General features: G+C 68.8%; 51 protein-coding genes and 7 pseudogenes. 27 read left to right on the top strand and 31 right to left on the bottom strand.

Features of this window, described 5'->3' with window-relative positions:
- Window positions 1–342 precede the first annotated feature (342 nt).
- Window positions 343–1,308, top strand: a complete 966-nt coding sequence (gene galU, locus ADK36_RS26850; protein ID WP_053199374.1) for a UTP--glucose-1-phosphate uridylyltransferase GalU — start codon at window positions 343–345, stop codon at window positions 1,306–1,308.
- A gap of 68 nt (window positions 1,309–1,376) precedes the next feature.
- On the opposite strand, the gene ADK36_RS26845 is transcribed toward galU, so the two are convergent.
- Entirely contained in the window at window positions 1,377–1,814 is a 438-nt protein-coding gene (locus ADK36_RS26845) for a DUF4442 domain-containing protein (RefSeq protein WP_030052741.1), read from the bottom strand.
- Between the two features lie 163 nt (window positions 1,815–1,977).
- On the opposite strand from ADK36_RS26845, the gene ADK36_RS26840 reads away from it, so the two are divergent.
- The gene (locus tag ADK36_RS26840) at window positions 1,978–3,279 is read left to right on the top strand and encodes an MFS transporter (protein WP_053199372.1); all 1,302 of its coding nucleotides are present in this window, start codon (window positions 1,978–1,980) and stop codon (window positions 3,277–3,279) included.
- Here ADK36_RS26840 and ADK36_RS26835 read toward each other — a convergent pair.
- The 3 genes from ADK36_RS26835 to ADK36_RS26825 form a co-directional block, all read right to left on the bottom strand.
- The gene (locus ADK36_RS26835) at window positions 3,241–4,086 is read right to left on the bottom strand and encodes a spermidine synthase (RefSeq protein ID WP_199830253.1); all 846 of its coding nucleotides are present in this window, start codon (window positions 4,084–4,086) and stop codon (window positions 3,241–3,243) included. The two genes, ADK36_RS26840 and ADK36_RS26835, sit on opposite strands and share 39 nt — an antisense overlap.
- A gap of 115 nt (window positions 4,087–4,201) precedes the next feature.
- Window positions 4,202–5,371, bottom strand: coding sequence for an elongation factor Tu (gene tuf / locus ADK36_RS26830; RefSeq protein WP_048584095.1), 1,170 nt, complete (start codon window positions 5,369–5,371; stop codon window positions 4,202–4,204).
- 283 nt (window positions 5,372–5,654) lie between these two features.
- Window positions 5,655–6,377 carry a DNA alkylation repair protein gene (locus ADK36_RS26825; protein ID WP_048584094.1) on the bottom strand — a complete coding sequence of 241 codons (723 nt, stop codon included), beginning with the start codon at window positions 6,375–6,377 and terminating at the stop codon, window positions 5,655–5,657.
- 49 nt (window positions 6,378–6,426) lie between these two features.
- Here ADK36_RS26825 and ADK36_RS26820 point away from each other — a divergent pair, with 49 nt between their 5' ends.
- Complete coding sequence (locus ADK36_RS26820; RefSeq protein ID WP_053199370.1) at window positions 6,427–7,203, top strand: TVP38/TMEM64 family protein; 777 nt, start codon at window positions 6,427–6,429, stop codon at window positions 7,201–7,203.
- Between the two features lie 46 nt (window positions 7,204–7,249).
- On the opposite strand, the gene ADK36_RS26815 is transcribed toward ADK36_RS26820, so the two are convergent.
- Window positions 7,250–8,419 carry a thiolase family protein gene (locus tag ADK36_RS26815; protein ID WP_053199368.1) on the bottom strand — a complete coding sequence of 390 codons (1,170 nt, stop codon included), beginning with the start codon at window positions 8,417–8,419 and terminating at the stop codon, window positions 7,250–7,252.
- A gap of 116 nt (window positions 8,420–8,535) precedes the next feature.
- On the opposite strand from ADK36_RS26815, the gene ADK36_RS26810 reads away from it, so the two are divergent.
- Window positions 8,536–9,006, top strand: a complete 471-nt coding sequence (locus ADK36_RS26810; protein ID WP_053199366.1) for a winged helix-turn-helix transcriptional regulator — start codon at window positions 8,536–8,538, stop codon at window positions 9,004–9,006.
- An 8-nt stretch (window positions 9,007–9,014) separates the two neighbouring features.
- Here the strand turns inward: ADK36_RS26810 and ADK36_RS26805 are convergent, their stop codons facing one another.
- Together ADK36_RS26805 and ADK36_RS26800 are read right to left on the bottom strand one after the other, a co-directional pair.
- Window positions 9,015–9,941, bottom strand: coding sequence for a PmoA family protein (locus ADK36_RS26805; protein WP_053199364.1), 927 nt, complete (start codon window positions 9,939–9,941; stop codon window positions 9,015–9,017).
- Window positions 9,938–11,227, bottom strand: coding sequence for a Gfo/Idh/MocA family protein (locus ADK36_RS26800; protein WP_053199362.1), 1,290 nt, complete (start codon window positions 11,225–11,227; stop codon window positions 9,938–9,940). The genes ADK36_RS26805 and ADK36_RS26800 overlap by 4 nt, the downstream gene beginning before the upstream one ends.
- Window positions 11,228–11,511: 284 nt before the next feature.
- Between ADK36_RS26800 and ADK36_RS26795 the strand changes: the two genes are divergently transcribed.
- The 3 genes and pseudogenes from ADK36_RS26795 to ADK36_RS26785 form a co-directional block, all read left to right on the top strand.
- The gene (locus ADK36_RS26795) at window positions 11,512–12,387 is read left to right on the top strand and encodes an undecaprenyl-diphosphate phosphatase (RefSeq protein ID WP_048584088.1); all 876 of its coding nucleotides are present in this window, start codon (window positions 11,512–11,514) and stop codon (window positions 12,385–12,387) included.
- 788 nt (window positions 12,388–13,175) lie between these two features.
- Entirely contained in the window at window positions 13,176–14,597 is a 1,422-nt protein-coding gene (locus ADK36_RS26790) for an ATP-binding protein (protein ID WP_048584087.1), read from the top strand.
- Window positions 14,598–14,727: 130 nt separating this feature from the next.
- A pseudogene (locus tag ADK36_RS26785) lies at window positions 14,728–15,081 on the top strand (transposase); the annotation flags it as partial.
- Between the two features lie 595 nt (window positions 15,082–15,676).
- Here the strand turns inward: ADK36_RS26785 and ADK36_RS26780 are convergent.
- Entirely contained in the window at window positions 15,677–16,720 is a 1,044-nt protein-coding gene (locus ADK36_RS26780; protein WP_053199358.1) for a cyclase family protein, read from the bottom strand.
- A 50-nt stretch (window positions 16,721–16,770) separates the two neighbouring features.
- Complete coding sequence (locus ADK36_RS26775; RefSeq protein WP_048584082.1) at window positions 16,771–17,565, bottom strand: IclR family transcriptional regulator domain-containing protein; 795 nt, start codon at window positions 17,563–17,565, stop codon at window positions 16,771–16,773.
- A gap of 262 nt (window positions 17,566–17,827) precedes the next feature.
- On the opposite strand from ADK36_RS26775, the gene ADK36_RS26770 reads away from it, so the two are divergent.
- The 4 genes and pseudogenes from ADK36_RS26770 to ADK36_RS51270 form a co-directional block, all read left to right on the top strand.
- Window positions 17,828–18,583 carry a dioxygenase gene (locus tag ADK36_RS26770; protein WP_048584081.1) on the top strand — a complete coding sequence of 252 codons (756 nt, stop codon included), beginning with the start codon at window positions 17,828–17,830 and terminating at the stop codon, window positions 18,581–18,583.
- A 66-nt stretch (window positions 18,584–18,649) separates the two neighbouring features.
- Complete coding sequence (locus ADK36_RS26765; protein WP_048584080.1) at window positions 18,650–19,771, top strand: muconate cycloisomerase family protein; 1,122 nt, start codon at window positions 18,650–18,652, stop codon at window positions 19,769–19,771.
- Window positions 19,772–19,814: 43 nt separating this feature from the next.
- Window positions 19,815–20,888 carry a maleylacetate reductase gene (locus tag ADK36_RS26760; protein ID WP_048584079.1) on the top strand — a complete coding sequence of 358 codons (1,074 nt, stop codon included), beginning with the start codon at window positions 19,815–19,817 and terminating at the stop codon, window positions 20,886–20,888.
- 464 nt (window positions 20,889–21,352) lie between these two features.
- Window positions 21,353–21,982, top strand: a pseudogene (locus ADK36_RS51270) (PAS domain-containing protein); the annotation flags it as partial.
- 148 nt (window positions 21,983–22,130) lie between these two features.
- Here ADK36_RS51270 and ADK36_RS50460 read toward each other — a convergent pair.
- Window positions 22,131–22,355, bottom strand: a complete 225-nt coding sequence (locus tag ADK36_RS50460) for a hypothetical protein (protein WP_053199356.1) — start codon at window positions 22,353–22,355, stop codon at window positions 22,131–22,133.
- 415 nt (window positions 22,356–22,770) lie between these two features.
- Here ADK36_RS50460 and ADK36_RS51575 point away from each other — a divergent pair, with 415 nt between their 5' ends.
- Window positions 22,771–23,667, top strand: coding sequence for an ATP-binding SpoIIE family protein phosphatase (locus ADK36_RS51575; protein WP_425315476.1), 897 nt, complete (start codon window positions 22,771–22,773; stop codon window positions 23,665–23,667).
- Between the two features lie 372 nt (window positions 23,668–24,039).
- Window positions 24,040–25,485 carry an aldehyde dehydrogenase gene (locus ADK36_RS26740; RefSeq protein ID WP_048584078.1) on the top strand — a complete coding sequence of 482 codons (1,446 nt, stop codon included), beginning with the start codon at window positions 24,040–24,042 and terminating at the stop codon, window positions 25,483–25,485.
- A 383-nt stretch (window positions 25,486–25,868) separates the two neighbouring features.
- On the opposite strand, the pseudogene ADK36_RS50455 reads toward ADK36_RS26740, so the two are convergent.
- The 16 genes and pseudogenes from ADK36_RS50455 to ADK36_RS26665 all read right to left on the bottom strand — a co-directional run.
- A pseudogene (locus ADK36_RS50455) lies at window positions 25,869–26,066 on the bottom strand (IS256 family transposase); the annotation flags it as partial.
- A gap of 61 nt (window positions 26,067–26,127) precedes the next feature.
- Window positions 26,128–26,340 carry a hypothetical protein gene (locus ADK36_RS26735; protein WP_048584077.1) on the bottom strand — a complete coding sequence of 71 codons (213 nt, stop codon included), beginning with the start codon at window positions 26,338–26,340 and terminating at the stop codon, window positions 26,128–26,130.
- 798 nt (window positions 26,341–27,138) lie between these two features.
- Window positions 27,139–27,633 carry a nuclear transport factor 2 family protein gene (locus tag ADK36_RS26730; RefSeq protein WP_234329885.1) on the bottom strand — a complete coding sequence of 165 codons (495 nt, stop codon included), beginning with the start codon at window positions 27,631–27,633 and terminating at the stop codon, window positions 27,139–27,141.
- Window positions 27,634–27,742: 109 nt separating this feature from the next.
- Complete coding sequence (locus ADK36_RS26725; RefSeq protein WP_053199350.1) at window positions 27,743–28,978, bottom strand: amidase; 1,236 nt, start codon at window positions 28,976–28,978, stop codon at window positions 27,743–27,745.
- 38 nt (window positions 28,979–29,016) lie between these two features.
- The gene (locus tag ADK36_RS26720; RefSeq protein ID WP_234329883.1) at window positions 29,017–29,541 is read right to left on the bottom strand and encodes a flavin reductase; all 525 of its coding nucleotides are present in this window, start codon (window positions 29,539–29,541) and stop codon (window positions 29,017–29,019) included.
- 66 nt (window positions 29,542–29,607) lie between these two features.
- Window positions 29,608–30,561 carry a PDR/VanB family oxidoreductase gene (locus tag ADK36_RS26715; RefSeq protein WP_053199348.1) on the bottom strand — a complete coding sequence of 318 codons (954 nt, stop codon included), beginning with the start codon at window positions 30,559–30,561 and terminating at the stop codon, window positions 29,608–29,610.
- 42 nt (window positions 30,562–30,603) lie between these two features.
- Window positions 30,604–31,383, bottom strand: a complete 780-nt coding sequence (locus tag ADK36_RS26710) for an SDR family NAD(P)-dependent oxidoreductase (protein WP_048584074.1) — start codon at window positions 31,381–31,383, stop codon at window positions 30,604–30,606.
- The gene (locus ADK36_RS26705) at window positions 31,380–31,904 is read right to left on the bottom strand and encodes an aromatic-ring-hydroxylating dioxygenase subunit beta (protein ID WP_107083831.1); all 525 of its coding nucleotides are present in this window, start codon (window positions 31,902–31,904) and stop codon (window positions 31,380–31,382) included. The genes ADK36_RS26710 and ADK36_RS26705 overlap by 4 nt, the downstream gene beginning before the upstream one ends.
- The gene (locus ADK36_RS26700) at window positions 31,894–33,159 is read right to left on the bottom strand and encodes an aromatic ring-hydroxylating oxygenase subunit alpha (protein WP_048584073.1); all 1,266 of its coding nucleotides are present in this window, start codon (window positions 33,157–33,159) and stop codon (window positions 31,894–31,896) included. Before ADK36_RS26700 ends, ADK36_RS26705 begins: the two co-directional genes overlap by 11 nt.
- Window positions 33,156–33,569 (bottom strand): hypothetical protein, encoded by a 414-nt coding sequence (locus tag ADK36_RS26695; RefSeq protein ID WP_048584072.1) that lies wholly within the window; start codon window positions 33,567–33,569, stop codon window positions 33,156–33,158. The genes ADK36_RS26700 and ADK36_RS26695 overlap by 4 nt, the downstream gene beginning before the upstream one ends.
- A gap of 63 nt (window positions 33,570–33,632) precedes the next feature.
- A complete protein-coding gene (locus ADK36_RS26690; protein WP_048584071.1) occupies window positions 33,633–34,793 on the bottom strand; it encodes an acyl-CoA dehydrogenase family protein in 1,161 nt (386 codons plus the stop codon).
- A gap of 113 nt (window positions 34,794–34,906) precedes the next feature.
- Complete coding sequence (locus ADK36_RS26685; protein WP_234329882.1) at window positions 34,907–36,457, bottom strand: PAS domain-containing protein; 1,551 nt, start codon at window positions 36,455–36,457, stop codon at window positions 34,907–34,909.
- Window positions 36,454–37,116: a response regulator transcription factor gene (locus tag ADK36_RS26680; RefSeq protein ID WP_234329881.1), complete on the bottom strand. Its 663-nt coding sequence runs from the start codon at window positions 37,114–37,116 to the stop codon at window positions 36,454–36,456. Before ADK36_RS26680 ends, ADK36_RS26685 begins: the two co-directional genes overlap by 4 nt.
- Before the next feature lie 7 nt (window positions 37,117–37,123).
- Window positions 37,124–37,420 carry a hypothetical protein gene (locus ADK36_RS50450; protein ID WP_048584069.1) on the bottom strand — a complete coding sequence of 99 codons (297 nt, stop codon included), beginning with the start codon at window positions 37,418–37,420 and terminating at the stop codon, window positions 37,124–37,126.
- Between the two features lie 10 nt (window positions 37,421–37,430).
- Window positions 37,431–37,925 (bottom strand): nuclear transport factor 2 family protein, encoded by a 495-nt coding sequence (locus ADK36_RS26670; RefSeq protein WP_048584068.1) that lies wholly within the window; start codon window positions 37,923–37,925, stop codon window positions 37,431–37,433.
- Window positions 37,926–38,142: 217 nt separating this feature from the next.
- Entirely contained in the window at window positions 38,143–39,150 is a 1,008-nt protein-coding gene (locus tag ADK36_RS26665) for a helix-turn-helix domain-containing protein (RefSeq protein ID WP_048584067.1), read from the bottom strand.
- A gap of 212 nt (window positions 39,151–39,362) precedes the next feature.
- On the opposite strand from ADK36_RS26665, the gene ADK36_RS51570 reads away from it, so the two are divergent.
- The 4 genes and pseudogenes from ADK36_RS51570 to ADK36_RS26650 all read left to right on the top strand — a co-directional run bounded on the left by ADK36_RS51570 (window position 39,363) and on the right by ADK36_RS26650 (window position 43,842).
- Entirely contained in the window at window positions 39,363–39,875 is a 513-nt protein-coding gene (locus ADK36_RS51570) for a PAS domain-containing protein (RefSeq protein WP_338117141.1), read from the top strand.
- A gap of 57 nt (window positions 39,876–39,932) precedes the next feature.
- A pseudogene (locus tag ADK36_RS26660) lies at window positions 39,933–41,619 on the top strand (ATP-binding SpoIIE family protein phosphatase); the annotation flags it as partial.
- Window positions 41,620–41,788: 169 nt separating this feature from the next.
- Window positions 41,789–43,024, top strand: coding sequence for an acyl-CoA dehydrogenase family protein (locus tag ADK36_RS26655; protein WP_053199346.1), 1,236 nt, complete (start codon window positions 41,789–41,791; stop codon window positions 43,022–43,024).
- Window positions 43,025–43,122: 98 nt separating this feature from the next.
- Window positions 43,123–43,842, top strand: a complete 720-nt coding sequence (locus ADK36_RS26650; RefSeq protein ID WP_053199344.1) for an SDR family NAD(P)-dependent oxidoreductase — start codon at window positions 43,123–43,125, stop codon at window positions 43,840–43,842.
- Window positions 43,843–43,946: 104 nt separating this feature from the next.
- On the opposite strand, the gene ADK36_RS49020 is transcribed toward ADK36_RS26650, so the two are convergent.
- Entirely contained in the window at window positions 43,947–44,216 is a 270-nt protein-coding gene (locus tag ADK36_RS49020; protein ID WP_048584064.1) for a hypothetical protein, read from the bottom strand.
- A 29-nt stretch (window positions 44,217–44,245) separates the two neighbouring features.
- On the opposite strand from ADK36_RS49020, the gene ADK36_RS26640 reads away from it, so the two are divergent.
- From ADK36_RS26640 to ADK36_RS26630, 3 genes and pseudogenes are all read left to right on the top strand, one after another.
- Window positions 44,246–45,865, top strand: a complete 1,620-nt coding sequence (locus tag ADK36_RS26640) for a sodium:solute symporter family transporter (protein WP_053199342.1) — start codon at window positions 44,246–44,248, stop codon at window positions 45,863–45,865.
- A gap of 90 nt (window positions 45,866–45,955) precedes the next feature.
- Window positions 45,956–46,261 carry a DUF1330 domain-containing protein gene (locus ADK36_RS26635; RefSeq protein ID WP_063776904.1) on the top strand — a complete coding sequence of 102 codons (306 nt, stop codon included), beginning with the start codon at window positions 45,956–45,958 and terminating at the stop codon, window positions 46,259–46,261.
- A gap of 267 nt (window positions 46,262–46,528) precedes the next feature.
- Window positions 46,529–46,918 (top strand): annotated as a pseudogene (locus ADK36_RS26630) (transposase family protein); the annotation flags it as partial.
- 288 nt (window positions 46,919–47,206) lie between these two features.
- Here the strand turns inward: ADK36_RS26630 and ADK36_RS26625 are convergent.
- Complete coding sequence (locus ADK36_RS26625; protein ID WP_078942714.1) at window positions 47,207–47,587, bottom strand: transposase; 381 nt, start codon at window positions 47,585–47,587, stop codon at window positions 47,207–47,209.
- A gap of 855 nt (window positions 47,588–48,442) precedes the next feature.
- On the opposite strand from ADK36_RS26625, the pseudogene ADK36_RS46715 reads away from it, so the two are divergent.
- The 3 genes and pseudogenes from ADK36_RS46715 to ADK36_RS26615 all read left to right on the top strand — a co-directional run.
- Window positions 48,443–48,573, top strand: a pseudogene (locus ADK36_RS46715) (undecaprenyl-diphosphatase); the annotation flags it as partial.
- 417 nt (window positions 48,574–48,990) lie between these two features.
- A complete protein-coding gene (locus ADK36_RS46710; RefSeq protein ID WP_078916819.1) occupies window positions 48,991–49,170 on the top strand; it encodes a hypothetical protein in 180 nt (59 codons plus the stop codon).
- Window positions 49,171–49,220: 50 nt separating this feature from the next.
- The gene (locus ADK36_RS26615; RefSeq protein ID WP_053199335.1) at window positions 49,221–49,805 is read left to right on the top strand and encodes a chloramphenicol phosphotransferase CPT family protein; all 585 of its coding nucleotides are present in this window, start codon (window positions 49,221–49,223) and stop codon (window positions 49,803–49,805) included.
- A 71-nt stretch (window positions 49,806–49,876) separates the two neighbouring features.
- Here the strand turns inward: ADK36_RS26615 and ADK36_RS26610 are convergent, their stop codons facing one another.
- A complete protein-coding gene (locus ADK36_RS26610; RefSeq protein WP_053199333.1) occupies window positions 49,877–51,010 on the bottom strand; it encodes a hypothetical protein in 1,134 nt (377 codons plus the stop codon).
- A gap of 179 nt (window positions 51,011–51,189) precedes the next feature.
- On the opposite strand from ADK36_RS26610, the gene ADK36_RS26605 reads away from it, so the two are divergent.
- Both ADK36_RS26605 and lnt read left to right on the top strand, forming a co-directional pair.
- Window positions 51,190–51,675, top strand: coding sequence for a nuclear transport factor 2 family protein (locus ADK36_RS26605; protein WP_048587409.1), 486 nt, complete (start codon window positions 51,190–51,192; stop codon window positions 51,673–51,675).
- A gap of 69 nt (window positions 51,676–51,744) precedes the next feature.
- Entirely contained in the window at window positions 51,745–53,328 is a 1,584-nt protein-coding gene (gene lnt, locus ADK36_RS26600; RefSeq protein ID WP_053199331.1) for an apolipoprotein N-acyltransferase, read from the top strand.
- A gap of 33 nt (window positions 53,329–53,361) precedes the next feature.
- Here lnt and ADK36_RS26595 read toward each other — a convergent pair whose 3' ends face one another.
- The gene (locus ADK36_RS26595) at window positions 53,362–54,270 is read right to left on the bottom strand and encodes a Gfo/Idh/MocA family protein (RefSeq protein WP_048587407.1); all 909 of its coding nucleotides are present in this window, start codon (window positions 54,268–54,270) and stop codon (window positions 53,362–53,364) included.
- Window positions 54,242–54,463 (bottom strand): hypothetical protein, encoded by a 222-nt coding sequence (locus ADK36_RS49015; protein ID WP_159391201.1) that lies wholly within the window; start codon window positions 54,461–54,463, stop codon window positions 54,242–54,244. Before ADK36_RS49015 ends, ADK36_RS26595 begins: the two co-directional genes overlap by 29 nt.
- Here ADK36_RS49015 and ADK36_RS26590 point away from each other — a divergent pair.
- Both ADK36_RS26590 and ADK36_RS26585 read left to right on the top strand, forming a co-directional pair.
- Window positions 54,450–55,050 (top strand): annotated as a pseudogene (locus tag ADK36_RS26590) (TetR/AcrR family transcriptional regulator). The gene ADK36_RS49015 and the pseudogene ADK36_RS26590 overlap by 14 nt on opposite strands.
- A gap of 57 nt (window positions 55,051–55,107) precedes the next feature.
- Window positions 55,108–55,620 (top strand): DinB family protein, encoded by a 513-nt coding sequence (locus tag ADK36_RS26585; RefSeq protein ID WP_053199384.1) that lies wholly within the window; start codon window positions 55,108–55,110, stop codon window positions 55,618–55,620.
- The last annotated feature ends 469 nt before the right edge of the window (window positions 55,621–56,089 follow it).

Genomic DNA, 56,089 nt, shown 5'->3' with positions numbered 1-56,089 from the left:
AGCCGCAGGACGACAAGGGGAATGCGCGTCCGTCGGAAAGCAGGTGCTTGATTGGTGCATACCTAGGCCGCGTCGGATGTGGACCGGCTATCGGGTCGCTCACTTTCGCACAAGCAACGCGCAGGAAACAAGAAGTTCGAGTGACCAACGTTCAAAAACCAAGGAATTCAGAAAAGTTACCGCCGGTATCCGCACCCACATTCGAAATCGCCGTCCGCCAGGCGTCAAGTTGTGTGCAGACAAGGCGCATTGGTCCACGGAATCTTCAATTCCGCATGCCGCACAGGAAGCTCCGAGGTTTCTCTCGGCGTGCTCTCATCCCCGTGCTCCACCATGAGCCGCATGATCGTCCCCCACACGACACCCCTGTCCGAGCCCGCCCCCGAACGGGCCCGCACCGTCCGCAAGGCGGTCGTCCCGGCGGCAGGACTCGGCACGCGCTTCCTGCCCGCGACCAAGGCGACCCCCAAGGAGATGCTGCCGGTCGTCGACAAGCCGGCCATCCAGTACGTCGTGGAGGAGGCCGCGGCGGCCGGTCTCGACGACGTGCTGATGATCACCGGTCGACACAAGCGGGCCATCGAGGACCACTTCGACCACGCCTTCGAGCTGGAGCAGGCACTCGCGGCCAAGGGCGACACCGTACGGCTGGACGCGGTGCGCGACCCGGCCCGGCTCGCCGACATCCACCACATCCGCCAGGGCGACCCCCTCGGTCTCGGTCACGCGGTGCTGTGCGCCCGCCATCACGTCGGGGACCAGCCGTTCGCCGTCCTCCTGGGCGACGACCTCATCGACCCGCGCGAGACCCTGCTCAGCCGGATGCTGGACGTCCGCGACCGTTACGAGGGCAGTGTGGTCGCCCTCATGGAGGTCCCGCCCGAGCAGATCCACCTCTATGGCTGTGCGGCCGTCGAGCCGTCGCGGCCGGGGGAGGACGGCGTCGTCCGCGTCACGGGTCTCGTGGAGAAGCCGTCGCGCGAGGACGCGCCGAGCCGTTACGCGGTCATCGGCCGCTACGTCCTCGACCCGGCCGTCTTCGGCGTCCTGGACCGCACCCCGCCCGGGCGCGGCGGCGAGATCCAGCTGACCGACGCCCTACGGGAACTCGCGGCGGACGGGACGGTCCACGGAGTCGTGTTCGACGGCCTGCGCTACGACACCGGCGACAGGGCGGACTATCTGCGCACGGTGGTTCGGCTGGCGTGCGACCGGGCGGACCTGGGGCCGGAGTTCGTGGCCTGGCTGAAGCAGTTCGTGGCGGGCCTGGAGGCCACCGGGGCAAGGCGGGACCGGTTCGCGGCTTGAGCGCCGGCGGCCCGGAGGAAGGACAGGGGCCCCGCACAGGGCCCCTGCTCGCTTCCGCGCCGTAGGGCTCAGCCGTTCGGCCGCAGGGTCCAGACGACGGTCATCTCCCCGGTGACGGCGCCGTCACCGCGCTGGATCTCGATGGCCACGGGGAACTCGGGGCGCTCCCCCGCGTCCAGCTGCGCCACGACCTCGGCGGCCGGGCGGCCCAGCGTCGCGGTGGCCGTGACGGCGCCCATGGCGAGCTTCTTGTAGGAGATCTCGGCGCTGACGGCGAGCGGCACGGCACGCGAGAGCTGGTCACCGAACGCGGCCAGCACGATCGCCCCGCTGGCGGACTCCCCGAGCGTGAACATGGCGCCGGCGTGCGGCCCGCCCACATGGTTGTGGTACTCGCTCTGGTCCGGCAGAGCCACCACGGCCTTCTCCGGCGTGGTCTCCAGGAACTGGAGGTTCAGGGTCCGGGCCATCGGCACGGTGGCGGCGAGCATCTCGCCGATCGACATCTGGTCTGCGCTCATGGCCGCCATGTTACCCATGAGTAGGTACCGGGGAACAGGCCGATGCGATGTGACGAGCGTCGTACGCCCTGGCGGACGAAGTGGTGCAACCGGCCCGTGACCTGCAATTCGTTTGGCAAACCGGCGTCGGGGCCGCGATAGTCGGCCGGTGACCTCCGCCGCCGATCTCCGCCCCCGCTCCCGCCGCCCCTCCTGGGCGGGCCGCAACTACAGCCTGCTGACCGCCGCGGCGTTCGTCACGAACCTCGGCAGTCACGGTGCGCTGATCGCCGCGGCGTTCGCCGTCCTGGAGGCGGGCGGCGACGGCGGTGACGTGGGGCTCGTGGCCGCCGCCCGCACCCTGCCCCTGGTGCTCTTCCTGCTGATCGGCGGCGCCGTCGCGGACCGTCTCCCGCGGCACCGCGTGATGGTCGCGGCCAACGCCCTCAACTGCCTCTCGCAAGCCGCCTTCGCCGCGCTGATCCTGACCGGGGAGGCGCAGCTGTGGCAGATGATGCTGCTGACCGCCCTCGGCGGCACCGGCCAGGCGTTCTTCAGCCCGGCGGCCGAGGGCATGCTCCTGTCTTCGGTCCGGGGGGAGCAGGCGAGCCGGGCGTTCGCCGTGTTCCGGATGGCGATGCAGGGGGCGGCGGTCGGCGGTGCCGCGCTCGGCGGTGCCATGGTGGCCGCGATCGGGCCCGGGTGGGTGCTGGCGGCGGACGCGGCGGCCTTCGCGGTCGCCGGTTCCCTGCGGGCGTTCCTCGACGTGAGTCACGTTCCGGCGCGCACGCCGGGCGGCGGCATGCTCGCGGATCTGCGGGACGGCTGGCGGGAGTTCGCCGGGCGGCCGTGGCTGTGGGCCATCGTCGTCCAGTTCTCCATCGCCAACGCGGTCGTCGGCGCCGCCGACGCCGTCTACGGCCCGCTCGTCGCCCGGGACCATCTCGGCGGGGCGGGCCCGTGGGGCCTGGCCCTGGGCTTCTTCGGGGCGGGCACGGTCGCCGGCGCGCTGCTCATGACCCGCTGGAAGCCGCGCCGGCTGCTCCTCGCCGGCACCCTGTGCGTCTTCCCGCTCGCCCTCCCCTCCGCCGCGCTCGCCGTGCCGGTACCGGTCGCCGTCCTGTGCGCGGTGATGTTCCTGACCGGCGTGACGCTGGAGGTGTTCGGCGTCTCCTGGATGACCGCGCTCCATCAGGAGATCCCGGAGGAGAAGCTGTCCCGGGTGTGCGCGTACGACTGGTTCGGCTCGGTCGCCCTGGTCCCGCTGGCGACCGCGCTGGCCGGCCCGGCGGAGACGGCGTTCGGGCGCACGTCGGCACTGTGGGGCTGCGCCGCGCTCGTCGTGGTCGTCACGGCCGCGGTCCTGTGCGTACCGGACGTACGGAACCTACGGCGTCGTACCAAGCAGGTGACCGCCGGAACCCGGCTCGACTCAGCCGATGCTGAACGCCCCGTCGGGGGGCTCGGGTGACGGCACGGCGTCCTCGTCCCGCACCGGCCGCGCCCCGCCGATGAACCGCCGCAGGGCGAGCCCCTGTTCGACCCGGGCCGGGAAGGCGTCGGAGGCGGTGAGCCGGACCAGGGCGGCCGTGTCGAGGGGCCGGTGCGCGGCGACGAGCACCGCGTTGCCGAACCGCCGGCCGCGCAGCACACCCGGCTCGGCGATCAGCACCAGCTCCTCGAAGAGCGTGGCGTAGGTGGCGAGCTGGGAGCGCAGGAAGGCGAACGGCGCGGCGTCGGCGAGGTTCGCCAGATAGACGCCGCTCCCCCGCAGCACCCGCTCGGCCTCTCGGACGTACGCGACCGACGTCAGATGCGCCGGCACCCGTGACCCGCCGAAGACATCGGCGACCAGCACGTCGGCGGAGTCGTCCGGGGCCGCCTCCAGCCAGGCGCGCGCGTCCCCGGCGTGCAGCCGGATGCCGGCCCCGTCCGGAACCGGCAGATGCTCGACGACCAGCTCCAGCAACCCCCGATCTGCCTCGACGACGTCCTGCCGCGAGCCGGGCCGGGTGACGGCCAGATACCGGGGCAGGGTGAGCGCCCCACCCCCGAGATGCAGCACGTCCAGCGCCCGCCCCGGCTCCGCGACGGTGTCCAGGACATGCCCGAGGCGGCGCGCGTACTCGAACTCCAGATACTCCGGCTCGTCCAGATCGACATACGACTGCGGAGCACCGTCGACGGTGAGCAGCCAGGCCCGCTTCCGGTCGACGTCGGGCATCAGCTTGGCGGTGCCGTAGTCGACGGACCGGGTGACGGGTATGGGTTCGCTCACCTCCATATTGTGCCGGGGACTTTCGACAGGGGCACGGGAGCGCCCCTTTCAGGGGTGCGGGGGACTGCGCGACCAGCCACGATGGACCCGCAGTCCCCCACGAACCGCACAACCCTCATTCAACGGCTGTGACGGTTCCCGCCCCGACGGTCCGCCCGCCCTCACGGATGGCGAATCCGAGCCCGGGCTCCAAAGGCACCTCACGCCCCAGCTCAACGGTCATGGTGACCGTCTGTCCAGGCCGCGCGACCGCAACCGCACCGAGGTCGACGTTCCCCACCACATCCGCCGTACGGATGTAGAACTGAGGCCGATAGCCACTGGAAACCGGCGTCGAACGACCACCTTCACGCGCCGACAACACATACACCTGCGCCGAGAACCGACTCCGAGGCACCACACTCCCCGGCGCGGCCACGACATGCCCCCGCCGGACGGCGTCCCGCGGAACCCCGCGCAGCAACAGCGCCACGTTGTCCCCGGCCTGCGCCTCGTCCATCGGCTTGCCGAAGGTCTCCAGGCCGGTGACCACGGACTCCAGCCCGGCCCCGAGCACTTCGACCCGGTCGCCCACCCGCACGGTACCTCGCTCGACCGCGCCGGTGACGACGGTTCCCCGGCCGGTGATGGTGAGCACGTTCTCGACGGGCAGCAGGAACGGCGCGTCCACATACCGCTCGGGCATCGGCACGTACGTGTCCACCGCGTCGAGCAGCGCCTCGACGGAAGCCGTCCACTTCGGGTCGCCTTCCAGGGCCTTCAGCCCCGACACCCGTACGACGGGCGCGGCGTCGCCGCCGTAGCCGTGCTCGGTGAGCAGGTCGCGGACCTCCAGCTCGACGAGGTCGATGAGCTCCTCGTCGCCCGCGTCGGCCTTGTTGAGGGCGACGACGATGTGGTCGACGCCCACCTGCCGGGCGAGCAGCACGTGTTCGGCGGTCTGCGGCATGATCCCGTCGAGCGCGGAGACGACGAGGATCGCCCCGTCCAGCTGCGCGGCGCCGGTGACCATGTTCTTGACGTAGTCGGCGTGGCCGGGCATGTCGACGTGCGCGTAGTGGCGGGTGTCGGTCTCGTACTCGACGTGCGCGATGTTGATGGTGATGCCGCGCGCGGCCTCCTCCGGCGCCCGGTCGATGCGGTCGAAGGGCACGAACGTGCCGGCTCCGCGCTCGGCGAGGACCTTGGTGATGGCGGCGGTCAACGTGGTCTTGCCGTGGTCGACATGACCCATCGTGCCGATGTTCAGATGCGGTTTGGTGCGCACGTATGCCGTCTTGGGCATGGCTGTACCTCGAAGTCTCTACAGAAGTCTCTGCGTAGGAGAGGGGGACCCCAAGGACTTGCCGACCCTCCCCCTGCGGGGTCCGCCGGACTGTCCGGGGAGGGTCAGCTTCGGGCGCCGTCGACGGCAGCCAGGAAGACGAGAACGGCAGCCTTCGGGGCATCCGCGACCGCGGATGCTGCGAAGAGGAAGGCGTGCCGGAACATGACGTCGATCATCGTCGACGCTTTGCCCGACGTCGAATGGTTTTTCGCGGTACGGGACTTACGAGACCTACGGGACTTCAGGCGCCGATGTTCTTCAGCGCCTCCCGCACCGACAGCGGTGCGAACCGCCCCCGCTCCCGCGCCAGGAAGTCCCGTACGGCGTCCGGGTCGGTCTTGGCGTACTCGCGCAGACACCAGCCGATGGCCTTGCGGATGAAGAAGTCCGGGTGCCCGGACTGGCGCAGGCAGTATGCGAAGAGGCGCCGGGAGTCGGTGTGTTCCTTGTAACGCAGCTGGTGGAGCAGGGCGGTGCGGGCGACCCACAGGTCGTCGTCGGCGATCCAGGCGTCCATGTCCTCCGTGAGCTTCGGGTCGGCGGCGACGAGTCCGCCGACGACGTGGGCGGCGAGCAGGTCGACGGTGTCCCACCAGGAGACGGTGGTGATCAGCTGCCGGGTCACCGGAAGGAAACCGGAGGAACAGCGCCCCACGTGCCGGCGCAGATAGTCGACGGCGAAGTAGTGGTACTCGCGCTCGGGAAGCTGCCAGCAGCGCAGTGCGATGGCCGTGCAGTCGGCCTCGTCGGGGCGCGGTGTGCCCTGAAGGACGGTGCGGGACAGGGCGCGGCGCTCGGGCGTCGGGACGCCGAGGAAGGGGGCGACGTCCTTCATGTACGCCCGGGCGGCGGCGGCCCGCTCCGGGTCCGCGGCGGCGCCGTACATGGCGGTGAGCCGCTCCAGGACCGTGTCGGCCAGATCACTGCGCGGAACTTCTGTTGTTCCCGCACCTGTGACGCTCATGAGACGAACCATACGGCGATCACACATCTTTGTCGGTTACTGTCGCCGGATGCTCGACGATGCCACCACCCGCTCTGGGGGCACCGCCATCGCCCCTCCCCGGGCCGCCGCCACGGAGCTCGCTGTCCCCGTAACCGTCCCCGTTCCCGGGGGCTTCGCCGCCCGCTGCACGAGAACGCTGCTCTCGCCGTGGTCGCGGCTGTCCCTGCTCGTGCTGCTGCTCGCGGCCGCCGCGTCGTCCGTGCTGCTCTTCGAGCCGCAGAAGATCCTGGCGGACGGCTGGCCGCCCCAGATCGAGGGCTCGGCCGCGGTGGTGCTGTTCGCGGTGGCGTACGGCCTGGTCACGGTGGCCTTCGTGCCGCGGCCGCTGCTGAACCTCGCGGCGGGCGCGCTCTTCGGCTCCGAGTGGGGCATCGGCGCGGCCCTGGCGGGCACGGTGCTGGGCGCGGGCATCGCCTTCGGGCTGGGCCGGCTGCTGGGCCAGGAGGCACTGCGCCCGTTGCTGCGCGGCCGGTGGCTGAAGGCGGCGGACGGCCAGTTCAGCAAGCACGGATTCCGCTCGATGCTGGCGGTGCGGCTGTTCCCCGGTGTGCCGTTCTGGGCCGCGAACTACGCCGCCGCCGTCTCGCGGATGGGGTACGTCCCGTTCCTGCTGGCGACGGCGCTCGGGTCGATCCCCAACACCGCCGCGTACGTCGTCGCCGGCGCCCGCGCCTCCGCGCCGACGTCGCCCGCCTTCCTGATCGCGTTGGCCTGCATCGCCGTACCGGCGCTGGCCGGTGTGGTGGTGGCATGGCGCAAGCGCCACCACCTTCGCGGCCACTGAGCCGTTCCGCGGTTCCGCCGTTCAGTCACCTGCGGATCGGATCCGCCTACACCGTCTCCAGGATCATCGCGTTGGCGAGGCCGCCCGCCTCGCACATCGTCTGCAGCGCGTAGCGGGCGCCGCGCTCGCGCATCGCGTGCACCAGGGTCGTCGTGAGACGGGTGCCGCTGGCGCCGAGCGGGTGACCGATCGCGATCGCGCCGCCGTGCACGTTGACCTTGGCCAGGTCGGCGCCGGTCTCCTGCTGCCAGGCCAGGACCACGCTGGAGAATGCCTCGTTGACCTCGAAGAGGTCGATGTCGCCGAGGGACAGGCCCGCCCGGCGCAGCACCTTCTCCGTCGCCGGGACCACACCGGTGAGCATGAGGATCGGGTCGGATCCGGTGACGGCGAAGCTGTGCAGGCGGGCGAGGGGGCGCAGGCCGAGGCGGGCGGCGGTCTCGCTGGAGGTGATGAGGACGGCGGAGGCGCCGTCGTTGACGGGGCTGGCGTTGCCCGCGGTGACGTTCCACTCGATCTGCGGGAAGCGCTCGGCGAAGACCGGGTCGTGGTAGGCGGGCTTGAGGCCGGCGAGGATCTCGGGGGTGCTGCCCGGTCGTACGCACTCGTCGCGGGAGAGGCCGTCCAGGGGTGCGACCTCACTGTCGAAGAGGCCGTTGTCCCAGGCCGCGGCCGCCTTGCGGTGCGAGGAGACGGCGAACGCGTCCATCTGCTCGCGGGTGATCGACCACTTGGCGGCGATGAGCTCGGCGCTGATGCCCTGCGGGACGAGCCCTTCCGGGTAGCGCTCGGCGACGCCGGGGCCGAAGGGGTCCTTGCCGGGCGGCACGTTGGACCACATCGGCACCCGGCTCATCGACTCGACGCCACAGGCGACGACCAGGTCGTACGCGCCCGAGATGACGCCCTGGGCGGCGAAGTGCACGGACTGCTGGGAGGAGCCGCACTGGCGGTCCACGGTGGTCGCCGGGACCGTCTCCGGGAAGCCCGCCGAAAGGGCGGCGTAACGGGTGGTGTTCATGGCCTGCTCGCCGACCTGGTCGACGGTGCCGCCGATCACGTCGTCGATCAGCGCCGGGTCGACACCCGAGCGCTCGACGAGGGTGCGCAGGGTGTGGGCGAGGAGCTCGACGGGGTGGACGTGTGCCAGGGAGCCGTTCGGCTTGCCCTTGCCTATGGGGGTGCGTACGGCTTCGACGATGACGGCGTCACGCATGGTGCGGGCCTCCCGATTACCGGTGAGTAGGAAATCCAAACTCACCATAACCTCATGGGTTGGAAAATCAAACCAATCGGGTTGGAAAGTCGAACCCGCCGCTTAGACTGAGCGGCATGGCCGCCACCAAAGATCCGCGCCCCTGTTCCATCGCCGACGCCCTGGCGCTCGTCGGCGAGAAGTACTCCCTGCTGGTCCTGCGTGAGGTGTGCCTGGGCAACGGCCGCTTCGACCAGCTCGTGCGCAACATCGGCGCCCCGCGCGACATCCTGGCCACCCGGCTGCGCCGCCTCGTCGACGCCGGCATCCTCACCAAGCGCGCCTACAGCGAGCGTCCGCAGCGGTTCGAGTACCGGCCGACGCAGGCGGGACTGGAGCTGGAGCCGGTTCTGATGACCCTCATGGCATGGGGCGACCGCCATCTCCGCAAGGACGACGACCGCCCCATGGTGATCGAGCACGTCTGCGGCAACGAACTGGCCCCGGTCGTCACCTGCCGGGCCTGCGGCGACCCGGTGCGGCACGAGGACCTGGCGGCCCACCCCCAGGTGTCCGGTTGGACGGTGTCGGGGCCGTCAGCCGCGTAGGCGGCTTATCACCAGGGATGCGACTCCAGGTACTTGACGATCTCATCCCGCTCCCACGCCCCGTCGGCCACGACGACCCGGTAGCTGCGGGTGAGGGTGTCGCCGGGCGCCAGTTCCAGCTCGGCATGGAACGCCCAGGACGGGGCCACGCCCGCGAAGGGTTCGTTGCGTACGAACCAGTGGGCGGGGTGGGCGCCCCGGTCGCCGGCGTGGTCGTTCTCGGGGGCGTGCGCGAAGACGAGGGTCGCGTGGCCGTCGGTGCCGTCGTGCTCGCCGGAGTAGGCCAGCCAGGGCGCCTGTTCGCCCATCAGGCCGGGGCCCTCGGCGTCCGGGGCGATGATCCGGCCGCCCTGGAAGGCGCGCGGGCCGCGCCAGAACAGGCCCGTGTATCCGGCCATGCCGCGCCCGGCGGTGGTGGGGCTGCCGAACCGCAGCGGCACCTCGCGCCGGTTCGTCACGGCGCTCGTCCAGGTCAGGGCCCATGAGCCGGACTCCGGCTCGATGTCGTGCACCTCGACCCGGCGCTGCTCGTCGGCCCACAGCTCACCGCCGTGGGGATGCCAGGTCAGCCGCTCGGCGATGACGACACGGTCGCCGTCCGAGGAGACCTCGTCGAAGCCGACGTGCCGCATCGACCCGACACGCTCGGGGAGTTCGAGATACCCCTGCCCGTGGACATAGGAGTTGCCTCCCCACAGATTGGCCCCGGACAGGTGCGAGGCCGTCAGCGACAGGCCCTTGTGCCAGCGGTGGTCGTTGGGCCGGTAGTCGGTGACGACGCCACCCGCGAGGGTCCGCAGCGGGTGGACGTACGGCTTCGGGGCCTCCCAGGCCGCCTCCGGCCGGTAGACGTAGGAGAGCAGTTCGACGCCGGTGGCCGACTCGGTCACCGTGGCGCGGTCGCCGTGCGCGTGGACGATACGGAGCCCGGTCACGCGGCGGCTTCCTCGCCCGGCACGGACGGCTCACCCATGACGGGCGCCCAGCCGGGCGCACCCCCGTGCATCGCCGAGTAGAAGGGGTCTCCGGGGCCGATCTCCCCCGCCCGCACCGTCGCGTCCGTGAACGCCGACTTGTACAGCGCGGCGATCAGCTCCAGGCTCGTGCGCCCGTCCGCGCCGCTGCTGCGCGGCCGCTCCCCCGCGCGCATGCTCGCGACCAGCTCCCGCAACTGCTCCAGATGCGAACTGGGCCGGTCCGCGCCGAAGTCCTGCCAGGCCGCGGCCTCGGCGTCCGGCACGCCCCGGGCGGGCGTGATGCGCCAGTTGTCGTTGCGGTGCCCGTACAGGTGGGTGAGTTCGACGGTGGCGCGCTCGCAGTCGACGCGGATGCGGCTGACCTCGTCGGGGCTCAGCACGCTGTTCACGACGGTCGCCATCGCACCGTTCGCGAAGCGGACCAGTGCCGTCGACACGTCCTCCGTCTCGACGTCGTGCACCAGCCGGCCGGCCATGGCGCGCACCTCGCTCCACGGTCCGAGCAGGTCGAGCAGCAGATCCATCTGGTGGATCCCGTGCCCCATCGCGGGGCCGCCGCCCTCGGTCTGCCAGCGGCCGCGCCAGGGTACGGCGTAGTAGGCGGTGTCCCGGTACCAGGTGGTCTGGCAGTGCGCCACGAGCGGGCGCCCCATGGCCTGCTCGGTGAGCAGCCGTCGTACGTGCCGGGTCCCCGAGCCGAAGCGGTGCTGGAACACGATCGAGGCGTAGGGGCCGCCGTCCTCGCCCTCCTCCGCCTCCACGGCGTCGAAGTCCGCGAGGCTCGGCACCGGCGGCTTCTCGCACCACACCCAGGCACCGGCACGCAGCGCGGCGACGGTCTGGTCGCGGTGCAGGGTGGGCGGTGTGCAGATGACGACCAGATCGGGGCGCTGCTCCTGGAGCATCACGTCGAGATCGGTGTACGGACGGGGCACCTCAGCCGCAGACACGGTCCCGGTCGCGGCCACCGCCCCAGCCCCAGTCCCAGTCGCGGTCGCTGCTGCGGCCACCGTCGCAGCCGCGGTCGTGCAGAAGTCCTCGGCCGACTCCGCGGCGATGTCCACGGCCGCGACGATCTCCGTCTCGCCCTCCCCGGCAAGCCCGGCGAGCGCGGGCAGGTGGGAGTCGCGGGCGATGGCGCCGGTGCCGATCACGGCGACCCTGATGCGGCGGCCGGTCAGCGGGGCCGGGCGGGAAGGGGCGTGGCGCTGGTTCGTCCCGGGAGCGGTCTCGGCTGTAGCCATGTGCGGATCGGACTCCTCCGGGACAACGGGCGACGCCGAAGGGCGTCCAGGGACGGGCGACGGATGGGCAGCAAGCGCTTTCCGCTCGCTGCAACGTAAGCGGCGGCCCCGCAGCAGGTCAACACCGGTATGGCAGGGGTGGGGCCGGCGCCGGCCGAGCCCCCTGTGCCGGGGCCGTCATCGCGGGGCGCTACGCTGCCCCTCGACACGCGCGATCACTGTGCCGCCGACGCGGTGTCCTCCGTCATCCCTTGCCACGATCAGCACTTGGACTCCGTAACTTCATGTCTTGGTTTGAATCGCTCATCCTCGGACTCGTCCAGGGCCTGACCGAGTTCCTCCCCGTGTCCTCCAGCGCGCATCTGCGGCTGACCGCGGCGTTCTCGGGCTGGGAGGACCCGGGCGCGGCCTTCACCGCGATCACCCAGATCGGCACGGAGGCCGCGGTACTGATCTACTTCCGCAAGGACATCGGGCGGATCATCTCGGCGTGGACGCGGTCGCTGGTCAACAAGGAGATGCGGCGGGACCATGACGCCCAGATGGGCTGGCTGGTGATCGTCGGCTCGATCCCTATCGGTGTGCTCGGCCTGACGCTGAAGGACCAGATCGAGGGCCCGTTCCGTGACCTGCGCATCACGGCGACCATGCTGATCGTCGTCGGCGTCATCATCGGCGTCGCCGACCGGCTGGCGGCACGCGACGAGTCGGGGGGCCGGCACCGCGCCGCCAAGCAGCGCAAGTCGCTCGAGGACCTGAACGTGAAGGACGGCCTGATCTTCGGCCTGTGCCAGTCCGCGGCGCTCATCCCCGGTGTCTCCCGCTCCGGCGCGACCATCAGCGGCGGCCTCTTCATGGGCTACCAGCGCGAGGCCGCGGCCCGCTACTCCTTCCTCCTCGCGATCCCGGCCGTCCTCGCCTCCGGCCTCTTCGAGCTCAAGGACGCGATGGAGAGCGATCACGTCACCTGGGGCCCGACGATCTTCGCGACGGTGATCGCCTTCGTGACCGGTTACGCCGTCATCGCATGGTTCATGAAGTTCATCTCGACCAAGAGCTTCATGCCGTTCGTCTATTACCGCGTCGCGCTCGGCATAGTCATCATCGTCCTGGTCAGCGCGGGTGTGCTGTCTCCTCACGCGGCCGAATCCGGCGGCTGAACCAGGGCCGCACAGGTAGCGCTATCTAGCATTTTCTAGCGCCTGACTGCACCACTCCGCCATGATCATCTCCCACTTGTCTCCCACTCATCTCCCACCGGGGAGGCGGGATACGCCCCACTAGGACGTGTGCGTCCGCAAAGTAGGGGATGACACGGAAGGGCCCGCACTGCCGTGCGGGCCCTTCCGTGCAGAGGGTGGAGCGGGTCCGCTCAGGTCAAGGCGGTCCAGGAGGGCCCGGACGCGGTCGGGGAAGGCCTTCTGTGGGTCCGGGCTGCCCCTGGGCAGCGCCAGCGCGGCGGCCACGATGACGTCGCCGAACTCCTTCTCGACGTCCTGCCAGGTGGCTGTTGCCCTTGAGCGGGTTGGCGCCGAGGGCGCCAGTGATGACCTCCGCCGCCTCTCTATACTCCTCCCCGATCTTGAGGACACGGGCTGGCCGCCCAGCCGGCCGACACCTGATCCGGAACGAGGGCCGACCGCATTCGGGAGGGAGAGCGCAGTCGGCCCACCGCCGGGGCTGCGGGAAGCGACGCAGCTCGGAGAGCAGTCCCGCAGCATTCCTCAGCCTGCCGCACCGATGGCTTGCATGGACGCGAAGCCGCGACGCTCCTGAAGAGTCAGACCTCCGGGCGATGCCATGGTCATCCTCACTGTCAGGCGAGCCTTCCCACTCCGAGCCGGCCCGCCGTAGTGCGTGGGCTTCGCACCGGCAGAGGCACCGGATAGCGAGTTACTCTCACCGATGAGACTATCATTGAGGATAGTCATGTCGAGGAGAGTGCATCGTGAACGGCTTCATCGGGCGCCGGACCGAACTCGGCCTCTTGCGAGACCTGCTGCGCACGGTGCAGGCGGGCAGCAGAGTCGGACGACCGGGCCGCGCCGTCCTGATCCGCGGGCGCCGAAGGGTAGGCAAGTCGCGGCTCGTAGAAGAGTTCCTGGAACGAGCAGGGCTTCCGCACGTCTTCTTCACCGCCATCGGCGGCTCCCGAGACGAGGACCTGGCGGGCTTCACAGCCGAATTGGCCGCGTCCACCCTGCCTGACGCCAGCCGCTTCTCGGACTTCGCCACACCACAGAGCTGGGATGCGGCCCTAAGCCTGCTCGCCACCGCTCTCCCCTCCGACGCACCCAGCATTGTCGTACTCGATGAGATGCCCTATCTCGTGCGTGAGGACGCCAGCTTCGAGGGAGCCTTGCAGAAGTCCTTCGACCGGACCCTGTCCAAACTCCCGGTCCTGCTGATCCTCATCGGTTCGGACATCGCCATGATGGAACAGCTCAACACCTACGGACGCCCCTTCTATCAGCGTGGCACCGAGATGGTCGTCCCCGCTCTCACCCCCCACGACGTCGCCTCCATGCTCGACCTGGCCTCGGCCGACGCCTTCGACGCTCACCTCATCACGGGCGGCCTTCCCCTGATCCTGGAGGAATGGCCCCACGGCGCCGGCCTGTGGGACTACCTCGAACAGGCTCTCACCCGGCCCACCTCCGCACTCCTCGTCAGCGGCGAACGCACCCTGGCCGCCGAATTCCCCACCGAAGCGCAAGCCCGCACCGTCCTCAGCGCCATCGGCCACGGCGAACGCACCTTCACACTCATCGGCCGAGCCGCCGGCGGCCTCCACCCAGGCTCCGTCAAACGCTCCCTGGAACTCCTCACCGGCCGCCGCATGGTCGCCGCCGAACTCCCCCTGTCCACCAAGCCGAGCCGCGAGACGCGCTACCGCATCGACGACCCCTACCTGCGGTTCTGGCTCTCCTTCATCGGCCCCGGCATCCCCGCCGTCGAACGCGGCCGCGGCGACCGGGTTCTCGACTCCATCCGAACCAGCTGGACATCCTGGCGCGGGCGCGCCATCGAACCCGTCATCCGCGAAGCCCTCTGGCGCCTGACCGACGACTGGCTCCCCGAGGGCACCGGCGCCGTCGGAGGCTACTGGACCCGCACCAACGACCCGGAGATCGACCTCATCGGCGCCGACCGCTCCCCCATCGCAAAGAAGATCACCTTCACCGGATCCATCAAATGGCTTGAGAACAAGCCCTTCGACCAGCGCGACCTGGCCCGCCTGATCACCCATCGCTCCCAGCTTCCCGGGGCCGACGACGACACCCCCCTGCTCGCGGTCGCCCGCAGCGGCTGCACCGCGGAAGGAATCACCACCCTCACCCCGGAAGACCTACTCACCGCTTGGAACTGAGCGGGGACTCAAGACCGTTCAGCTCGCGCACCGCGATACGTCGTCGAGCCCGCCGTGAACGCCGGCCTCACCTTGCCCTACCACAACGGCCGCACCGAAGACGTCACCACCCACACCAAAAGGATCATGAGACGCCCTGGCCATGACCATCGGCAACCGCTCCCCGCGACCGGGCGGCACCATCATCCACTCCGATCACGGAGTGCAGTTCGGGTCTTGGGCGTTCACCCAGCGCGCGAGGGCCTCTGGCCTGCTGCCTTCGATGGGCTCGATCGGGGACTGCGTGGACAACGCGATGATGGAGTCCTTCTGGGCCCGGGTCCAGGTCGAACTGCTCGACCGCCACCGGTGGCGGACCCGCCTGGAGCTGTCCACCGCCCTGTTCGAGTACCTGGAGATCTTCCACAACCGTCAGCGCAGGCACTCCGCACTGGGCATGCTCAGCCCGGTGGAGTACGAACTCCGCACCCCACCAGTAGCCTGAAACCAAGCAACTCGACTCCACCCAACTCGGGACAGTCCGGGGACTCCACGAAACCGGGGTCAGCTCACCGGCTTCTGCCCCGAGGGCGGAGGGGTGCTCTACGGAACTCCAAGTGGGCGTTGCGGGGCTCCTCGGCCCACCGGGCGTCGTCGAACCATGCGGGCGGCTTTGTGCGCGGCGTCGCCCCGTTCGGGGCCGCTCATCACTCCGACTCGCATGTCAGCCCTCCGGGACTGTCAGGGTGCGGATGTCCGCGACGATCACGTCGAGCGGGGTGCCTGTGGGAAACACCCCGGCAGCCCCGGCCTCCCGCAGCCGCGCCACGTCCGAGGCCGGGATGCGTCGGCCATCTCACCGACCGTGCATTACGCGTTGGCGCAGGCGACGAGCGGATCCATCAGGTTCGTGTCCTGATCTGCGGCGCGCCGCAGGTCGTCGAGGCAGGCGCGTGCCTCGACGGTGCTGCGCTCGGACTTATCCAGCCAGATCCGGTTCTGGACGCCGTCAGGCAGCGGAGGGGCACTCAGGCCAGTGGCCTCCGCGGCGCGGACGCGTTCCTCGGCTGTGGTCCGCGGGCGGTGTCGCAGAAGGTCTCCTATCTAATGGCCACCGTGTTGCTGGGTGATCCCGCACCACCCGTGAGGTGCAGCGGTGCGCAGACCACCATGCAGTCCCAGCGGCCGTCTGCGGCGCAGCGGGTGGCGAGGGCGTCCAGGTCCCAGAGCTCGCCGAGGACCATGCCCAGGAGGGGGATGAGCACGCGGTGCATCAGGCCGGTGTGCCCGTCTCGGGCGATGTCGCCGCGACGTTCGGAGTCGGTGACGAAAGGGGACGTCGGTGGGGCCGGCCAGGCCTCGACGGCGAAGTTGTCGGTGGCTACGACCGAGAACCGGTTGTCCCACAGCCATTCCACCGTGTCATGGCCGGCCTCCAGCCCGGACGCCCTGATCGGACCGGCGCTCCGCCGCTCTTCAAGGCTGCGCTGGTGCAGGTGGTAGTGAGCCCAACCGGTGCGGATCATGAGGATGTCACCGACGCGCAGCTCGGTGCCCTGCGCCCTTGTCGCTTCCGCGACCGCGGTGATGGGAATGGCCTCGCCGGCAGCGTGGTCGATGGGACTGCCGCGGTCTTTGAGGTAGCGGTCGACGTCGATCAGCACGCCACGCCCCACGATGCCGTGCTCGGTGAAGCGGTTGATCCCCAGGAACGGTTCTCCCTCGACGAAGCGGGCGGGGTCGGCCCCGTTGTAGAAGCCGGCCTCGGGGTGGCCGATGTGCCGAAAGCCGTCGAGCTGGCTGCTGGACTGGGTGTAGAAGCTGTCGAGGTACTCGTCGCGGTGACACGGGTTGTTGGCGAACAGGGTGTGCCGCACCGGCTTGCGGGTGGGGACCAGCGGCGGCGTGAAGGCGTCAAGAGGGTGGTCCAGCGTGATGACTTCACCGGTCCGCACCAGGCCGGCCGCGGCCCGGACGCGCTCGGGGGTGAGGTGGTTGAGTGTGCCGAGTTCGTCGTCGGAGCCGAACACGCCCCAGGCCGAGCCGGCGGGGGCGTCAGTACGGCTACGCAGTTCGGCATAGCTGGGAAAGCCGCGGAAGGCGCTGTTGTTCACGGCCGGATGGTGATCGTCGGTGTCGGGCATGGATGATTCCTTCTGTCGGCGCCTGTCCCATGGCTCGCCTCACAGTCGGCTCAGCGCTCCCCCATCCGGTTGAGTCCGGCGCCGAGTTCGGTGCTGACGCCGTTCGTGGCGGTCAGCAGTGGTGGCAGCAGTTGCTCCCGCACGGCGTCCGCGTCGGTGGTGGCGATGAGGGACGACAGGCCCATGGCCGCGATCACCCGCCCGTTGGCGTCACGCACCGGTGCGGCGATCGAGCGCAGGCCTTCCTCAAGTTCCTGGTCGACCATGGCCCAGCCCTGTTCGCGGACCAGGTTCAGGCGTTCGATGAGTTCGGCGGGGGTTCGGATGGTGCGTGCGGTGAGTGGGCGCAGGTCTGCGCGGGACAGGTAACGGTCGAGTTCGGCGGTGGTGAGGTCGGCCAGCAGGACGTGTCCGAGGGACGTGGCGTGGGCGGGCAGCCTGGTACCGGTCGCCAAAGTGATGCTGGTGACCCGGTGGGTGGGAACCCGGGTCACGTACACCACGTCGGTGTCGTCGAGGGTCGCCAGAGAGCAGCCCTCCCCCGTGGCCTGCACAACGCGTTCCATGAAGGGCTGGGTGATCTCGGTGAGGTTCAGCGAGCTGAGGTAGGCGTATCCGAGCGCCAGTACGCGCGGGGTGAGCGCGAAGGTCTTGCCGTCGGTGCGCACATAGCCCTGGTCCTGCAGGGTCAGCAGGATCCGCCGGGCGGTGGGTCGGCTCAACCCGGTGGCTTCCGCCGCCTCGGTGAGCGTCATGCGCACTCGATGGTGAGAGAAGGCCAGGATCATGTCAAGGCCCCGGGACAACGCCCGGATCAGATCCCTCTCCTCATCCGGCTTCCGCATCGGACCCCCTTGACAGTCGATGGTGACAGGCCTTCCACTGAGCTTGTACGTACGCACAGCGGATTATCTGTCCGCCTAGCGTACACACGGAAGGTGTGTTCTGCAATGCGACGAAGGAAACCGACGACAGTGGCCACCCGCGCACGCGAGTTGCGCACCCGCCTCGAGCGGATCGTCCCGACGGCGTCCCCAGGATCGACAGGCTCCAGCAGCGCACCAGCCCCCGCGCACTTCTTTCCCCTCCCACGCAGAAGGGCCCACCATGAGCAACTCCCGATTCGTCGAGGTGGTCGAGGATCTCGAACGAACGCTCCTCGACTTCATCCGCAAGCACGGTGTCACCCATAGCGAGTACCGGCAGGCGACCGACCTGATCATCGACAGCATCAAGGCCGGGGAGGAGTCGCTGCTCTTCGACGTGTTCTTCGAGGCCGGGGCCACCGACGTGGACAACGCCGACCTGGAAGGCAGCATGGCCGCCATCGAGGGGCCGTTCTACCTGGAGGGAGCACCGCTGCTCCAGGCCCCGCACGTCTTGCCGCAGCGACCCGCCGAGAAGGGCGACACCCTGGTCTTCCGAGGCATCGTCCGCACCCCCGACAACACCGTGCTGGCCGGCGCCGAGCTCGACATGTGGCAAGCGGACGCCGACGGCCTGTACTCCAACATCCACCCCGACATCCCCGACTGGAACCTCCGGGGACGCTTCACCACCGCCGAGGACGGTTCGTTCGAGGTCACCACGATCGTGCCGCCGCCCTATGAGATCCCCAAGGGGGGACCGACCGGCCGGGTCCTGAACGGGCTGGGCCGGCACTTCTTCCGCCCCGCCCACCTGCACCTGAAGGTGCGCGCCGACGGGTTCCGCGAACTCACCTCCCAGCTCTACTTCAAGGACGGGGACTACCTCGGCAGCGATGTCGCCAGCGCCGTCCGCGACGGCCTGATCGTCGAGTTGGAGCGGACCGACAGCGGCTACGAGGCGCGTTACGACTTCGTGCTGGAGCCGCGCCGGTAACCGGGGGTGCACCACGCCCACGCCCCGCGCACCGCGCAGGGGACTCCCTACGAAGGAAGGGAACCCATGAGTTCTCTGCTGATCGAGTCCGTCCGGACGACCCTGCTCGACGTGCCGTTGATCCGACCCCACAAGGTCGCGGTCACCAGCATCACCCACCAGAGCTTCGTGATCGTCCGGATCCGTACGGCCGACGGGATCGAGGGAATCGGTGAGGCCGTCGTCCCCGGCGGCCCCTGGTGGGGCGGGGAGTCCATCGAGGGTGTCAAGAACCTCATCGACGGCTACCTGGCCCCGCTGCTGACCGGCCGTGACGCGAGCCGCGTCGAACAACTCGCCCGTCTCCTCGACCGGACCTTCGCCGGTGCCCGCTTCGCCAAGGCCGCGGTCGAGATGGCTCTGTGGGACGCGCGGGGCAAGGCACTCGGCGTACCGCTGTACGAACTCCTCGGCGGGCTCAGCCGCGACGCCATACCCGTCACCTGGGCCCTCGGCGCAGAGCCCGCCGACGTGGTGATCGAAGAGATCGAACACAGACTGGACACCGGCGCCCACCAGAGTTTCAAGCTCAAGATGGGGGGCGCGGACCCGGCCGATGACGTACGGCGCATCACCACCGTGGCCAAGACCCTGGCCAACCGGACCAGCCTGCGCGTCGACCTCAACGGGACGTGGGACGAACTGGCCGCGACGCGCTGGCTGCCGGAGCTGCAGGACGCCGGGATCGAGATGATCGAACAACCCGTACCGGCCTGGAACACCGCCGCCATGGCCCGGCTCGCCCAGAAGCTGACCATCCCCCTCATGGCGGACGAAAGCCTCCTGACCCCCCAGGACGCCGCCAGGCTGGCCCAAGAAGGTGCCGCCGATGTCTTCGCCGTCAAGGTGGCCAAGTCCGGCGGCCTGTCCGCGGTCCAGCGGATCACCACCATCGCCGAAGCCGCCGGTATCCCCTGTCACGGCGGCACCACCATCGAAAGTTCCATCGGCACCGCCGCCAGCGTGCATCTGTTCTGCGCCGCACCCGGCATCAGCGCCGGGTCAGAGCTTTTCGGACCCCTGCTGCTCGCCGATGACCTCGTGGAGAACCCCATCACCTACACCAACGGCGAGCTCAGGCCACCGCGGGCACCGGGACTCGGCGTCTCCCTAGACGAGGCGAAGATGGCCAAATACACCCGGAACTGACCTCCCCTACCTGTCCGCGCCAGACAAGCCGAGAGAACCCCACATGTCCGTATCCTTCTCCTACGATGCCCTGCCCGGTCGTGTCGTGTTCGGCGCCGGCGCCGCACGGCACGCGCTGCCCGACCAGATGGACCGCCTGGGAGCCCGGAACATCCTGCTCCTGGCCACGGAGCACGAACGTCCCATGGTCGAAGAGCTCGCCGCCCCGCTCGGAGAACGAGTCGCCGGATTCTTCACCGGCGTCCGACCCCATGTTCCCGTCGACGTCGCGGCGGCGGCGGTCGCGGCGGCCAAGGACATCCGTGCGGACTGCGTCCTCGCCATAGGCGGCGGCTCGACGACGGGAACCGCCAAGGCGATCGCACTGGACCTCCCCCTGCCCATCGTCGTCGTACCCACCACCTACGCCGGCTCCGAGATGACTCCGGTGTGGGGACTCACCGACGGAGAGAAGAAGACCACCGGCCGGAACCCGGCCGTCCTGCCCCGCGTGGTTGTCTACGATCCCGAACTCACCCTCTCGCTCCCGCCCTCCCTCACCGCAACCAGCGGCGTCAACGCGCTCGCTCACTGTGTCGAAGCCCTGTGGTTCCCCCACATCGGTCCCATCCCCCGCCTCACCGCCGAGGAGGGCGTGCTGGCACTGGGCCGCGCGCTGCCCGCCGTCGTCCGCGACGGCGCGGACGTCGCAGCGCGTTCGGACGCTCTCTACGGTGCCCACCTGGCCGGTATGGCGTTCGCGGCCACCGGCTCCGGTCTCCACCACAAGATCTGCCATGTACTCGGTGGGGCTTTCGACCTTCCGCATGCCGAGGTGCACACAGCCGTGCTGCCGCATGTCGTGGCCTTCAACGAGCCTGCGGCCGTCGAGGCCTCGGCCCGAATCGCGGCCGCACTCGGCGCCCGGACCGCAGCCGAGGGAATCGCCGGCCTCATCGACCGGATCGGCGCGTCCACCAGCCTGGCTGCGCTGGGAATGCAGGCGCCCGAGGTGGAGCATGCCGTGGACCTGCTAATGGCCAAGCGCTACGACGAAAACCCCCGCGCTGTCGACGAGACCGCGCTCCGGCTCATCCTGGACGGCGCCTACCATGGCCGACGGCCTGGTCAGGGGTAGCGGCGCCGCCTACAAACGCTTCTCCCCGTCGCCCCGAGCGTGGCCTTCCGTGTGCACACGTGCTGTGGGCCTCGGCCGCACAGGCCCGTGCCCGACAGTCGCATGGCGCGCGGCGCACACCGATCATGTGACGGTGCCTCCTGGGAGGTTGCGGATCTCCGGGGACGCCCAGTTGACGAGCCGGGTGCTGACAGGCACCCGGCTCTTGGTCTGACTGGTGCGGGTTCTGCCCGCCGGCAGAAGGGCCAGCGGCCTGCTGCCCGTACACCTCGCCTCGATGATCAAGGAGTCCTCGCCCCATCCGGCCCGGCGAGGTCACCGCCTCGTCCGAGCCGCCCGGCCGATTCCTGCCACGACTGCGCCCACCATGGCTGGAGAAACACGGTGAGGAGAGCACTCTGGATGAGGGCCGCGGTGATGCGACCGCGTCACGGGCGGCAGTGCGGCCCCGCTAGAGGTGCCTCATGAACGAGCGTGTCACTCACCACCTGAAACTGCTCGCGGGGCTGACCGCGTCGTTCGCAGTGGATGCCCGGGGAGTGGTGACCGCCTGGAGCAGGGATGCACGTGAGCTGCTCGGATACGAGCCGGTCGAGGTGATGGGGACGGCGGCGGCACGACTGCTCGCCGAGCTGCTTCCTGCTTCCGTCCGGCGCTGCTGGGCGGAACGGGAGGCATGGGCTTCCCCGCTGACCGTGCTGCACCCCGAGGGCCACCCTCTGCGGATACACCTCCAGGCGCAGCCGCTGCTGGGAGCGTCGGGAGAAGTACGGTGGTTCGCCACCGTCCCTCTGCCCGGCGCGCCTGCGGATTCGCTCACAAGTGCGGACGGCGTACCCGCGACGTCCGTCCTCAAGCAGTGGGCACTGGAGCAGCTCCCGCTTCCCATGGCGCTCTTCGACCGACAAGGACTCTGCCTCGCGGCGAACACGGCGATGACACGCATCATGGGAAAGCCGGAAGCGCAACTGATCGGAGTGCCCCTCAGCCATTCCGACGCAGGCCGGCCCATCGCAGGCCTGGAGAACCTGGGTGAGATCGCCGAGCAGGTCTGGCGGACCGGAGAAGTGGGATTTCAGGAGTCGTACGCCGTACCCCCGGTGAGACCCGCGCCCATGACTGGCGTCGCTGTACCCGGTCAAGGACCACACGGGACGTACCTGCGCCCTGTCGGTCGCCGCGATGGACGCGACCGAGCAGTTGCGCGCCCGTCAGCGGCTGAGCCTGCTGGTCGCGGCCGGCTCACGCATCGGCAGCACGCTCGGTCTGACCCGCACCGCGGAGGAACTGGCGGAACTCGGCACGGAGCATTTTGCCGACTTCGTCATCGTGGACCTTCTCGACAGCGTCCTCGGTGGCGAGGATGCCCACCCCGCAGGCGACGACGACCTGATCCTGCGGCCGGCAGCTCAGCGCTCCGTACTGCCGGGCTGCCCCGAAGCGGTGATTCCCCTCGGGGCAGTGCACACCTACCGGGAAAGCTCAATCGACCGGTCACGCGCTGGCCATCCCGAGCGCGCACGGAGCATCCGACCCCACGGGATCCACTCGGTGATCGTCGTACCGCTGCGCGCGGGGGGGGCACGATCTTGGGGCTTGCCTTCTTCAGCCGTCACCGCACACCCAAGCCCTACGAGGACGAGGACCTCCGGCTGGCCGAAGAGCTCGCGGGCCTGGCGGCGGTGTACGTCGACAACGCCCGCCGGTACACCCGCGAACGGGAAATCGCGCTCACTCTGCAAGCAAGTCTCCTGCCGCCGCACCACGGGCCGCACCAGGCGGCCGTGGAGGTCGCGTCCCACTATCTGCCGCCGATCCGGGCATCGGTATCGGCGGTGACTGGTTCGACGTCATCCCACTCTCCGGGGCAAGAGTCGCGCTCGTGGTGGGAGATGTGGTCGGCCACTGCATTCAGGCCTCCGCCAGGATGGGTCGTCTGTGTACGGCGGTCCGCACCCTGGCCGACGTGGATCTGGCCCCCGACGAGCTGCTCACCCAACTGGACGACCTCGTGCTGCGCATGGACGACAAGGAGGTGTCGGAGGCGAACTCACGGCCGAAAGCACTACGGGTGAGGTGGGGCCACATGTCTGTACGCGGTGTACGACCCGATCTCCCGGCGCTGTTCCATGGCCCGAGCCGGCCCGCGCCGGCGCTCATCACTCCGGACAGCACCGTGGATTTCCTGGACCCTCCGGCCGGCCCACCGCTCGGCCTGGGTGGTCTGCCCTCCGAAGTCGCGGATTTCGAACTCCCGAGGGGCAGTGTCCTCGCTCTCTACACCGACGGTCTGATCGAACGCCCGGACCCCGACATGGACGCGGCACACCCCGCGCTCGGTGACGTGCTCGCCGCCCCGGCTCGCCCCCCCTGGACGAGACGTGCGACAGGGCCCTGCATGCCCTGCTCCCTGAACGTCGATCCGACGGTGCCGCCCTGCTACCGGCCCGGACGCAGGCGTTGGGCACCGACCAGGTCGATTCCTGGGAGCCGGCCCCCGACCCCACGGTTGTCACTCATGCGCGTGAGCTGCCCTTCGCGCGCCTGGCCGACCGGCACCTTGAGGAAGTCGCCTTCACCGCGGAGCTCATCGTCGGCGAGCTGGTCACCAACGCCATCCGCTACGGACACCCTCCTGGGCGCTCATCTGCGAGACGAGGGCGGTCGCGGCCTTCTCATCCTGGCTCAGCTCGCCCATCGATGGGGCAGTCGCTACCCGCGCAACGGCAAGACCATCTGGGCCGAAGTGAAGCTGTCACAGGGGCAGGCATTCCGGTAGTGCCCGCACCTGTGGGCGCGGAACGCGTGGGTGCGGAACTCGGCCGCCGCCTTCCGATGAGCCCGACCACCAGGAGAGAAACCAGGGCCAGACCGAAGTCTGCCTCCGTGGCCGGCGATCGCCCGGTGCCCCTTCACAGAACGGGAGACCGCTCCCCTCTTCGCTTGGAACCCTGTACCTGACCGGCTGGGATGCCGACCGGCACGGCCTACCCGTCATGCGGGACCGCCGCTCACGGCGGCACCCTGTGTGCATTCTCTGGCGGATCTCCGTGCACCCAGGGGCGACCTGCGACGTCCCACTCGGGTGAGGGTCGTGCCGAGACCCGTATCCCCGAGGACAGCGCGGGTCCGGATCACGAGGAGAGCACTGATGGATCGCGGCTATGAAAAGCTGTTCATCGGCGGCGAGTGGGTTCGCCCCAGCACTGACCGTGTCATCACTCCGGTCAACCCGAGCACCGGGGTTTCGCTCGGCAGCGTGCCCGAGGCCGTCGAACAGGACGTCGACGCGGCGGTCGCTGCGGCGCGACGGGCCTTTGACGATCCGGGTGGCTGGGCCACGTGGGAGCCGGCACGCCGGGCCGACGTGATGGAGGCGTTCGCCACTGAACTCGAAGCCCGTGCCGAGAACATCGCGCAGGCGGTCAGCAGCCAGAACGGAATGCCGATCTCGACCGCGCGGCAGCTGGAGGGCGGCTTCCCGGCCGCGGTGATGCGCTACTACGCCGGCCTGGCCCGTGAGACGTCCTTCTCCGGGGTCCGAAGCGGACTCCTCGGGGGCTCTGCCGAGGTCCGCAAGGTGCCTGTCGGAGTGGTCGCGGCCATTGTGCCGTGGAACTTCCCGCAGGTGCTGTCCACCTTCAAGATCGCGCCCGCGATGGCAGCCGGCTGCACGGTGGTGTTCAAGCCGTCCCCGGAGACGGTCCTGGACGCCTTCCTGGTTGCCGAGGCGGCGGAGGCGGCAGGAGTTCCGGCGGGTGTGATCAACATTGTTCCGGGCGGCCGGGAGGCGGGTGCGTACCTGGTGTCGCACCCTCAGGTCGACAAGGTCGCCTTCACAGGATCCACGGCGGCGGGGCGTGCCATCGCCGAGGTCTGTGGGCGCCTGCTACGGCCGGTGACGCTGGAGCTGGGCGGAAAGTCGGCCGCGATCATCCTGGAGGACGCCGACCTGGACCCGACGAAGCTCGGACAGGAGCTGACGATCTCGACGTTTCTGAACAACGGTCAGACCTGCTTCCTCAGCAGCCGCATCCTGGCACCGCGAAGCCGGTACACCGAGATCGTGGACCTTTTCACCGACCTCGCCCGCGGCCTCCCCGTCGGCAACGCGCTCGACGAGAGCACCCTCATCGGTCCGATGGCCACCCCGCAGCAGCGGGACCGGGTGGAGAGCTACATCGCGAAGGGACGCAGTGAGGGTGCTCGTCTCACCACCGGCGGCGGCCGTCCGGCGGGTCTGGACCAGGGCTGGTTCGTCGAGCCGACGGTCTTCGCGGACGTGGACAACGGTTCCGTCATCGCCCAGGAGGAGATCTTCGGCCCGGTGCTCTGCGTGCTGCCGTACGACGGCGTCGACGAGGCGATCCGGATCGCCAACGACTCCGACTACGGTCTTGGAGGTACCGTGTGGACCGCGGACCCCGAGCGCGGAGCGGCCGTCGCTCGCCGGGTACAGACCGGCACCATCGGCGTGAACCGCTACCTGCCCGACCCGGTGGCTCCCTTCGGCGGTTTCAAGGCCAGCGGCCTGGGCAGCGAGCTCGGCCCGGAGGGCTTGGAAGCGTACCTCCAGATCCAGTCGGTGTATCTCTGAGCAGCACGGTGACGGCGCAGGTGGGAAGTGCCGTACGGACGGGACCGTCTCGGGCGCGGATGACCGGTCGCACTGGGACCTCCCAGGACAGGACGAGCTGACCGCTCCGGCTCTGACCGAGGCAGTGCTCGCCTTCGTACAGCCCGGACCACCCGTGCCGTCATCTTCTCCCCGCAACCGGAAATGACCTTCACTGGCCGCGAGGCACACGCCCATTCCAACGGAGCTACGCCGACGGGCGACGAGAGGCAGGATGCGATCACGGACGCATGTTCGTGATCGCATGCCGTACCGCTGTGGCGGACCCCGCAGCCGGACGGTTCGGTAAAGAATGCGGTCCGGCCTCCGAGACGTCGGCGTAACTGTGTGTGCTGTGGCTGGAGTTGGCCTGCGGTGAGGCGACCGTCGAAGGCCAGGTCGAAGGCGTTCATGGCGCCCTGCCAGCGCATGGTCCAGCGTTTGCGGCCGGCGCCGGTCGGGTCGAGGCTCATGACGGCCATGTAGACGTACTTGAAGGCGAACTGTTCCGTGGGGAAGTGCCCGCGGGAGCGGACGGCCTTGCGGATGCGTGCGGTGACAGCCGAGGCGGCAGAATGCCACTGCAACCGACGAGGAAGGAGCGGCTGGAGTCGTAGAGCCGCTTCAGCCGGTGGCGGGGTCGTAGCGGCCCGCCTTGTTCAGCGGCAGCACCTTGGTGGCCCTGGCCACGACGAGGGTGGAGCCGCTGACAGTGAAGGAGGCGTTCGCGCCGGTGACGACGAACCGGGTGACACTCTCTTGGCAGAGATGCCGGGAAACGAGGAAGAAGGTGCCCGCCCCCGGTCGGCGGGGAGGAGACCTCGGGGAGGTGGTCAAGGGAGCGGCGCCTGCGAGGCGTCCGGCGTAGCTCCTGGGGGCTCGGCAGCCCGGGCGCACGCAGCGCGTCACTCGCACTGCCGGTCGAGGCCGCCAGGAAGATGTCGTGCCCGATGGCCTCGTTGTCGGCGGACTTGCCGGAGACATCGTGTGTGCCGCGTCCCTCCGGACGGCCCGTACCGTTGGGCGGCCACCACGCGACTCGGCAAGCTACAGCCGGTAGTTGGTTGTCTCGTCCGATGCAGGGGTTCCCAGGCGGGTCACCCGGACGCGGACGTATCGCGCCGTGCTGCCGGTGAGGATATGGGTCTGTGCAGCTCCGTTGGGATTGGCCTGCCCGGTGACCGTCCGTACGGTGGTCCACTGCCGCCGCCCCCCAGTGTCGGTGCGCGGGTACAGGACGAGACGTGCATCGCCCCGCCTCCGAGTTACGAGGTGCTGCGACGATCAGTTGAGTCCACCCGGTACGCGCCGAAGGAGTTCGCGAAGGTGTGCTGCCGGCTCGGCGTGCCCCGCTCTCATGGAGCGGTGGCTACCAACGCGCACAGCACGGCCGCGGAGAGCCTCGACGTGACCCTGAAGAAGAGACCTTGCGAGAAAGAAGCGCTGTTCGGGCGGATGAGGCGCGTTTCGCCGAGCTGTGGCGGTCACCCGCCTCCACACGTGACGCAGGCACTCGGGGCTCGGCTGCGTCAGCCCGATCGCCTTCGCACCGCGATCGGTTACGCCGGCCGCTTCCGCATGGCAAACAGTGCTCACGCTACAGGGGAAGCCCCCGTGCGCTGCAAAGGCGGATGGCTACGGTCGATCAGTACCGACATCGAAGGGTAGCTCTCGGCGAAGTTCTCCGGCAGGGGGGGGGCGATGAAGACGTTCTCGGTGCGTGTTCGTGCGATCTTCCATGCTCCGCCACGGCTGCATGTGGATCCACTGCCCGGAGGCCTCGTCACCGTCGACATGGATCTGCTCCGACGTGAGGTAGTGGGCGTTGAGCAGCAGGGCGGGATCCTGCTTCCGCCCCCAGAAGCCCTCGAAGTGGCGACGGATCTCGGCCTGGCCCTCCGCACGGCCGAACTGGTGGTCGTAGTACTCGCCGACCCCCTCCCAGACGGCGTCCTCGGAGTAGAGCTCCATGATCAGGTCGATACGGTGGCTGTCGTCCCCCACGCCGAATTCAGGGTTGGGGGTGTCGCACAGGAACATGTAGCGGGCCTGGATGCGACGGATGTCGGCCTCGGCCTCCAGCACCTCGATGCGCTGGACGAGTGAGGCCATCAGGGCCTCGTCTGTCATGTGGGTGTGTCCTTCCGCTGGTGCGGGCGAGGGCATCGACGCCCGGCGACGTCGGCTCAGGGCGGGCGGGAAGCAGACGTGGTCGACGGGGTGCTGTCCGCGACGAAGATCAGTCGTCGGATCGACGCGCCCCCCGGATGAGGCTCTCCACGTGTTCCGCGATACCGAGCAGATGTCCCACGTGTTCCGGGTGGCCGACGAGTTGGAGGCCAAGGGGCATGCCCTGAGCGTTCGTATGGCCCGGGACGGTGACGACAGGCAGGCCGAGCAACTGCCAGGGGCGGCTGAGTACGGGGTTTCCGGTGCCCGCCAGCCCTCGCGGAGCGGGGCCGATGGCCGCCGGGCCGAGAATCACGTCGACCCGGGTGAGCAGATCAAGGATGCGCTCACGAGCAGTCCGTGCAGTGCCCAGCGCTGCCTGGTAGTCGGCATCCGAAGTCGTTCGTCCGCGTTCCAGGAGTGCGCGCAGGGGCTCGCTCAGCGCCTGGGGATGCTTTGCTTCCGCGGCCAGGGAACGCGCGGCCTCATAGGCCATGACGGTGGCGTGGGTATCGGCGAGTTCGGGGGTGTGGCCCTGGCCTCCGAGGTCGTCGGTCTGCGCCCCGGCTGACGCCAGTGCCTGGCCGGTACGGTTGAGCAGGTCGAGCATCGCCGGGTCGATATCGGCCAGTTCGGTACCTGGCCACACCAACACCCGGATGGATTCCGGGACGCCGGCCGTGGTGCCGTCGACGGCCTTGACCACTACCGCCAGATCGGCGACTCCTGGGGCAAGCACTCCCGGCGCGTCCAGGCTCGGGCTCAGTCCGCTGATGCCTCGCGTGGACCAAGCGCCGACGGGGGGGACGTACCCGGCGACACCGCAGAAGGAGGCGGGTCTGGTCAGGGAGCCCGCTGTCTGCGAGCCCAGCGCGAAGGGCACCACCCCCGCCGCCACGGCAGCAGCCGATCCGCTGGATGAGCCGCCTGGGGTGTGGGCCGGGTTGTGCGGGTTGCGGGTGGGTCCGGGGTGGAAGTAGCCGAACTCGGTGGTGACCGTCTTTCCCAGAGGCACGGCGCCCGCCCGGCGCAGGCGGTCCACCAGCCAGGCATCGGTCTGGGCTATCCGTCCGCGGCGCAGTGACGAGCCGCATTCGGTGGGCAGCCCTGCGACGTCGATAAGGTCCTTGACACCGAACGGCACACCGCGCAGCGGACCGTCGACCACACGCTCGGCCGCCGTGCGAGCATTCTGCGCGTCCACCAGAGTCCAGGCATGGATGGTCGCTTCGGTCTCCTGCACCTTTCGGAGGGCTCTGGAAACGGCATCCGACGGGTCGTGGTCAGCGGATATGAGAGAGGACACTCTAAGCTGCTTTCGTCAGAGGGTTGGAGCCCGAGTGCTCAACAGGGCACGGGCGGCGCTGAGTCCAAGCGGTGGAAGCTACGGTTGAAGTAGACGAGGCTTTGCCCCCCCGACCGGGTGTTGATCTGGTCGATGTTGACGAAGAGCACGGTGTGGGAGCCCATGGGCACGGCGTGCTTGATGGTGCCGACCGCGGTCACCAGGGCGTTCTTGAGCACCGGCACGTCCTTGGTGCGGTCCCAGACGTCCCAGGTGAACCGCTCCGCCATGGATATCTTCGTGGCTCCGGCAAAGTGCATGGCCAACTCCTGCTGATCACCGCCGAGGACGTTGACGCACACTCTCCCGTTGGCACGGAAGACGTCGTGCATGGCGCTCTTGCGGTTCACACAGACGAGGACGGTCGGCGGATCGTCGGTCACCGAGCACACCGCACTGACGGTGATGCCACAGCGACCGTTGGGGCCGTCCGTCGTCAGGATGTTGACGGCCGTCGGGAGGTGAGCCATCGCCTCCCGGAACTCGGCCTGCGAGGGACTCTGCTGGACTTCATTCGTGTTCACGGTGATCTCTTCCTCTCAGCGCCGATCTGCGGTGCCGCCAATCTGCCGGACGGCCCTGCTCACTGCTCACCACAGCTCCACCACGAGACGAGGAGACCTGGATCGTGAGACGCAGGCGGCGATCTGGTCTCCGGCCGCCTTCTCCTTGGCCGACAGACAGTGGTCGCGATGGTCCGGTTCGCCCTCGATGACCCGCAGAACACAGGTTCCGCAGATGCCTTCGCGGCAGGAGGTGTCGAGGGGAACACCGTTCTCCTCCAGCACGTCGGCGATGCTCTTGCCGGGGGGCACGGTGTACACCTCGCCGGTGTCCAGTTCGACCTCGAAGATTTCGCAGGGTGCGGCATCCGGCTGCTCGCCCGCCTGGAACAACTCGGAGTGGACCTGATCCGCCGGCACGGCCCGGGTCGCGAGCACGGCGACCTGTTCCATGAAGCCCTGTGGGCCGCATGTGTACACATGTGCGTCCGCCGGTAGCTCCGCCAGTTCTCCGGCGAGTTCGCGGGCCACCGTCTCGCGGCCACGCCCGAAGTGGAAGTCCACCCGATCGGCGAACGCGGAGTTCTCGAGCAGTCCCGCGAAGGCCGCCTCGTCCCGGCTCCGCGCGACATAGTGCAGCCGGAACTCCGCGCCCAGCCGATGCAGTTCGTACGCCATCGCCAGCAGCGGAGTGATGCCGATGCCCGCCCCTACGAGGTGGTGTTCGGCTGCGATCGGGGCTATGCCGAAAAGCTGCCGGGGTTCACCGATGGTCAGCTCCGTACCGGGTTCGACCTTGTCGTGCAGGGCCTGCGAGCCACCGCGCGACTTCTCCTCTCGCTTGACCGCGATGGTGTAGCTGCCGGTGTCGTCCGGCGGCCCGCAGAGCGAGTAGGGGCGGGTGATCCCGGTGGGCCCGGTCACGTCGATGTGCGCGCCGGCCGGGTAAGGGGCGAGGGCGACGCCGTCGGAACGGGCGAGCCGGAATACCTTGACCGCGTCGGTTTCCCGGACGGTCTCGGTGACGGTGACAGTGAACATCCGTCTGCCTTCGCGTTCGTAGGTGGTGCTGAAGAGGGGCTGTCAGCGCATGTACAGGCCGCCGTTGGCGTCCCAGCACGCTCCGGTGACCGCGTCCGCGTGCTCGGCGGCCAGCAGTACGACCATGTCGGCGATGAACTGGGGGCGGCCGAGCCGGCCCATGGGAATCGATGCCTCGATCTGGGCGAGCTTGTCGGGGGCAACCATTCGGCGGACCACGGGCAGGTCCTGCGGCCCCGGGGAGACGGCGTTGACCGTCACCCCCTGCGGACCGAGTTCGCGGGCGAACACCTTGGTCAGGGTGGCCACCCCGCCCTTTGCCGCCGCGTAGTGCGCACCGGTCGCCGTGCCGCCGTTCTGACCGGCCAGCGAGGCGATGTTGACGATGCGTCCGTAGCCGCGTGCGGCGAAGTAGGCGCCGAAGACCTGGCAGCCGAAGAAGGTGCCGTTGAGGTTGGTCGACACCACCGAGGTGAAGTTGTCGGCAGTGATGTCCATCAGCGACTCGGTCGTGTAGTACCCCGCGTTGTTCACGAGGACGCTGACGGCATCCCACCGGTCGACGAGCTGGTCGCGGACCCGTAGGAAGGCGTCCTTGTCCCGTACGTCCAGGGCGAGCCCGATGGCGTTGCGGCCCTCCGGGTCGAGCTCCGCCGCCGTCTTCACGGCGGCCTCCTCGTCCAAGTCGGTCAGCGCCACGCGATAGCCCCGGTCGTACAGACGGGCAGCGATGCAGGCGCCCAAGCCGCGCGCCGCGCCGGTGACGAGGGCGACATGGTGGGCGTCGTCCTCCCAGGTCTCAGCGGTTCCCTGCGGGCTCACAGCAGGAACCCCGATGCCGTAACCGCCTCATCGGAATTGACCAGCCGTACGATCTTCCGGGAGATGCGGGGGCCGTCCGCGCCGAAGACGATGCGGTGGGTGACGTCGGTGGCCAGGACGAAGGTCTCGTCACGCTTGTAGCCGACCAGGATCTGTGCCGAGCACACCTCGATCGCATCCTCCTCGTGCCCGGAGACCACGAACCGGGACACCGAGCGGACCGTGCGGGCCGCAGCAGCCACCGAGATGGAGAAACCGCTGGTGAGGCGCTCGATGCGCATCCGTCGCATCCGGTCGTCGTCGTAGACCAGGTTGAGGTGGGCAGCGTAGTCGGTCGCCTCCCGGTCGATGGGGACGATGTACTCGCCGCCCTCGGCCCACAGTCCGTCCCATTCCTCGTAGCGGCGGGCGTCCAGCAGGTGGGCCTCTCGCCAGATCAGCGACACCGCGGCCAGGGCGCGCGGATCGTCGAGGACAAGTGCGGTGTCCAGGGCGGCCGTGCCTAGGGCTTCACTTGCCATCGGTCATCATCCTCTTCCACATCGCGTAGGCCTGCCGCATGCCGGTCTCGTCGGTCGTGTGGGATGTGGGCTGTCCCAGGTCGTTGGGCTTCTCGCGGGCGAGGCCACGATTGACCAGGATCGGTGTGCTGGGGCCGCCTGTGACGCCGCGCTGCACCCGGTCCCAGGCCTCGGAGTCGTCGGGGCTGCCGAAGCCGAAGGGACCCTGGAAGTGCTCGTGGATGCGCAGGCGTTCGCGGTTGACGATCTCCGGGCCGCCGTCCAGGCCCAGGGCCACGTGCCGGATCTCGGTCTCCGTGACGGACACCGGCCGCAGGACGCGGAAGAACGACATCGACATCGCGACGTTCGGGAACAGATTGAGGTTGAATCCGGCACCGTGAAGGGACCGGACGATGCGCCGGACCCGGTCAGGGTCGAACTCGTGGGACAGCTCCTCGATGATGTGTCCGAAGCGCGCCTGGAGTTGCTCCGTTCCGTCGTCCTCGTCGAGGTCGACGTGCTCGGGGACCATCACCGCGACGCTGTGGCCGTTGCCCAGGGCGTGGGTGACCGCCTTCTCGTCGGTCATGAAGGACAGCATGTTCGCCGTCTCCGCGTCCACCGAGGCCATCCAGGAACGGTGCACGATCGGGAAGTGATAGCCGTCGGTGGTGTTCTCCAGCTGGATCTTCCAGTTGCCCCGGAAGCGGAACCGGTGCTCGCCCTGCACCTTGATCGGGTAGCCGGCACCCTGCTTCATGAACCGGTCGATCCACAGCCGCGCCCCGCCGAGGAAGTCCTCCAGGGGCTCGATGTCCTCGTTGAAGCTCGCGAAGACCATGCCTGCGTAGACGCCGACCTTGAGGCGTTGTAGACCGAGGTCCTTCTTCTCCAGGACGTCCTCGTAGCCGTCCGGGTAGGGGATGCCGCGCAGCTTGCCGTCCAGCGCGTACGACCAGGCGTGGTAAGGGCAGGTGAAGCCGTTGCCGTTGCCCTTGGGCACCTCGCACAGGCTGGCGCCGCGGTGCCGGCAGCGGTTGACCAGAACGTTGATCCCGCCACGGCGGTCGCGGGTGACGATCACGGGCTGTCGGCCGACGTACGCCGTCCGGAAGTCGCCCGCCTTGGGCAGTTCGCTCTCGTGCGCGACCCACACCCACGTCTGGTGGAAGATGCGGTCCATCTCCAGGTCGAACAGCGCCGGATCGGTGTAGAGGGCGGACGACACCCGGTCGTCCTGGGCGAGGGAGTCGATGTCGGGGGTCGTGGTCATGAAGGCTTCTTTTCGGAAGCGGACGCGTTGGTCCACGGTTCGGGCAGCGGGCGGCCGACGCGGGCTTCGATCTTCATGTACCGCCAAAGGCCGCTCTCACCGACCTGGATGGTGCGGAGGAGGTTGCAGGCCGCCGCGACCGTCCGGTGGTCGGGCACCTCGGCCAGGATGTAACAGGTCCACGGCCAGGTGTAGGCGGGGCCGACCACGCTCTGATCGTCGTCAATGGTGCCGAGGACGGTGACGCCGGGCAGCTGGGACAGTTCAGTCAGCATGGTGATGAAGCCTTCCCAGGCCATGCCGTCCTGCCCCGTGGTCATGCCGGTCTGCCCCGTGGGCAAGTCGAAGAAGTTCTGGTTGACGCCGATGCAGAAGAGCACTCGCAAGGGCGCGGAAGCAGTCTGGGACATGGAGAGTCCTTCGTTGTCGTTGGTGGCGAAGTCGTTGGTGGCGAACGCCGTGGGAAGGAGCGGCTAGAGGTAGCCGGGGAAGGGCTGGACGCCCATGAGGACGGCGCCGGCGCCGTCGTACATGCCCTCCTGGAGGAAGGCGTGCTGCGGGACGACCGACGCGTCGCGCAGGTAACGCTGCATGGGATGACCGTCGGCGATGGCGGGGATGCCGCTGAGTTGGTATGCGGCCCTGACGACCTCGAAGGAGGTCTTGGCGAGGTGGGCGGAGGCCAGCCTCAGCAGACTGGCCTGGCCTGCGGTCGCGGGATTCCCCGCTTCGACCGTCGCCCAGACCTCTTCGGTGGTCTCGTAGAAGAAGGCGCGTACGGAGCGGAGTTGGGCCTCGGCCTGTCCGACCGCGATGCGGTAGGTGGCGCGCTCGGCGGGCTTGGGGGCACCGGTGTAGCCGGTGCGGCCGCCGTTGGCGATGGCCAGGTCGAGGGCGGCCCGGGCGATGCCGAGGCCGACGACGGCCAGGCTCTGCGCGGCGTACGGGACGGCCGGGTAGCGATAAAGGGGTTCGTCGACGGTGGGCTCGCTGCCGCGGACGAACGTCCACTCCTCGGGCACTACGACGCCGTCGACCACCAGGTCGTGGCTGCCGGTTCCCCGCATTCCGATGACGTCCCAGTTCTCGGCGATCTGCACCTGCTGGGGTCGCAGCACGGCGGTCAACGGCGGGCCGGGCTTCTCCCCGTCGACCTTGATGCCCACGCCGAGGACATCCGCGCCCTTGCAGCCGCTCGCGAACTTCCAGCGGCCCGAGACCCGGTACCCGCCCTCGACGAGTTCGGCGGGCTGCGTGGGGAACAGACCGCCGGCGAAGGTCAGGTCGGGCCCGTCGGCGTACAACTGGGCCTGGCTCTCCAGGGGCAGTGCCGCCAGATAGATCAGGGACGAGCCGAAGCTGGCGACCCAGCCGGCCGATCCGTCGACCATCGATATCCGCTCGATGATCCGGAGGAATTCGGCCGGTGGCAACGCATCCCCACCGAATCGCTTCGGAGTGCCGACCCGGTAGATCCCCGCCTTCTTGAAATCGGCGATCACATCCCGCGGAACATGCCGCTTCTCCTCGAATTCGGCGCGCCGCTCCGCCACCACCGCAAGTACGTGGTCGAAATTCGACCGGTACGGCGATTCGGCTCCGGGTGAACCCCGGGAATCCAGCATCTGCGTCATAAGAAATTCTCCTCGCATTGCCGAGCGGTTCCTCCTCCCGCCTTCCTCTAAAGCTATGCTGCGGAGCGGCGGGCGACAATGGGGAGTTCGATGAACCGCGTAGGGGATTTCCCCTACGTGTGACCGGCGCTGCGGGAACGATCTGCCGTTTCTCCGACGATGAGGGGCAGCCTGAAACTGAACACGGCACCTCGGGGCAGGTTCTCGACCGCGTGAATGCTGCCACCATGACGGGTAATGATGCGGTGGCTGAGGGCCAGGCCGATGCCGTTGCCGCTGTCCTTCGAACTGAAGGCGCCGTCGAAGATCTGCCCCGACGGGAAGGCCTGCAGGCCCTCCCCGTTGTCACGCACCATGACTTCGGCGTATGCGCCGCTCCGGCGCGTCGCCACGGTCACCGTCCGCGTTTCGACCGGCCACCGGGCCATTTCCTCCACGGCGTTGAAGGCCAGGTTCATCACCACCTGTCCGATGAGAACCTTCTCGCACTGTACGGGGAGGGGTTCGGACGTGGGCTCCCAGCGCAGGGCGACGCCGTTCTCCCGGGCTCGTATGTCGACGAAGTAGGCGCAGTCGGCGACGATGTCGTTGAGGTCGGCGGCCTGTTCCGACTGTTCGAGACGTACGACGTAGTGCCGCAGACTCGACATGATCTGTGCCGCCCGGTCGATCTGCAGGGTGGCGTTCTTCAGCCCCCAGCTCAGGGGTTCGCGCTCCGTCCTGCCTGCGTCCAGCCGCCTTCGTACGCCTGCCACGAAGTTGTGTGCGGCGGCGATTGGTTGGCTCACCTCGTGGGCGATTGCCATCGCCATGTCTCCCATGGCGTTGTACCTGGCCAGATGGTTGAGATACTGGGCATCTCGCCGATGCTCCTCCTCCGCACGGACGCGGTCCGTGATGTCATGGAAGAGCAGAAGCCGGCCGCGGAGATCGTTCTCGATGTCGATGTGCTGGCATCGCACCGCGAACCAACGGCTGTCTTCACCGGAAGTACTCAGCCGAAATCGCCGGTTGCTCGGTAGCCCACTCTGCGAGGTGGTGTCGAGGACTGCGCGCAGTACCTCTGCTGATTCCGGATCGAGGAAACGCGTGAAGGTCTCACCCAGGAGAGCGTCGGCATCGGTGCTGAGCAGCGCACCCGCGGACTCGCTGGCGAACAGTATGCGCCCGTTGTCGTCGAGCACGACGATGCCCTCGTCGAGGTTTCGCAGGAAGGCCTGCAGCCGCCCCTCCGTGCGGAACAGATCGCGCCGGGTGGCCGTCTCCTCCGCGATGTCCCGGAACTGCACCATCACCACCGGACCTGCTTCCAGGTCCACTCGGACGGCGATGGCTTCGGTGAGGATGTCCACACCGGTCTTGGACCGGTAGCACCATTCGATGGCGCTGGTGCCCTCGTCGACGGCTCGCTGCAGCCAGCTGACGCCGATCTCGCGCGCGTACTGACGGGCGTTGGAACTCATGTCGGGCGCCTTCAGCGGCTTCATCTCGTCAAGGGTGAAGCCGAGGACGTCACAGGCCGCCTGATTGGCCCAGAGGATCTCCTTCGTCTCCGCGTCATGCACCAGAACGCAGTAATGGAGCGCGGCGAAGAGCCGTCCGAAGTCGGCGAGCGTGATGTCAGGCATGGGATGTCCTTCGGCACACAAGCGGTTCGCGGTCACATCTCGGGCAGCCGCACGCCGGAACGAAGTATGTCCCCCACCAACGCGCCGAGAGTCTCGGCTCCGGTCTTCTCCCGGATACGCGCCCGGTGTGTGTCGACGGTCTTCAGACTGATCCCGAGCCGGCCTGCAATGGCCTTACTCGGGACGCCGACGACGACTAGTCGGAGTATCTCCCGTTCACGGGGGGTCAGGACAGCGAGACGGTCTTCCAACGCGCGCCGCCCGGCAAGCTCGGCATGACGTTCGCGTGCGGTGCCGAGGGCACGCTGCACCACTTCGAGCATGTGCTGGGGATCGTACGGCTTCTCCAGGAAGTCGACCGCACCCTGCTGCAGCGCCCGTACCGACATCCGGATGTCACCGTGCGCGGAGACGAAGATCACGGGGAGCGGGATCCCTGAGGAGTTGAGGATCTCCTGCACCTGAAACCCGCCGACCTCCGGCATCCGTACGTCCAGGATGAGACAGGCGGGACGTTCCCGGTCGAAGGTGGCGAGGAACGAGGCGGCGTCGGTGAAGCACTCCGCCCGGATGTTCACCGAGTCCAGCAGCCATGCCAACGAGGCGCACAACTGCTCGTCGTCGTCCAGGACGTAGGCGATTCCACGCTCGTCGGTCTGCGCCGCCCCGGCGTTCTCGGCTGCCCATGCGGTCACGGTCGTCTCACTGACTCCAGGCCGCCTGCGCGGTCCAGTACTCGCTGCCGTCGGCGCTGATACCACGCTGCCACTCGGTTGTGCGGCGAAGCTTGGGCTCGGCCTTCGCGGTCGCGGCGTCAGCACCGTCGGGGCCGTCCTCCTCGACCTGCCAGTGCACCCAGTTGACCTCGTTGCCGGCGTTGTCGTGCATGAACAGATCCACATGGTGCCAGCCATAGCCGTGGGTGTCGGCATAACAGGTGAGCAAAAGAGAGTGCGCCGCCCCGTCCGTACCGTGGGTCGCCTCTGCCGTACCGGTCATAGCTCCTCGCTCAGTGTGTTCCTCGTGTCATGGGCTCGCCGCCGAGCGGAGCACTGAACAGCCGCTCGGTGCGAAACTCGGAGATCTGCGCCTGAGCCCGGCCCGTTCGGAAAACCACGTCGAGGCGGGCGACGAGGATCTCACTGCTGCCGTCCGCGTAACGGGCCAGCTGCTGCATGAGCCAGTTCCCCCTGACGACGGACCCGTCGCATTCGGTTGTCCCGGGAAGCAGCAGATGGACGTTGGCAGCGAAGTGGTCGTGGGGCGGGAGATAACCGGCCAGCATCCGGATGACGTCCGCCCTGCCCTCATTGCGGCCAAATTTTTCGGCGTACTGGCCGCCGATTCCTTCCCATACAGCGTCCTCGGTGAACAGCTGAGCCAGCTCGGCGAGCACGGCGTCGGGCTTCTCCGGGGTGGGCACGTCACACAGCCGCAGATAGCGGGTCAGGCACTCCACCGCCCGAGCTGTGGCTGCGGCCGCCGAGTCATGGTGCGTAGGCATGCTGAAAACGCTAGGGCGGGTCTCGACGCATCATGTCGCACCGGGTGCACGGGCTGTCGCCAATGGGTGCACCGCACGCGAGTGAGCTGGGCACACCTGCGGCGTCGCTGGTGACCTCGGCCGGCGATGCCGCTGTGGACGGCGTCGGCGCCGTGTGACTTCCGCGTCCCACCGGAGCGGGCGAGCCGTCACGGAGGGGCGTACCAAGGCAGGCAGTTCACTCTCCAGCGGAAAGCCGGTCACCGATGACCACAGGCATCGGTCCCGGCACATGCCCCAGGAGCGCCTGCCGACGGTAGTCGCGGGGCGTGTGGCCGTACGCCGCCTTGAAAACGCGCGCGAAGTGACGGCCGTCGAGGAGCCCCCACCGCGCGGCGATCATGGCGACGGGCTGGTCCTTGGTCGCCGGATCGGCCAGCTCGCGTGCACAGTGCTCCAGACGCCGGGCGCGAATCCAGCCGGCGACCGTCGTCTGCTCCGCCGCGAACAGCTTGAACAGGTAACGCCGTGAGATGCCATGCGCCTCGGCGATGACATCCGGCGAGAGATCGGGGTCGGAGAGGCCACGCTCGATGTAGTCACGTATACGGAGCGTCATCGCCTGGTGGGGCGTCGGCGGCGCCGCGACATCAAGCCGCTCGAACATCAGCGCGGTCACCAGGGAGACGGCTCCGTCGACCAGACGCGCCGTCGCGGGGCCGCCACACTTCGCAGCCTGCTCGGCAAGTGAACTCAGGAAAGGGGAGACGATCGCCCCGAGGCCCTCCCTGGCCGCGATGCGCTGCCCCGTCAGTCCGCGCAGGGTGTCCGGTCGCAGAGGGATCATCGGGCGCGGCAGAAGCACCAGCAGGGCACGGAAATCGCACTCATACGTGAACGAGTACGGGCGCGAGGTGTCACAGATGGCCAGGTCACCCGGGCCCAGCCGGCCGTGGGAGCCATCCTGTTCGACGAGTCCGGTGCCTGAAAGCTGCAGGTTGATTTTGTAGAAGTCCTCCTGACGCCTTGCCGCCAGCGCCGCCGTTCGCCGCACCCGCAGGGGTGCCGCGCTCATGGAACTGAGCTGCAGAGCGCCGACCTGGCTGCTGATGGCCTTGGCGTGGAAGGGGCCCGCCGCACCCGGGTACGCAGCGAGGGAGACGGGCATCGCGCGGGATATTTCGTCGGACCAGAAGTCGAAGCGCTCGCCCGGGGAAACTTCATCGGTAGTCAGGACGGTTTGCATGGACGCGCTCCACCTGTCGAAGTTGCGTGTTCACCGTAGCTTCATCTTTTCCCTCAGGGGTAGGCCTCGGCCTCGAATCCCCGGCGGCGTCCCGGCGCGGCGGCCGGCTAGCAGGGCCGTCCCGAGCACCGTCTGGAGGCCGCCGAGGAAGGGCCCGTCGCCAGACCGCGACGGGCGACGGGCGGAATCTACCAAGGGAGAGATAATGCATCATGGTAAGATTTCATTGCCTTGAGCAACTAGCTCCCGCTGATGAGGCATACGCGGCCGCAGCCACCCTCAGCAGGCGCGGTGTCATCACCAGGTGGAGCGAGGGAGCCGAGCAACTGCTCGGCTATCGGCAGGAGGAGGTGCTGGGGCGACCGGCGGTCGGCCTGCTCGCCAACCCCGCCGGCGAAGACCGGCGGCCCCAGTCCCTGATCAGTCGGCACAGCTGGAGCGGAACCGTCGTCTTGCAGCACCGGGACGGCCACCCTCTGGAGGTTGGCCTCCTCGCGCATCAAGGTGTGACGGACGGAGACGTGGTCGAGTGGTTCCTGATGGCCGCTGTGCCACAGGAGCCGAGTCCGCGTCCGGGCGAGGGCATGACGGTGCGCGGATTCGATCAGGCCCCGTGCGTGCTGGCGATCTTCGATACACAGTTGCGGCTCGTGCGCGCGAACGTCGACATGGAAACCGCCGTCGCCATGAAAGACGACCAGATGCGTGGGATGCGCCCACCCTAAATCCTGGAACATCCGGACTCCCACCGGAATGAACAAGCCATGCGCCGGGTCCTGGAGACCGGCGAGCGGCTGCACCTGGAGAACTACCTCCAGGTGCCGGGTGAGAGCCGCGAGCATGCCTGGTCGATCTCTCTGGCTCCGCTCAAGGACCGCCCCGGTCGATTGCGCGGCGTGTGCTTCGCGGCCCGCGACATCACGGAGCAGTACCGGGCCCGGCAACGGCTGCTGTTGGTCAACGAGGCCAGCACCCGCATCGGCAGCACCCTGGACATGGCGAGCACGGCTCAGGAGATGGCCGACGTCGCCGTCCCGCGCCTGGCGGATTTCGCAACAAGTCGACCTCCCTCCCGTCCTCCTGTGGAGAGCATGGCCGCGAGGCACCCCGCGCTGAGCCGGACGTCCGACTCCGCCGTTGCCCAGTGGCTGGCGCAAGGCTCGGTCCCGCGCAGCGGCCACGGATTCCACTCGGTGATCGTGGTGCCGATCCGCGCCCGCGGCACCACTTTGGGGATTGCGACGTTCTACCGCCATCAGCGGGCGGAGCCGTTCGACCAGGACGATCTCCTGCTGGCCGAGGAGATCATGGCGAGAACCGCGGTCTCCATCGACAACGCCCGCCGGTACACACTCGAGCGCACAAGGGCCGTGATGCTCCAGCGCAGCCTGCTGCCGAAGAAGCTGCCCAGACAGGCGGCTGTCGACGTCGCGTCCCGGTACCTGCCCGCCGGGGACCGGGCCGGCGTGGGGGGGCGATTGGTTCGACGTGATACCGCTGTCCGGCGCTCGGGGGGCCCTCGTCGTGGGCGACGTCGTGGGCCACGGCATCCAAGCCTCCGTGACCATGGGCCGACTGCGCACCGCGGTGCGCACCCTGGCCGACATCGATCTCGCACCCGACGAACTGCTCACTCACCTCGACGACGTGGTCATTCGGCTGAACGCCGAGGCCACCACCGCTGCGGACACACCCGGAGATGTCGGTGCCACCTGCCTGTATGCGGTCTACGATCCGGTTTCCCGCCGCTGCACCCTGGCCAGCGCCGCTCATCCCATGCCCGCCGTGGTCACGCCGGACGGCGAGGTCGCGGTCCTTGAGCTGCCCGTAGGCCCGCCCCTGGGCCTGGGCGGTCTGCCCTTCGAAGCAGCGGAGGTCGAACTGCCCGAAGGGAGCCTCCTCGCTCTCTACACCGACGGCCTCGTCGAAAGCCGGGATCGGGACATCGATGAGGGGATCGCCGAGCTGTGTCACGCTCTCGTTCAGCCGGCCCCCTCCGTGGACGCCGTCTGCGACACCGTACTCAATGCGCTGCTTCCCGCACGGCCCGACGACGACATCGCGCTCCTGCTGGCTCGTACCCGCGCCTTGAGCGCTGATCAAGTAGCCACCTGGGATCTCGACTTCGACCCAGCTGTCGTGGCCCACGCCCGACGCAGCGCCTCCGACCAGCTCACGGCATGGGGGCTGGAGGAAGCCGCCTTCATCACGGAACTGGTGGTGAGCGAACTGGTCATCAACGCGATCCGCTACGGCCGGCCCCCCCCCATTCACCTGCGGCTGATCCACGACCGCACGCTCATGTGCGAGGTCTCCGACGCCAGCAGCACCGCACCACACCTGCGTCGGGCCCGCGTCTTCGACGAGGGCGGCCGCGGCCTTCTTCTCGTCGCCCAGCTCACCCAGCGGTGGGGCACACGCCATTCCCACAATGGCAAGACCATCTGGGCCGAGCAGGACGCCGTCTGAAGCGCATCTGGCGCCTCTGTGCACGCTGTGCGACTTCACCGTGCACTCCCTGACTGGACGCGGACCCCACCAACCATGAGGCTGACCGCACGCAGACGGAACCCGCTCACGGCCAACGTCCGATCAATGCGCCTCAGGGGCAGCCTCGACCTCAGCGAGGAGTCACACCATGACCGTTTCCTTCCTGCTCTCCCCAGAGCACGAGCAGATCAAGGCCACCGCTCGCAGGTTCGGCGAGGATCACCTGGCCGACCTCACCGCGCGGGTGAAGGCGGAGCCCGACCCGCTGACCCGTGCCCTCCTGATGCGGCCGGTCTTCGAGAAGGCCGTCGCAGCAGGCTTCCTCAGGAGTCTGATCCCCGTTCCCTTCGGCGGCGGAGCCACCAGCGGCATCGACGCCGCGATCTTCATCGAGGAGTGGGCCAGTTACAGCCCCGACCTCACGATCTCCTTCGCCGGACCGCTGATCGCCCTGGCTCCCGTGTTCGAGGTCGGCACCCCCGAGCAGATCAAGCGGTTCGTCGCGCCCTTCCTGGTCGAATCCGGCTCGCCGGTCGCGGCCATGGCCTACAGCGAGCCCGGGGGCAGTGCGAACTTCGACGCAGAGGCCCCGGCCGAGGGGACCCGCACCACGGCCGTTCTCGATGGCGACGAGTGGGTCATCAACGGACGCAAGGCGTGGTCATCGCACCTGTGCGGCTGGGACGGCGACGGCCCCGACCTCATGACGATCGTCTGCAGGACTCCGGGAGGGGTCTCGCTGATCGTCGCCGAGCGGGAGCACTTGGCCGGCCACATCGAGGTCGAGGAGTACTACGACCTGCCCGGTCTCAAGGGGTGTCTGACGACGCGCATCCGGCTCAAGGACGTGCGCGTGCCGCGCGAAAACCTCATTGGCGAGGAAGGCCAGGGCGTGGCGCTGACCCGCAACGCCTTCCTCATCAGTGGCGCATCCATCGGTACGTTCGCCGTTGCCGCCATGCGGCAGGCGTTCGACATCGCCTACCGGTTCGCGGTCAGCGAGAAGCGCGGGGGCCTCGTGCCCATCATCAATCACCAGGCCGTTTCCGATGCACTCGCTGACGCCAAGGGCAAGATCGAGGCCGTCCGGCTTCTGTCCTGGCGTGCGCTGGACGCCGTGGTGTCACAGCACCCGGCAGCAGTGGAGCTGGCACTGCACTCGAAGATCTACGGGTCGGAGACCGGCGTCGAGGTGATCAACGATCTCATCAAGGTCGTCGGTGTCTCGGCGTACGACAACAACTTCCCGATCCTGGCCCATCTGGCGGACGCGCTGTCCTACCCGATCATCGAGGGCAGCAACATCGGAGTGCGCCGCCGGCAGATGCAGGAGCTGTTCCGTACGCCGGGCTACGACCCCCTGGCCGCCTCAGGCATGTCCTGACCCGCCGACTGCTGCACCAGACATTCCCATGGGTAAGGCCGGAGCACTTTCAGTGAGCAGCCGGCCTCTTTCCACAAACAGAGAGAAGGGTGCGAATCATGCTGAACGGGAATCTGTCCGGAAAAACCGTCGTGATCACGGGTGCGGGCTCCGGGATCGGGCTGGCCACCGCGTACCTCGCCGCCGAACGCGGAGCTCATGTCGTTCTCACTGACCGCACCGAGGACCGCATCAAAGAGGCTGCGGAAGAAATCGGCACCCGTGCCTCCTACCACGTGCTGGATGTCACGGACTCCGCTGCCATCGACGACGTCATGGGATCGATCGGAACCATCGACCACCTGTTCACTCCGGCAGCGGGAATCACCATGGCCCCGTTCACCGAACTGAGCGAGGAACAGGTTCGGGACTTCTTCGAGACCAAGTGGTGGGGGCAGTACCGGTGTGTCAGGGCCGCGCTTCCGCACATACCGAAGGAGACGGGCTCGATCACCCTGATGTCGGGATATCTCTACCGGAAGATCGAACTCAACTGCTCCGCGTTCGCCGCGGTCAACGGCGCTGTCGAGGCCACCGTCAAGTCTCTCGCCATCGAACTCGCACCGCTGCGCGTCAACGCCATCGCGCCCGGCCCCGTGGACACTCATGCGCATCGTATGAGCACCGACGAACACCGCGCCTTCCGCGAGGCGGTCTCCGCCCAACTCCCGGCCGGCCGCCCCGGAACGGCCGAGGAAATCGCCCACTCCGTTCTCTATCTGATGGAGAACACCTTCACCACCGGCATCACCCTCGATGTCGACGGCGGAAAACGATGACAACGGATGTACATCGGTCGCTCTTCCCTTACAGAGAACTGTCCGGCGCGTCTCGCCAGACGGAACAACACGGGCTGGACCAGGATCCAGCGCACAGAGGATCGCTACAGATGGATCAGCAAGAACAGGCCGGGATCGCCCAACCGGGGCCTGGTCCGCTCGGCGGTCACCGGCAGCACTCCCGCCGTCCGGGCGTTCCCCTCGTCATGGGAAGCGGGGCCCTCCTCGCAGCACAACTGCTGCTCATCCTCACGGTACCGGGCTTCGTGGGCACTCGTGTCCTCGGCGAAGTGACCATCGGCCTCGTCCTGCTGGCGGCGCAGGTACTTCTCCTGCTCGCCGCAGCGGTCCGGTACGACCGTCCCACCGGGCACCGCCTCACCCTCACTACGCAGAGGCGGACATGAGACCGGACGTCCTGCTCACGGTGTCACCGACGAACAGCGACACCCGTGGATTCGTCCTGGTGGTGTTTCTGGGATTCATTGTGGCGATCCTGTTCATGGGTGTCTTCATCGGCCCGGAGGACAACGACGTCGACGGCTTCTACACGGCCGGGCGCAGAGGTGGGGCGCTGGGTGGGGCGCTCGCCATCGCCGGCGCGCTCGTCTCCGCCGACATGGTCGTGGCTGTTGGGGGCTTCGTCGCGTTCTCCGGGTACGACGGCTTGTTCGTCGCGCTGTGCAGCGTGATGTCCCTGCTCGTCCTTCTGCTGCTGACGGCTCGGTTGCGCGGGCGGTTGCGCTACACGCTCGGCGATCTGCTCGTCGAGCGTGCTCCTGGGCCCGCGGTGAGACTCGCCGGAGCCGTCGTGACTCTGTGCGCCGTCCTCCCTTTGCTGATCCTGACACTCGTCGGGGGTGGGGTCAGCATCGCCCGCTTCCTCGGACTGTCCGGAACGGGAGCCGAGCAGACGGTTATCGTTCTGTTCGGCAGTCTGATCGTCCTCGCCACCATCTTCGGCGGGATGCGAGGCACTCGTATCCTGCAGATCGTCAAGACGGTCGTGTTGTTTATGGGCCTTGGGACACTGGTCTTCCTGGTGTTCTGGCGCCTGGACGGGGACGTCGGCACGCTGTTCGGTTCAGCCGCCGTCAGCAATGGTCAACCGGGTGCCATCTTCCGGACCGGCCTCGGGCTCTCCAACTCCGATGGATCGTTGAGCAGGTTGGACTTCGCCGGTCTCGTACTCACGACGGTTCTCGGGGCGGCGTTCATGCCTCATGTGACCATGCACCTGAAGACCGTGTCGGACGGGGGCAGAGCGCAGTCCATGGTGCGTCGCAGCATCTTCGTCGTCGCCGTGTTCGCTGTCTTCGTGGGAGTGTTGGGCCTGGGAGCCTCCGCTTTGGTCGGGAACGAGACGATCATCGCCACCGACCCCAGCGGGAACGCCACGGTGGACCTCTTGATCGTGGAGTTGGTACGAGGTTTGTCCAGCTCCACGGGCGGCGCCCTGCTCATCGTGCTCGTAGCCTGCGGGACATTCGTCACCACACTCGCGGTGGTGGCGGGAATCACGCTCGCCGCGGCGACGACGATCTCACACGATCTGTACGCCAAGCTGCTGGGCGGGGGCAGGGTCAACCAGGCCCACGAGGTCTCGGCGACGCGCTGGGCGTCGGCGGGCGTCGGTGCCCTCGGCATCATGCTGGCTGTCGCGGCGGTGGAGGTGAACCTGCGCTGGCTTGCGAACATCGCCTTCTCGATTGCCGCTTCCTGCATACTGCCCGCAGTGCTGCACGTCCTGTACTGGCGCCGGTGCACCAGAGCCGGGCTGCTGTCGATGCTGTACGGAGGGCTGTTCTGCACGCTCGTCCTTCAGTTCTTTTCTCCGGTTTTCTCCGGTGAACGAGCCGCGCTCTTTCCCCATCAGGATTTCTCCTGGTTCCCGCTGCACACCGCCAGCCTCATTTCGGTTCCGATAGCCTTCCTGCTGGGTTCGATTGGAAATGCTGTGGGCACACGGAGGCGAACCACCGCCGATCACGGATTGCGTCCCCGCGCGCACCACGGCACCTAGCCGACGAGGCCCGAAAAAACAATTTGTCGACCGTCGTGTATCCCGAGGAATTCCACCTCGCATACACTTTCCCATTGCCGAGGTGTTGACGTGAGTGCATTCGTTCTCTTTGAGGGCACGAAAATCATCGACGATGAAAAGCTGGAAAAATACAAGGACCTGGTACCCGCCACGATAGCGAAGTTCGGCGGAAGGTACCGAGTCCTGGGGGGGAATCCGTCGGTCGTCGAGGGCGACTGGAGTCCTTCGCACCTCGTGATGATCGAGTTCCCTTCGTTCGAGCAGGCCAAGGCGTGGTACGAATCCTCGGACTACGAGCCTCTGAAGCAGATGCGCTTCGCCAGCGCCGAGGGCACGGGCATCATCATGGAAGGGCTCCGCGACGCCTACCGGTAGTTCGTTGAATCCGGTGGTGGTGTGGGTTGACGGAGACACCTCAGGCGCTCAACGTGTGAAGCAGCCGCGGCGAGAGCGGTCGGAAAGACTGTGTGTTCGTCGAACAGGGTGTGGTGCTTGAGGCAGTAGTAGAGCTGGCCGAGCATGGTTGAAGCACTCAGCCTTTTCCAACCTCGTGCAGGTGATGGGGCCTTGGGCTGACAGCGCGGTGAAGCCTCTGGTAGATGGGTTTTCGACCAAGAGAACCGTCTCCACCAGAGGCTTCGCATGCTTGTCTACCCGTCCGGGATCGACGTGTCCGGCTCCGCCCTGCGCTTCCTGTCCGCCCGGCTGCGGGACCATCGCCGGCAACGCGGCACTCGCTGGCGGCGGCTGAACCCCGGTCGTCAGGCCCTGCTGACGCTCGTCCACCTGAGGTGCGGGCATACCTACGCCCAGCTCGCCGCCGGGTTCGGCGTCGGGACCACCACCGCCTACCGGTACATCGCCGAGGCCGTCGAGGTCCTCGCCGCCCACGCCCCGACCCTCGCCGAGGCGATGAAGACCGCCTGCCCCAAGGCATTCGTGATCCTGGACGGCACGCTGCTGCCGATCGACCGGATCGCCGCCGACCGGCCCTTCTACTCCGGGAAACACAAGAAGCACGGCATGAACGTGCACCCATGAGGGCTGGGGGTGTCAAGGCACAGGGTCACCTGTTCCGGCGGCTGGGTTCTCCGTCGGGATGGAGCGACGCTATGGAACGTGGGCACGCAAAGCGGTGTCCCGGGGCATGGTCAGGCGGAGAGGACTCACACGCACCCATTCGGCGCCGGGAATCGGCGCCATGACCGTGGTCCGGGACCGGGCTGCTCATTCAGGTCATCGAGAGCGCCGGTGGCGTCTCATGCACATTCCCGAGCGCACCCGGGGCTTGCGTCCTTCCACGCAGGTGGCGTTGGTCCGTCATGGCGAGCAGCAGGGCATCGCTGTGTCACGCGCCGCCTCGTCGGCCTCGCGCAGCACGTGGTAGGCGCGGGTGAGGAGTTTGCGAGCGACCGCGATGATGGCGATCTTCTTGCCGCGGCGGTGGGCGATACGTGCGTAGAAGTCGATGTAGTCCGGGCTCCGTTTCGCGACGTGTGCGGCCTCGCACATGATCCAGCGCAGCCACGGGTCGCCCTGCTTGGAGATGTGTCCGTAGCGCACGGTACGGTCCGAACCGCGCACCGTTGGGGTGAGCCCGGCCGGCTTGCGGGCCGACCCGAACCGGGACACATCGCCGAAAGGCGGCTCCCCGGTTACCGAAATCAGGGAGCCGCCGACTACTCGTATATCCACTGCCATGACCTCACCGCCACACCGAAAGGCAGGACACGATGCCCCATAACCTCACCTGGGAGGTCAACGGGCGGGGCCCGTGATCAGTGGCCGCAGTCGGATACTGATCTCTGGCAGGCAGGAATGGACTCCTTGTGCCGACGGACAGGTCGGCTCCGGGGGACGCATCACCGAGGGCGAGGTGCCGCCCAATGTCTTGGATGCGTTGCCCTGACCAGAGGGCGTTTCCGATCCCGTCGGAATGTACGCCGCGAACTGCCCGGCCCGGTGACACCGCGGTCTAGCATCATGGCCGTCGTCGAGGATATACGCCTTGGTGAAGAGATCACTGATGGCGTTGACCGCTGCGGAGATCGCCGACATTCGGCGCTACGCCAAGGAACTGGCCGACCAGGCGCCCCCACTCACCCCCGAGCAGCGGGACCGCCTCAAAGCCCTGCTCCGGCGCAAGCCGACCGAGTCGAAGCCAATCGCCGCCCAGAAGAGGCCCCCACCAGGCCGGTGTTTCAGCACCAGACCGACAGGGGCCAGTCCACCCCGCACCTGCCGAAGGCCCGGCTTCTCGCTCGCCAGCGACCGGGGCCCAACGAAGAAACGGACCCCACCACTACGGCAGACGCCAGCAGCGACTTTGACGACATCATCTCGGCATCTCGACCACCGGCAGCCTCTGCCCCGCCGTGCTCGAAGCGCGGGCCAAGCTGCGGTTGCGGTTGCGGATGCCCCGCAAACCCGGTGGCTGCGCTTCGTGGCCGGCGAGGGAGAGCACTGGAAAGTGCCATCTCCCACCGTCCTCTATTCGATCTTGAAAAATGGTGAAAAACAGCAGGTCAAAGCGGCTCAGGACCTCGAAGCATGAACTGGTTCATGAAGTTCATCTCGACCAAGAGCTTCATGCCGTTCGTCTATTACCGCGTCGCGCTCGGCATCGTCATCATCGTCCTGGTGGCAGCGGGCGTCCTCAGCCGCACGCCGCGGAGTCGGCGGGCTGACGCACCGCGGCCACCTCTGACGGCCCTCGCCCAGCAGCTCGCCCGCGTCGCCCCGGCGCACCTGGAACGCTGCCGCGCCTCGGCGCTCGACTCGCCGGACGCGGCGCCCGGCCGCTCGACCGGTGCCGACGCGGGCCTGATCGCGCTGCTCGACCGAGCGATCTCCGGTGGCCCCGGCGGGGACACGGGCTTCCTCGACCTCGGCGGCCTCCTCACGAATCTGTCGGCCGCCGGGCAGGACGCCGCGGCCGCCCGCGGATTCGGCGGTGGATCCAACGGTGACGCACTACTGACCTACCGCCCTACTGACCGCAGAGTCAGTACGAGCACGCCCCCGCGAATTCCGTGACCAATCACATACGTTGTGCGTAGCCGTCCGGTAGCGCACGGTCAGTCTTTGCCCCTAGGCTTGTCCGCATGTCCCCCCATTCCTTAGGCCCTGGTTCCGTGCGGTCTGCTGCCGAGGTGAACGAGGAGATTCGCGCCCTGTGGCTGCGCGCCGGCGGCTCGCTGTCCGCTCAGGAGCGTGCGGAATACGAGCTGTTGGTGGTCGAGTGGGCGGCCGCCATCCGCGGTGAGATCATCGAGGCCGCCTGAGGTCCGAACCACCCGGACCGCCCAGACCCCACGTGCCTAAGATCCACTCCATGGAGCATCTGGATCACGTACCTGCTCGCCGTGGCCTGGTCATCTTCCTCAACGGCACGTCCAGTTCGGGCAAGTCGAGCATCGCGGCCGAGCTGCTGCGGATCCTCGACGAGCCGTATTTCCACCTGCCGGTCGACGCCTTCCACGCGATGCGCTCCCGCACCCCGGTACCGCCGGACCAGATCGCCACCGTCCTCCACCGCACCTGGCGGGGCTTCCACCGTGCGGTCGCCGGTATGGCCGCGGCCGGCAACAACGTCGTCGTCGACCATGTGCTGAGCGCCGACTGGCGACTGCGGGACTGTCTGTCGCTCTTGGTGCCGCAGGACGTCGTGCTCGTCAAAGTGCACTGCAGCCCGGAAGAACTGGAGCGCCGGGAGCGCGCACGGGGTGACCGGCCGCCCGGCCTCGCCGCCGGCCAGTTGGAGCGGGTGCACGCGCACGCCGTCTACGACATGGAGTGCGACACCAGCGACACCACACCGCGGGAGTGCGCCGGCCGTATCAAGGACTTCCTGAGGGACCGGCCCAGCCCGACCGCCTTTGAACAGCTGCGGGACGGGAGAGACCAGCAACTGCTCTGAGCCCGGCAACAGTTCGGCCGCGCGCTCCGGTTCATCCGGCCGCGCACGCGTCCAGGTGGTCACGTGCCTCGTCAGAGCGCCGCACGTGCTTTGTCTATGCACCGCAGCGTGCCCTTGTGCGTGACCCACCTGCTCAAGGTGTCCAGCTCCGCCCGCGCTGCCCGGCCTCCGGTCAGCCCCAAGGCGACGATGCCCGCCTCAGCCACATGAGGCGAGCGGGGAGTGTCTCCGGACCGGGGATCCAAGGAGGTCTCGACGAGGCCGACGAGAGCATGGACCGTGTCCGGCAGCGGCGGAAGAAGGGCGAGCATCCAGGCGAGGCCGCGCAGCACATGGGAGTTGTGGGGGTCGAAGCCCGCGTTCACATCGAACGGGAGGTGCGGGTGGCCGACAAGCGGCAAGGTGCGAGCCCGATCAGCCAGCTCGAACCACCTCAGCACCGCTCGCCGCGCTTCCTCAGGGCCGACGGCGTCCAACAGAGCCGATCCGGTCCGTCTCCACTTCGCCGACGGGGCGTGGGCACTGGCGGGGGCCGCATGCTCCAGCAGCCGCTGCCACGGCTCTCCTCCGGCAGCCGCTTCCCTGAGTGCCGTGTCGGCCCAGGGTTCTCCGGGGTTGAGCACCGGCCCGGGGAAACGGGCCAGCAGGTCGCGCATTCCGGGTTCCGCGCCGTTGGCCGCCGCCTGCGTACGTCGGAGGCCCGGGAGGGTCACCGCCGCACCGGTGCGCCGGAAGGCGGCCAGGACGGCCGGGTCGGGCGTGCGCCCGGCTGCGAGTTCCGCGTCGGCCAGTTCCCAGATCCGGTGGGTCGACCAGACGAGGTACTGGTCCCTCAACCGGAAAAGCTGTTCCTGGCGTTCGGCAGCCAACAGGTCCCCGTCGAGCCCGCGGGCGACTCCCGAGGCGACCATGAGCAGTTCGGTGCGGAAGTATCCCGGATCGCGCCTGAACTCCTCGGCCGACCACTCGTCTTCCACGTGGGCATACCAACGGGCCCATGTTTCGGCGAGCTCCAGCCGGTCCTTGTCGGGCAGTGCCCGCAGGAGCCGCATGTTCTCCGAGCCCACGCCCGTCATGGAGCCGTTGTCGCAGGCGGCCCGCATGACGGCGCGAGCCAGTTCTGACACATCGCCACGCTCGGCGAGGGCCCGGTACCGGGCGGCCTGTTCTGCCAGGACCTGGGTGTTCCTCAGCCATCTGCTCATGGCCGGAAGACTAGAAGGAGCCACTGACATCGAACGCGTCCGGCGGCGGCTCAGACTGCCTCCCGCCTCAGATTGCGTCCATGACACCCGGACACCCGGACCTCCGGACACCCGGACCTCCGCCGAATATCGCTGCACGCCCTCTTGGCTCCGTGCACCCCATGCCCAACACTGAGCCGATGACGCAGCGTGTGGAGCTCGCCACCCTCAGGGACCGGCTGGCGGTCGACGGAATGATCACCGACTATGCCGTGGCCGTGGACGACGGTGACTGGGAGGCGTACCGGAGCCTGTTCGCCCCCGACGGACGCGCGGACTACCGCTCGGCCGGCGGCATCGAGGGGGACGCCGGGAGCGTCGCCGCCTGGCTCGCGGACAGCATGCGGCTGTTCTCGATGCGGCAGCACCTGATCGTCAACCGCAGGGTGCGCTTCGGGATCCTGGAACAGGACACCGGCGACACGGCCAGGGTCCAGGCCGACTACATCAACCCGATGCGCTTCGCCGGGAACGGCGAGGGCTCCTCCGCCCCCGACTTCGTGTGCGGCGGCCGGTACGCCTTCGGGCTGCTGCGCACGGACGACGGCTGGCGGTTGCGCGAAGTGGTCGTCCAGGAGAAATGGCGCCGGCTGCCCGAGCGGACCGCGCCCGCGATGATCGACTGAGCCAGGTCCACTGTCCCGTTGTCAGTGCCTGCGAGCACACTGGAAGCACCACGGGGTAGGAGGCGATGCATGAAGACGATCAACCGCTGGCTCGCCTCCCCGTGGCGCCGCTCGATCGCCGCCGTTCTGGCCGGTGCCCTGCCCGTGCTCGCCTTCCCCGAGCCGTCGTGGTGGTGGTTCGCGTACGTCGCCCTGGTCCCGTGGTTGGCGCTGCTCCGCTCCGCACCGACCGGGCGGCGGGCGCTGTACGACGGCTGGTGGGGCGGTTTCGGCTTCATGCTGGCGATGCACCACTGGCTGCTGCCGAACCTGCATGTGTTCACGTTCGTCATCGCCGCCCTGCTCGGTGCGCTGTGGGCCCCGTGGGGCTGGCTGGTGCGCCGCTTCCTGGCGGCCCGACCGTCACCGGGCCGGGTCACGGCGGCCCTCGCGGTACTGCCGTCCGGCTGGCTGCTGATCGAGCTCGTCCGCTCCTGGCAGGGGCTCGGCGGGCCATGGGGCGTGCTGGGCTCCAGTCAGTGGGAGGTGGAGCCCGCGCTGCGGCTCGCCTCGGTGGGCGGGGTGTGGCTGATCAGCTTCCTGGTGGTGGCCGTCAATGTCGCGGTCGCCGTGCTGGTGGCCGTGCGCAGCTGCCGGGTCGCCGCGGTGGCCGGCCTCGTCGCCGCGGCCGTCGCCGTCTCGGCCGCCTGGGTGTGGTCCCCGCGCCCCGACGTCGAGGACCGGGTCCGCATCGCCGTCGTCCAGCCGGGCGTCATTCAGGGCGCGGGCAAGGCGGACCGGCGGTTCGACCGGGAGGAGCAGCTCACCCGCGAGCTGACCGGCCAGGGCGCCGACCTCGTCGTCTGGGGCGAGAGCAGCGTCGGTTACGACCTCGACGACCGGCCCGACTTCGCGCGACGCCTCGCGACGCTGTCCCGGGAGACGGGGGCGAACATCCTGGTCAACGTGGACGCGCGGCGCTCCGACAAGCCCGGCATCTACAAGAGCTCGATCCTCGTCGGCCCGGACGGCCCGACCGGCGCCCGCTACGACAAGATGCGGCTGGTCCCCTTCGGTGAGTACATACCGGCCCGCTCGCTGCTGGGCTGGGCCACCTCCGTGGGTGAGGCGGCGGCCGAGGACCGCAGACGGGGCACGGAACAGGTCGTGATGGACGCCGGGCACGGGCTGCGGATCGGTCCGATGGTCTGCTTCGAGTCCGCGTTCTCCGACATGAGCCGCAACCTCGCGGACGACGGCGCCCAGGTGCTGATCGCCCAGTCGGCGACCTCGACGTTCCAGCAGAGCTGGGCCCCTGAGCAGCACGCCTCACTCGCCGCGCTGCGCGCCGCCGAGACCGGCCGGCCGATGGTGCACGCGACGCTGACCGGGGTCTCGGCCGTGTACGGACCGAGCGGGCAGCGGGTCGGTTCCTGGCTCGGCACGGACACGAGCACGAGCGCGGTCTACGAGGTCCCGCTGGCCGACGGCGTCACACCGTACGTCCGCTTCGGCGAGTGGCCGGTGTACGCGGCGTTGCTGATCATGGCCGCCTGGTGCACGACCGAGGGCGTACGGGCGAGGCGGCTGCGCCTCAGGCGGCGCCCCGATGCCGAACCGCGCGAACAACCCGCTCGCACACCTGATGAGTCACCGGCGCGGGGCGGACACTGACCAGCTCACCCACACGGCGGCCGCCCGGTCGACTCAGGCGGCGGCCAGGTCCTCAACCGCCCGGACAACCCGCTCGCACATCTCATGAGTCGCCAGCGCGTCCCGGGCGCTGAGCACCTTCCCGGCACGCACGGCGTCGAGGAAGGCCAGCACCGCCTGTTCGATGCCGCGCTGCCGGGCCACCGGCACCCAGTCCCCGCGCCGCCGTACGGTCGGCTGGCCCTTGTGGTCGACGATCTCGGCGAGGTTGAGGACCTGCCGCTTGGTGTCCTGCCCGGACACCTCGAGGATCTCCTCGGCCGAGCCGCTGAGCCGGTTCATCACGCCGAGCGCGGTGAAGCCGTCCCCGGCGAGCTGCAACACGACATGGTGCAGCAGACCGCCCTCGACCCGGGCGCGTACGGTCACGTCGGCGACCGGGCCGGGCGCGAGGAAGCGCAGCGTGTCGACGACGTGGATGAAGTCGTCCAGGATCATCGAGCGGGGCTCTTCCGGCAGTCCGATCCGGTTCTTCTGCATGAGGATCAGCTCGCGCGGATGGTCGGCGCACTGTGCGTAGCCGGGGGCGTAACGCCGGTTGAAGCCGACGGCGAGGCTCACGTCGCGTCGCTCGGCGAGCGCCACCAGCCGCTCGGAGTCGGCGAGTCGGTAGGCGAGCGGCTTGTCGACGTACGTCGGCACCCCCGCCTCCAGCAGCCGGGTCACGATCTCCGGGTGCGCGACGGTGGGTGCGTGCACGAAGGCGGCGTCGAGGCCTTGGGCGAGAAGCGAGTCGAGGTCCGTGTGCCGCCGCTCGGCCGGCAGATGGAGGCTGTCGGCGACCCGGGCGAGCGTGGCGGGCGTGCGGGTCTGCAGATGGAGTTCGACCCCGGGCTGGACGCCGAGCACCGGAAGGTAGGCCTTCTGCGCGATGTCACCGAGTCCGATGCAGCCGACCTTCACGGGGTGTGCTCCTCTTGTGGTTGCCTGCCGGGGTCTGCCTGGAAGCATACGGCCGCTGCGGGGGCCGCCGGCCGGCGATGTCCTCGAAGCCGCGCAGGACCAGCGCGGGCGCGACCTCGGACAGGGCGGCGAGCGTCGAGTTCCGTACGGCGATCGCGGCACGGCCGGTCATCATCTCCATGTCCGTACGCACGCCGGGCGCCACCTCGCGCGCCGATCTCGTCGCCGACACCGCACTCGCGCTGCTCGCCGAGCGGAGGAGGCGCGGGCTCACGCACCGGGCGGTCGACGAGGTGGCCGAGCTGCCGCAGGGCTCGACCTCCAATCTGGCGCGCACCCGGCAGGCGCTGCTGGAACTGGCGGTGCACGGGCTCGCGGAGCGTGAGGCGCGGCTGCTGGCGCTGACGCTGGAGGAGATGCCCGATCCGCGAAGTGGCCTCGACTCGCCGGCCGACGGCCTGGCCCTGGCGACGCACCGCGCCCTGACCCGCAACCGCGAACTGACGCTCGCCCGCTGCGAACTGGCCCTGGAAGCCGCGCGCCGCCCCGAGCCGCGCGCCCACTTCGACGCCACGGGCGCCCGCTTCCGCGACCAGCTCACCGCCCTGGTGACCGCCGCGGGCTCGACGGATCCGGCCCGGCACCTGCTGTCACTGGTCCGCCTGGGCGGACGGGCTGATGTTCAGCTGCGTCGCCGAGTCGCTCAGCTCGGACGTGCCCAGCCTGGACCAGGTACGGGCGGGGCTGCGCGAACTGCTCGACGGAATGTTCGGCCGTTGATCCCGACGACCGTGAAAACTGCTGGTGAACCAGCCCGAGGTGGGCAACGATGCGGGCATGACAATTGAACGCCTTGAGCCCTCCACCACCGCCGACGAGCGCACGATGCTGGAGGGCTGGCTGAACTACCACCGGCAGACCCTCGCATGGAAGTGCGAAGGCCTGACCGACGCCCAGCTCAGGACCGCCTCCGTGGAACCGTCCGAGCTGACCCTGATGGGCCTGGTGCGGCACATGGCGGAGGTGGAGCGGGGCTGGTTCCGCCAGGTACTCATGGGCGAGGACGCGGGCCCGATCTATTTCTCCGAGGAGGACCCGGACGGCGAGTTCCACCTCACCGAAACCGACACCTGGGAGGAGGCGTATGCCACCTGGCAGGCCGAGATCGACAAGGCCCGCCGCAACGCGGCCGGCTTCGGCCTGGACGACGTCTCCAATGGCAGGAGCCGGCGGACCGGCGAGCAGTTCAACCTGCGCTGGATCATCACCCACATGATCGAGGAGTACGCCCGCCACAACGGCCATGCCGACCTGGTCCGCGAGCGCGTGGACGGCTCCACCGGCGACTGACGTCAGCGGCGGCGGGACCACACCGTCCGTACGGGGTCAGAGATCACCCGTACGGAGCAACGTCTGCTTCTCCGTCGCCCCAACAGCCGCTGGAACCAGCAGAGTTGTGCGCGTGCATCGAACGACGACCACCGCAACGCTCCTGGTCACCGTGGCCGTCTCGGCCCTCTCGGGCTGTACGACGGTCCAGCAGTCGCCGGCACCCGGCGGGCCGGCGGCACCGTCCCAGCCGTCGGCGCCGCGACCGGGCGGGACCGCGGAACCCGAGATCGTGCAGGCGCCGGCCGAAGAGGCCCTGACACTGATCGGCCCGTCCCGCCCTCCGGCCCCCGCGCCGTCCGCGGCGCGGTTCCGCCGTGCACACCTCCAACAGGGCCAGCCGCGGGGGGCGGGGAGACCACCCCCCCCCCAACTGCCACCCCCCCCAAAACGGGGAGGAGCCCCCCCGCCACAACGGCCATGCCGACCT

This window comes from Streptomyces viridochromogenes, assembly GCF_001270495.1.
Taxonomy (GTDB): Bacteria; Actinomycetota; Actinomycetes; order Streptomycetales; family Streptomycetaceae; genus Streptomyces; species Streptomyces viridochromogenes_A.
This window is presented reverse-complemented; position numbering and strand designations above follow the sequence as displayed.

Excerpts from the sequence above, each read along its gene's own strand:
- galU (WP_053199374.1), top strand. The coding sequence starts at position 343 with ATGATCGTCCCCCACACGACACCCCTGTCCGAGCCCGCCCCCGAACGG.
- ADK36_RS26845 (WP_030052741.1), bottom strand. The coding sequence starts at position 1,814 with ATGTCGATCGGCGAGATGCTCGCCGCCACCGTGCCGATGGCCCGGACC.
- tuf (WP_048584095.1), bottom strand. The coding sequence starts at position 5,371 with ATGCCCAAGACGGCATACGTGCGCACCAAACCGCATCTGAACATCGGC.
- ADK36_RS26825 (WP_048584094.1), bottom strand. The coding sequence starts at position 6,377 with ATGAGCGTCACAGGTGCGGGAACAACAGAAGTTCCGCGCAGTGATCTG.
- ADK36_RS26820 (WP_053199370.1), top strand. The coding sequence starts at position 6,427 with ATGCTCGACGATGCCACCACCCGCTCTGGGGGCACCGCCATCGCCCCT.
- ADK36_RS26815 (WP_053199368.1), bottom strand. The coding sequence starts at position 8,419 with ATGCGTGACGCCGTCATCGTCGAAGCCGTACGCACCCCCATAGGCAAG.
- ADK36_RS26810 (WP_053199366.1), top strand. The coding sequence starts at position 8,536 with ATGGCCGCCACCAAAGATCCGCGCCCCTGTTCCATCGCCGACGCCCTG.
- ADK36_RS26800 (WP_053199362.1), bottom strand. The coding sequence starts at position 11,227 with ATGGCTACAGCCGAGACCGCTCCCGGGACGAACCAGCGCCACGCCCCT.
- ADK36_RS26795 (WP_048584088.1), top strand. The coding sequence starts at position 11,512 with ATGTCTTGGTTTGAATCGCTCATCCTCGGACTCGTCCAGGGCCTGACC.
- ADK36_RS26780 (WP_053199358.1), bottom strand. The coding sequence starts at position 16,720 with ATGCCCGACACCGACGATCACCATCCGGCCGTGAACAACAGCGCCTTC.
- ADK36_RS26775 (WP_048584082.1), bottom strand. The coding sequence starts at position 17,565 with ATGCGGAAGCCGGATGAGGAGAGGGATCTGATCCGGGCGTTGTCCCGG.
- ADK36_RS26770 (WP_048584081.1), top strand. The coding sequence starts at position 17,828 with ATGAGCAACTCCCGATTCGTCGAGGTGGTCGAGGATCTCGAACGAACG.
- ADK36_RS26765 (WP_048584080.1), top strand. The coding sequence starts at position 18,650 with ATGAGTTCTCTGCTGATCGAGTCCGTCCGGACGACCCTGCTCGACGTG.
- ADK36_RS26760 (WP_048584079.1), top strand. The coding sequence starts at position 19,815 with ATGTCCGTATCCTTCTCCTACGATGCCCTGCCCGGTCGTGTCGTGTTC.
- ADK36_RS26740 (WP_048584078.1), top strand. The coding sequence starts at position 24,040 with ATGGATCGCGGCTATGAAAAGCTGTTCATCGGCGGCGAGTGGGTTCGC.
- ADK36_RS26730 (WP_234329885.1), bottom strand. The coding sequence starts at position 27,633 with ATGACAGACGAGGCCCTGATGGCCTCACTCGTCCAGCGCATCGAGGTG.
- ADK36_RS26715 (WP_053199348.1), bottom strand. The coding sequence starts at position 30,561 with ATGTTCACTGTCACCGTCACCGAGACCGTCCGGGAAACCGACGCGGTC.
- ADK36_RS26705 (WP_107083831.1), bottom strand. The coding sequence starts at position 31,904 with ATGGCAAGTGAAGCCCTAGGCACGGCCGCCCTGGACACCGCACTTGTC.
- ADK36_RS26700 (WP_048584073.1), bottom strand. The coding sequence starts at position 33,159 with ATGACCACGACCCCCGACATCGACTCCCTCGCCCAGGACGACCGGGTG.
- ADK36_RS26695 (WP_048584072.1), bottom strand. The coding sequence starts at position 33,569 with ATGTCCCAGACTGCTTCCGCGCCCTTGCGAGTGCTCTTCTGCATCGGC.
- ADK36_RS26690 (WP_048584071.1), bottom strand. The coding sequence starts at position 34,793 with ATGACGCAGATGCTGGATTCCCGGGGTTCACCCGGAGCCGAATCGCCG.
- ADK36_RS50450 (WP_048584069.1), bottom strand. The coding sequence starts at position 37,420 with ATGACCGGTACGGCAGAGGCGACCCACGGTACGGACGGGGCGGCGCAC.
- ADK36_RS26670 (WP_048584068.1), bottom strand. The coding sequence starts at position 37,925 with ATGCCTACGCACCATGACTCGGCGGCCGCAGCCACAGCTCGGGCGGTG.
- ADK36_RS26665 (WP_048584067.1), bottom strand. The coding sequence starts at position 39,150 with ATGCAAACCGTCCTGACTACCGATGAAGTTTCCCCGGGCGAGCGCTTC.
- ADK36_RS51570 (WP_338117141.1), top strand. The coding sequence starts at position 39,363 with ATGGTAAGATTTCATTGCCTTGAGCAACTAGCTCCCGCTGATGAGGCA.
- ADK36_RS26655 (WP_053199346.1), top strand. The coding sequence starts at position 41,789 with ATGACCGTTTCCTTCCTGCTCTCCCCAGAGCACGAGCAGATCAAGGCC.
- ADK36_RS26650 (WP_053199344.1), top strand. The coding sequence starts at position 43,123 with ATGCTGAACGGGAATCTGTCCGGAAAAACCGTCGTGATCACGGGTGCG.
- ADK36_RS26640 (WP_053199342.1), top strand. The coding sequence starts at position 44,246 with ATGAGACCGGACGTCCTGCTCACGGTGTCACCGACGAACAGCGACACC.
- ADK36_RS26625 (WP_078942714.1), bottom strand. The coding sequence starts at position 47,587 with ATGGCAGTGGATATACGAGTAGTCGGCGGCTCCCTGATTTCGGTAACC.
- ADK36_RS46710 (WP_078916819.1), top strand. The coding sequence starts at position 48,991 with ATGTCCCCCCATTCCTTAGGCCCTGGTTCCGTGCGGTCTGCTGCCGAG.
- ADK36_RS26615 (WP_053199335.1), top strand. The coding sequence starts at position 49,221 with ATGGAGCATCTGGATCACGTACCTGCTCGCCGTGGCCTGGTCATCTTC.
- ADK36_RS26610 (WP_053199333.1), bottom strand. The coding sequence starts at position 51,010 with ATGAGCAGATGGCTGAGGAACACCCAGGTCCTGGCAGAACAGGCCGCC.
- ADK36_RS26605 (WP_048587409.1), top strand. The coding sequence starts at position 51,190 with ATGACGCAGCGTGTGGAGCTCGCCACCCTCAGGGACCGGCTGGCGGTC.
- lnt (WP_053199331.1), top strand. The coding sequence starts at position 51,745 with ATGAAGACGATCAACCGCTGGCTCGCCTCCCCGTGGCGCCGCTCGATC.
- ADK36_RS26585 (WP_053199384.1), top strand. The coding sequence starts at position 55,108 with ATGACAATTGAACGCCTTGAGCCCTCCACCACCGCCGACGAGCGCACG.